This window comes from Salmonella sp. NW177 (assembly GCF_051811585.1).
GTDB lineage: Bacteria > Pseudomonadota > Gammaproteobacteria > Enterobacterales > Enterobacteriaceae > Salmonella > Salmonella enterica.
The window spans coordinates 230,686-285,560 of record NZ_JAMMZV010000001.1 but is presented as its reverse complement, the minus strand read 5'-3'; the positions used below and the strand labels follow the sequence as shown (position 1 = coordinate 285,560).

Here is a 54,875-nt window from a genome sequence, read left to right as displayed (position 1 = left end):
GCCGCTTCCTTCACCTAACCGCATCGCCATATGCAAATAGGGTTCCATAGACAAATGCGCGAGCGCGATGCGGGCACCCTTTTCCGCCGAAAAGTGCGACGGGATCAGATAAGGTCTCACCGCAGGCGCAATCTGACAGGCCGCCAGCGCTGCCGAGTAGGAAAGAAAGCCATCCAGCAATACGGGTAAGCCACACCTTGCCGCGCCAAGCATCACGCCGGTCATCCCGACCAGATCGAAACCACCCACCTTCGACAACACATCAATGCCATCGCGCGGATTGGGCTGATTAATCGCAATCGCCCGCCGCACGACGTCCACTTTATTATCGATGCGGGAAGGCGGAAGATTCGCGCCAATCCCCACCACCTCTTTTGCATCACTTCCTGTAAAAACGCTGACCATCGCGGCGGCTGGCGTAGTGTTCGCCATTCCCAGCTCCCCTACGCCAAATAAGGTCACGCCGCGTTGCGCCAGGTCGCAGGTGTAGCGGGAAACCTCCAGCAAAAGCGCCTCAGCCTGCGAGCGACTCATCGCCGGGCCAACGGCAATATTTCCGCAGCCGCGCGCGACGCGCATATTAACTACGCCAGGAATAGGTTCAGCATCAATACCAACATCAATGACATGCACCTTCGCACCGGCCTGAGCGGCAAGCACGCATACGCCGGTTGTTCCCCGCGTCATATTCGCCGCCTGAATCGCCGTCACGATTTTGGGCGAAACCGCTACGCCTTCATCCCAGACGCCATGGTCGGCGCACATCACCAGCACCGCCTTTTCACCTACCTGCGGCGTACCGTTAAGACCCGGCATTCCCGCGAGCTGAACGGCTAAGGTTTCCAGTCTGCCCAGGCTGCCCGGCGGTTTGAGCAGGCCGTCAATATGTTGCTGCGCACGCGCCATCGCCTCGGCGTCCGGCGCAGGAATGTCACGGAGTAAAGCGTGTAGTGTCTGCATAAGATGTCTCGTCCGTAATAATCGGCTCATAACAGAGCCAGCAGAAAGATCAGTTCGCCAAGTTCGATCGCCGCGCCCAGCGTATCGCCGGTTTGACCGCCAAGCGTACGTTTAAGCAACTGGCCAAGGATGAAAATCGCCGCGAGTGTGACCACCATTGCGGCCAGTCCTTGCATACCAGGCAGTAATACCGTGGCGACGATTACCGCCAATCCCAGAGTAATGCTGGTTTGCCGTCCGCTGACTTTACCGATAAATACATTGCCAAGCCCCTCTTCACGGGCGTAGCGATGACGGTACATCAATAAAACGGCGCTGCCGCGTCCGGTCGCACAGGCCGCCGCCAACGCCGCCAACATTGGCGTTCCACGTAACGCCAGTTCGCTGACCACCAGAATTTTTGCCAGTAGCACAAAAATAAGCGCCAACCCGCCATGGGTTCCCAGACGACTATCGCGCATAATCTCCAGCATTCGCTCACGGCGGCGCGCGGAAAAAATGCCATCGCAGGTATCGGCCAGCCCATCCAGGTGAAAACCACCGGTCAGCAGCGCCAGCGCCAGAATACAGAACAACGCCGCTAGCGGAATACCGCACCAGGGTTGCAGGAGGATGAAAATCAGGCCGCTTACCCCCCCCAGAATCAACCCGATAAAGGGAAACATCACGATCCCACGCGAATACTGCTCGAAATCCAGTCCCTGCGACCAGCGTGACGGCACGGGCAAGCGGCTAATAAAAGCGAGCATGGCCCAAAACAGCTTACTCATTTAATTTTGACTCCAATACCTGAGACTACCAGCCAGACCTCATCCGCCGCTGCCGCCAGTCGTTGGTTGACCCGACCGGCAATATCACGAAAATGGCGCGCCAGACGGTTTTCCGGGACGATCCCCATTCCCACCTCATTTGTCACCAGTACCACTTTCGCCGGGCAGCGCTGGCAGGCTGCAATTAAAATCTGAATTTCATCGTCAATGGCGCGCTCCATCGCTGCATAATCCCATTGTTCGGGATCGTTTTCGCCTCCCAGCGCAAACAGCAGATTCGTCACCATGGTGGTAATACATTCCAGCAAAATCGCGTCGTCAGGGGCAAGATCCGCGGTAATCAACGTATCAAGATGCCGCCAGCATTCTGCGGTCCGCCAGTGTGCCGGCCTGCCATCTTTATGATGCTGAATTCTCGCCGCCATCTCGTCATCAAGAATCTGCGAGGTGGCGATATACAGTACCTGCGGCGCATCGCCAATTAAGGCTTCAGCATGACGGCTTTTACCACTACGCGCCCCGCCCGTCACCAGAATCATCATACCGGCTCCTGATGTTGTTGCATGATGGTATAAATTTTATCAATATCAATATGTTGCCGCATCGTTTCCGCCAGCAGATCAAATTGCCGCGCTTTATGCTCCGCATAACAAAAAGTCGTTTCCCACGGCGTAAGTCCTTTTCGCGCCCGTAACCCATTGACCACCGCACGGGTAAACGCATCGCTGTCAAACAGGCCATGAAGGTAAGTGCCAAACGCCAGTCCGTCGGCGGTGACCGCGCCATCCGCCACAGAGCATCCATTTTTCTGTAACGTCATGGCCGTACAGCATCCTTCCTGTAGCACCGTTTCCCCCATGTGAATTTCATAACCGCGTACCGGCAGCCCCGCCGCGGCAGCCAGCCAGCCGGGCAGCTCGCCTGACATTGTCGCGTTAACCTGCGTCGTGGTTTTATCCTGTGCAAAGCGAGTGATCGTATTAAGCAGCCCCAGGCCCGGCTGCGTACCCAGCCCCGACTCCACCTCATCCACAATGGTGTCGCCCAGCATCTGGTAGCCGCCGCAAATTCCCATCACCGGCACGCCCTGCCGATGTGTCTGCAATACCGCATCCGCCATCCCGCTTTCGCGCAGCCAGGCGAGGTCGCTCAGCGTATTCTTACTGCCCGGCAGGATCACCAGATCAACGTCAGTCAACGCTTCCGGGCGGCGAATATAGCGTATGCGCACATCCGGCTGCGCCGCCAGAGCGTTAAAATCCGTAAAGTTAGAAATATGTGGCAGTTGCACAATGGCAATAGTGATATCACGGGGGGCGTTACCGCGATATTTATCGTTTTGCAGCGCGACGCCATCTTCATCTTCCAGATCCACATCCAGCCACGGCATCACCCCCAGAACCGGGACGCCGGTAAGCGATTCGATTTGTTCGATACCGGAATAGAGTAGCGCCACGTCGCCGCGGAATTTGTTGATAATGACGCCCTTTACTCTGTCACGCTCCTGTTTATGCAGCAGCGCCAGCGTGCCATAAATAGCGGCGAATACGCCGCCCCGGTCGATATCCGCCACCAGAATAACCGGACACTGGGCCATTTCCGCCATTCCCATATTGACGATATCGCGATCGCGCAGATTGATTTCCGCCGGGCTTCCGGCGCCTTCCAGCACAATAACGTCATATTCCTGCGCCAGGCTGTTATAGACCGCAAGGATTTGCTCACGCAAACGCGGTTTATAGTCATGGTAACTCACCGCATCCATATTGGTCGCCACTTTCCCCATCAGCACGATCTGCGCCTGGCGATCGCTGGTCGGTTTGAGCAGCACCGGATTCATACGCACATCTGGCGTGATCCCCGCGGCTTCCGCCTGAAAAATCTGCGCCCGCCCCATCTCTTTACCATCCGGCGTAATACCAGAATTAAGCGCCATATTTTGTGATTTAAACGGCGCGGTACGCAGACCATCCTGATAAAAAATGCGGCATAAACCCGCCGCCAGCACACTTTTGCCGACGTCGGATGCCGTCCCCTGCAACATAACTGCCTGCGTCATGACGCCTCCCTGAATGCGCACTTTCGCATTCGATGAAAAAACTCCGTTTCTGTTTTACACAGCGGCAGTCCCAGTTGAGTATGAAGTTTGACCAGCCAGGGCTGGGTTAGCCCCGCTTGTTCCATCGCTTCCGTACACGCGAAAACCTCGCCAGGCGCGCCATGCGTCAGGATCTGGCCCTGGCGTAACACGTATACGGCATCGCTAATTTCATAAATAAGATCGATATCATGGCTGGAGATAATGACATGATTTCCCTGCGCCACAATCCGCCTGATGATAGCAAGCATCTGAGTGCGCCCTGCGGGATCGAGACCAGCAGTGGGTTCATCCAGCAATAGATAGCGCGCCTGTAGCACCAGCGCTCCGGCGATAGCCACACGTTTTTTTTGCCCATGACTCAAACACTGAATGGGCTGATGGCGAAAATGTTGGGCGTCAACCAGCGTTAGCGCCTCGTCGACGCGGCGCGTGATTTCCGCCTCCGGCACCCCCAAATTACGTAAACTAAACGCAATGTCGCTATCGATATCAGTATAAAAAATCTGCTGTTCAGGGTCCTGAAAAACCGTCGCAACTTGCTGGCGCAGCGCCAGTAGTCCGCGCTTGCTGTAATCCAGCGGTTTTCCCTGCCACAACACGGCCCCTTTTTGCGGACGCAACAGGCCGCTCAGGTTCATAAAAAGCGTAGACTTCCCACAGCCGTTCGCACCCACCAAACCGGTAACAGGCGAAAGCGAAAAATCCAGATTTAACCCTTTAAGTACCGGCTCATCCTGATAACGAAACCACAGGTCTGAAGTGGCAAGCATAATAGTCCTTACAGGTGAAAATCACCCTGATACAGTTTGATATCCAGCGTGGTGGTCATTTGCTGATAACGCATTAACACCCGCGTAAACAGGAGTCCAGTCAGCATTGCCAGAGATCGATAGCCGTTCGGCAGGCTGCAATAACCAAAACGCAGCGTTTGCGCGCGACGAATTGCCGCCGCCTCATCCAGAAGAATAAAGAGAAAGCGCCACGTTAACAGGATTTGCTCGGTAAGCAGGCGTGGAATATGCGCGCGCTTAAGCAAGCTAATTAACTGCGGAAACGGTAGGTTCATCACCAGCCACAACGTCGCGGACAGCGCCGTCAGGCTACGCCAGAACGTTTCATTCGCCGTAACCACGCCCGCACGGGTAATCCCGATCCAGTACGGCCCGACAGAGATGCCAGCCAGCAGCATTTGCGGCTCGCGGCTGATGCTGAAGATAATCGTTATCACGCCGACCAACAAAAATCCAAAAGGTATCGCCATCCATCGACACCAGCGCCAGAGGGATATGCGCAATAGCCAACAGCTCAATCCGGCAATGATCAGCAGCTCAATGCCCTGCCCTACAGGCGGCAGAACAAACGCCAGTATCATCATCGCCAGCCACAGCAAAAACTTGCGCTGCGGCGCAACGTGTGCCCAGCGGCTTTGATAGCTGAGTCGATCAAGCCCGGTCATCACGGCGTTGTTTACCTTTGCAATACCCCAGGATATAAAAAATCACCGCCGCGCCAAGAGAGCCCTGAAGGGTAAACAGCAGGCTTTCAATTTCACCGCTGGCAGGTTCATATAACGGCTGAAACCAGGGTTTATACTGCGGCGCAATAGCCTGAATCTGGCTTTCCGCTTCGCCGTCTGAACCGCCATATTCACCGCCATGGTTAATAAAAAACGGCAGAATCACCAGCGCCACCACCATCGCTAACAACATCAACGTTTTTTTCATTTTAATGTCCTTGTACGGTAATCACTTGCCGTTTGGTTAACTGGTCATAAATCATGACGGTTAATAAACCCTCGGCAATGGCGACAGGAATCTGTGTGAGGCAGAAAATCCCCATAAACTTCACAACAGACCCTGTCGCTCCGGCATGGGGATCGGGAAACGCAACGCCAAGCTGGACTGAAGTCACAAAATAGGTCGCCAAATCCGCCAGCATCGCGCACAGAAAAACGGCGACATCACGGCGCAGTCCGGCACGGCAGGCCATTTTCCACACCAGATAACCGACAACCGGGCCAATCACCGCCATCGACATTCCATTTGCGCCAAGCGTCGTCAGGCCGCCGTGCGCCAGCAATAGCGCCTGAAACAACAGCACAACCGCGCCGAGAATCGCCACCACCCCGGGCCCGAACAAGATAACCGCCAGACCAACGCCGGTCGGATGTGAACAACTCCCCGTTACCGACGGAATTTTGAGCGCGGACAGGACAAAAATAAACGCGCCGCACAGCGCCAGCAGTACCTTCTGATGATTATCCTCCTGCACAATACGCCGTAAGCGCACCAGCCCATACCACAAGCAGGGTAAAAACAGTAACCACCAGGCCAGCGCCCACACTGGCGGTAAAAAGCCCTCCATGATATGCATCGCAAACGCCTGTTGCGGGACAACCATCAGCAATAGCGCTGCAGCCAGTCCACTGAAAGACAACTGTCGAAGCTGCTGTTCAAGTTTCATTCTGCATACTCCCACTGTTTATTGACCAGAATGGTCGAAAAATAGGGCAACGGTCGATCATCGTTGACCTCGTGGAGATGGCGCCAGCACTGCTCGCCGGGCAGCGTGGCCTCGGACATCATTAAGGCGCATTCCAGCAGGCCAGTCTGCGCCAGCAACGCTTTAATACGGGCGAACCGGCCATACACTTTCATCAGCACCAGGCTATCATGCTGTTGTAGCGCCTGGGCTATTTCCGCTTCCGGCGCGGTACAAGAAATAACCGCCAGCGATTGCTGTTCTATGGCGAGCGGCATTTTCGCGCGGGCGGCTATCGCGGCGAAGGACGTGACGCCGGGGACAATCTCCAGCCACTCCGGGCAGCCGATACGCTGGAGTAAAAAAATCCAGGTACTGAATAGCATCGCATCGCCCAGGGTAATAAAACCGACCTGTTTACCCGCTTTCACCTCTGCGGTAAGCGCGGCGGCAACCTCGTTCCAGACCGCTTCTTTCTCGGCGCCGTCAGCGCTCATAGGGAAATGGCAACAACGTACTTCCGTCTGCTCGCCGAGATAGTCGCGCACAATCGACAGCGCCAGACTATCGCCTCCCTTACGACCGGCGGGCGCATACAGAATGTCCAGCGAGCCAAGAATCCGCGCTGCGCGGACGGTTATCAGGTCGGGCGCGCCTGGCCCGGTGCTTAATGCGTATAATTTACCGTTCATGCCGCCTCCTCTACCGCCATGTTCAGCGCCTGGTGCAAATGCGCGACAAACATCGCCCGGATAGCCGGGTTTTCTCCCAGCCCTCTCAGCCACGGCGTCGCCGGAATGCCCGCCGCGTTAAAGCGCATTTTCCATGAGTCGCCGTCGTCTGAAGCCATATCATTAATGGCGTGATCGCCCGCCACCAGCATTAATGGCATCAAATGTACGCCGGTGACGCCTTCGTCACGCAGGCTGTCGATCAGGATGTCGACCTCCGGGTAGCTTTCTACGGCGCCGACGCGCGCCGGAAAGCGCTGCGCGGTCATCATATGATCGAGACAGGCATAAGCAGCGAATGCGTGATGGCTGGCGCCGTGGCCCATAAAAACGACTTTCTCCGTTTGTCTGAGCGATGGCATCTGTTGTCGCAACGCCTGCATTAGCTGCACATAATCGTTATGGCTGCTCAGCAGCGGCACGCCCAGCGTCAGGCGAGTGAATAACGGACGCAAGAGTTGTACCTCACGGACAATTTTTTCATATTCGTCGCCGTTAATAATGTGCAACGACTGAATCGCCACGTCCTGATATCCCTGTGCGGCAAGCTTTTGCAAAGCCTGTAATGGCGTATCGATGTCGATACCGTCACGCTGGCGAAGCTTGCGAATGATCATTCCGGAAGTGAAGGCGCGAAACAGGTCGCGATCGGGACAGGACGCCGCCAGATCACGTTCGCACGCCACAATGTTTTTTTCACAGGTGTCGTGATAGCTGGTGCCAAAACTGACCACCAGAAGCGCTTTTTTCATTTTTACTCCTTAGCTGCGGCCAGCCAGCGCGATAAACGCTGCGCAAAGGCGGCCTGGCTTTCCAGTAACTCATCACCCGTCACAAGCGGCGTCGGGCGCGCAATAACGATGCAGGGAATGCCCGCATCCAGACAGGGCTGAACTTTTTCCTGATATCCCCCCTCCGCGCCGGACGCTTTGGTAATGACTACGTCGGCCCGGCACTGGTGGTAAAACGCGGCGTTAAAATCAGCGCTGAACGGCCCACACAGTGCGAAAATTTCTCCAACGCCGAACCCCAGTTCGCTGCAGCGTTGAATCACCTCCGCCACGGGCAGTACGCGCGCCAGCAACGTTTTTTCCGCCAGCCCGGCACGCCAGACGGCCAGATCTTTACTGCCGGTCGTCAGTAACACGCGCGGACCAAAACGCCTCGCTATCTCGCAGGCATCGGCAATACTGCGCGCCGTATAGAGAAGCGGATGCGTCAGATTGCTAAGCTGCTCCGGACGCTGATAACGACTTAACAACACGCCTGCCGTTTCACAGGCGCGAAGGAGGTTATGGCTGACCATTTCTGCATAAGGATGCGATGCATCTATTACCCAGCGAGTACGGTTTTCTTTTAGCCAGGCGACCATCTGCCCGTACTCCAGACGACCACAGCGCACCTGTCCTTTAATGTCGCCAGCCAGCGCTTTTCCGGCTGGCGTCGCCACGGATAAGGTGTACGCGACGTTCGCCGCATCCAGTTGTCGGCATAACGCGCGCGCATCGCTGGTGCCGCCCACCACCAGCACTTCCCCCTCATTCACAGCGTGTAACCTCGCGGCGTTATCATCAGCCCATCCTGAACATAGGTCGTTTTATTACCAACGATGACCAGACTGGTCATATCTACCGGTTCAAAATCCATATCGCCGAGCGTAGTCAGCCATTTTTCCTCTTTCTTACGTCCGGCGGATTTCACCACGCCAACCGGCGTTTGCGCACTTTTACTGGCGGCAAGCAGGTCAAACGCACGCGCCAGATGCCCTTCGCGCCCGCGGCTGCGCGGGTTGTAAAAACAGATAACAAAGTCTGCCTCTCCGGCGGCAACGATGCGTTTTTCAATCACCGGCCACGGGGTCAGCAGGTCGCTGAGGCTGATATGGCAGAAGTCATGCATCAGCGGCGCGCCCAGTAAAGAGGCGGCGGCGATGCTGGCGGTCATGCCAGGAATGAGCCGCACCTCGACGTCCAGTTTCTGCTTGCCGACCAGTTCCAGCACCAGTCCCGCCATGCCGTAAATACCGGCGTCGCCACTGCTGATGAGCGCTACGTTATGCCCGGCCTGCGCCAGTTCAATAGCCGCCTGGCAGCGTTCAATTTCCTTACACATGCCGGTCTTGATCACCTGTTTGTCGCCGGTGAATGCTTTAACCAGATGGGTATAGGTTTTGTAGCCCACGACGATTTCCGCCGCCTGAAGCGCCTCAATCGCCTCCATCGTCATCATTGCCTGCGAACCGGGGCCAATACCAATTACGCTCAACATCAGTGTGCAACTCCTAAAGTAATAGTGACGCCCTGTTCGCGCAGGGTTTCGCCTAACAATTGTCCCTGGCTTAATAACCACGCAGCCGGGCCGGATACGCTGCCAACGCCCACCGTTTTTCTGACGAAGCCAGAACCGGGAAAATGGTGTTCGAATTCGCGCAACGCTTCGGCGGTAAAGGTTTTAAAAGGCACGCGGCAGCAGGAGGCGAGCTGAATAAGCCCCGGCTCCCCTTTTTTGAGCGTGACGCTGCCAATCGCTTTTAACGCCAGCGGATCGAGTTTCTGCGCTTCAAGCTGACGCGCCAGTAATGTCGCTAACAGGGGAAATGGCGTATCGCGGCGACAGCCAATTCCCGCCACCACACGCTGGGGCACCAGTTTCCAGTGCAGTACGGGAAGCTCAGGGAGGTCATTACGCAAAGAGACGCAGATAAGCGCATCCAGTTCAGGCAACCGCTGCAAATCATCAACAGGGATAAAACCGCGAATATCGCACTGGCCGATCTCTTCCGTTAGTTCGGCATCCCACCATAACCCCACACGTTGATGACTGACCAACATCTGGTTAACGGTTTTTACCGCCGTTCGAAGATCGGTCATGCGGGCGTTAAGCTGGAAAGCTAAGGTGTCCAACGCGGACATCTCATTGACATCCGTTGCCGTGGTAATCACCGGATCGGCGCCTAACATTCCTGCCAGGTAGCGCGTCAAGGCATTGGCCCCGCCCGCATGACCGGAAAGCAGGCTAATGACATGCTGACCACGTTCATCAATGACGACCACCGCCGGATCGCTGAACTTGTCGTTCACTAACGGCGCCAGGACACGAACGGCAATGCCGGTCGCGCCGATAAAAATAAGCGCGGTATAAGTGGTAAAAGCCTGCCGGGCGGTATTAGCGAATCCGCCATCGAAGGGAATAAATCCCTCTTCCCGCAGTTTTTCACTGGTAAAGCAGGTTAACGGCAGCATCGCGGCGAGTCTCTTTGCCAGCGCCACGCCGCCGGGCGTCAGGCAAAACAACGCAATGGATTCAGGCTTTACGGTATTCATGGCTAAAGTCCGCTGCATAAAGTCTTGAGTAGTGATACTCCTTACCCAGAAAATTCCCGACCAGGATTAGCGCCGTCTTACGGATGCCAGCATCACGTACTTTGTCGCTAATATCCGCTAACGTGCCGCGAACGGTCTGACTTTCCGGCCAGGTAGCCTTATAGATGACCGCGACAGGCGTAGTTGCCGGATAACCGCCGGCAATGAGACGTTCCGCCACCCGATGAATACGCTGAACGGAGAGATAAATCGCCATCGACGTCTGGTGACTGGCGAACGCCTCCAGTTGTTCGCGCGCCGGTACTGGCGTACGCCCTTCCAGACGGGTAATAATGAGACTCTGCGATACCTCCGGTACGGTATATTCCACACCCAGCTCCGCCGCAGCGCCGAGAAACGCGCTGACGCCAGGCACTACCTGCCAGTCGATACCACGGCGGGTTAACTCTTCGCCTTGCTCACGTACGGAGCCGTACAGCGAGACATCGCCCGTTTGCAACCGCACCACCGTTTTTCCCGCTTTCACGCCCGCCGCCATCAGCTCGATAATCTGCTCAAGATGCAGTTCGGCGCTATCGTAGCGTTCTGCCTGCGCGGGGCAGTAATCCAGCAGTTCGGTATTGATCAGCGAACCGGCATAGATAACTACCTGCGCCTGTTGCAGCAGGCGGTAGCCTTTAAGCGTGATCAGCTCGCGATCGCCCGGCCCGGCGCCGACGAACCATACACAGCGTGGATCAAATGTCTCTGACATGGTTTTCTTCCTTCTGACAGGCGATAACAAAAACAGGATTGTTCGGTTTGAAATAGTGCCCCGCCCCCAGCGGCGTTAACGATGAAAGCTGAAGCTGTACACAGTCCATTCGACATGCGCCGATGTGGGCAAGATGCGCTAGCGCGCTATGAAGGTTTTCCTGCAAGATAAAGGTCATCACCAGACGGCCACCGGGATGCAGATGGCCCATCGCCCAGTCAATCAGCGCCGTCAGATGCCCGCCGCTGCCGCCCATAAACACCGCATCGGCTTTCCCGGTTATGGTCATTGGCGCTTCGCCGGGGAGAATATCGATATTGCCGCAGGCAAAGCGCTGACGATTCTCATCAAGCAGCCGTAGCGCGGCAGGATTACGCTCGATAGCCGTCACCTGCAACGAAGGAAACTGCAGCGCCGCTTCAATTGAGACGCTTCCCGTTCCCGCCCCGACGTCAATCAGGTGACTGGCGCGGTGGAGCTCAAGTTTCGACAGCACCAGCGCCCGTACCGCCTCTTTGGTCATTGGCACGTTCTCGCCGCGCAGAAAAAGCTCATCTTTCATCCAGGATCACCACTGCATTCATTTCATAGTCGGCGTTGACCGCACTGACGGGTAGCCAGTGGATCCGCTCATTTTCCATCGCCAGATTTTCACCAATCACCATCAAGCGATGCCCTTTACCGCGCGCGACCAGCTCCCGCGCGATTTCCCGCGGCCCGCAGCGGGCATCCGTGACCATCGCCACTTTGCAATGGTTCGCCAACTGCTCGAAGCTGACGCAACGACCGTGGCTACTGGTCAACCACATGTCATTCATATCAATTCCAGCCTGTGCGCACAGATACTGTACGGCGCTGATGCCAGGGATAATGCGAACCTGTTCGATACCAAAATACGCCACCAGGCGTGTACCGATGCCATAAAACAGCGGATCGCCGGAGGCCAGCACCACGATCCCTTTATCCCGACGGGCGGCAATCCATGACAACAACGCGCCAATATCCGCGCCCAGCGTAAATCGTTCGCCGCCAAACGCCGGAAACTGCGCCAAATGCCGTTTACCGCCTGCCAGCGCATCGGCGTGGTCTATCGCTTCCAGCGCCGCAGGCGTCATCAAATGCCGTCCAGCGGGCCCCATTCCCACGACCGTCAGCATTGCAGCTCCTTAGCAATCTCGTCGACGGGACGATTACTGCCGAGAATATGGTTATCAAAAGAAAACAGGATGGCGTCGCAGACAGGCGGCGTTTTGGTAAAACGCAGCATCTGCATGACTCGCAAACAAATACGCCTGGCAAGATGGTTATAGATATGCCCGAAGCCATATGCTTCAATGTGCTCCATTGCCGCTTCGGTGGTATCGCAATCGCTGACCAGGGTGAGTAACTCCAGCGGCGCGCCCAGTAAAGCTAAATGCGCGACCAGCGTTTCCATGCGCGCATCGGCAATATGGCTATGGGTATGAAAGATCCCGGCGGCGATTTTGATCAGTTTTCCAGGATGCCCCACCAGCACTATCTGGCAAAATCCCAGCCGTACCGCCTCTTCAATCATGTAGCCGACAAAATTGCTCATGGTGACGACCGCCTGTGTGTCGACGCCCATTTGTTCGCGAACAAACCGTTCGCCGTGGTTGCCCGGCACGAGTATCACCCGCGTTAATCCTGACGCCCGTTTGATCTCCAGTTCCAGCGATAGCGAGCGTTTCCAGCTTTCTTCCGACATCGGCGTCACAATGCCGGTAGTGCCAATAATGGAAATGCCGCCAAGAATGCCAAGCCGCGAGTTATACGTCTTTTGCGCCCGCACTTCGCCTTCCGGGGCAAAAATCTCCACATCAGCCCCACGCGCCGGGCCTATCGCTTCGCGCACCGCAGACTCAATGGTATGGCGTGGCGTACGATTGATGGCGGCGCTCCCGAGCGGTAGTCCAATCCCTTTACGCGTTACCGTACCAATACCTTCGCCGCCAGTGAGCGTAATCTCACCGCTGTCGTTGAGCGTAACGCGGGCAAAAATCAGCATTCCGTGCGTGGCATCCACATCATCGCCGCCATCTTTACGAATTGCGGCTATCGCCTGCTGGCCTTCAATGTGCGGCGACTCCACGTTCAGGCATAGCGTGACGCCCGACGGCGTGACGATGGAGACCTGATGAATCAGATGTTGACGCAATACCATCAGCGCGGCGACTTTTGCCGCCGCCGTCGCGCAGGAACCGGTGGTATATCCTTTACGTAACGCTTTACCGTGGTGCCAGACCGGCGCGTCAAAAGAAAGCTCGCTCATCAGGCCTCCCGGAGGTGATAGAGCAGCGCATTGACGATAGCGGCAGCCACGTTACTGCCGCCTTTACGCCCTAACGCGGCAACCGCGGGGAAATGGCTATGGGTGAGCGCCTCTTTGGACTCCGCCGCGCCGACAAAGCCTACCGGTACGCCCACCACGCCGCTCACCGTCACGTTATGTTCAAGCAAACGGAACAGGGCCGTCGGCGCATTACCGAAAACAAAGAGTTTGTTTTTCTCCTCCTCGGCGATAGCGATATCGACGGCGGCCATTGAACGGGTAATCCCCTGCGTTTTTGCGGCGCGCACCACGCGCGGATCGCTGATATAACAGCGACACTCGCCGCCAAACGTCGCCAGTAATCTTTTATTAATGCCGGACAGCGCCATCGTGGTATCGGTATAAATAATGCACGGTTGGCGTAGCGCATCACAAAGCTGCTCCAGCGCATCGGCAGAGAACCACAAAATGTCCAGCCAGTCGAAATCGGCGGTGGTATGAATAACCCGCTTGATAATGGCCTCATGGAGCGGACTGGCGAAACGGTAATCAGGACGCGTTTCGCGAATAATGTCGCTAATAATGGTGAAACTGTTGGCCTCAATGGTTTGGGGCTGCTGGATATAATGCATACTGTCGTCCTCAGGCCACGCCAGATAACCCGCACCGCGCCGCAATAAACAGCGCCAGCGCCAGGGTTGAAGCGACCCACATCAATCGAATCGTTCGGGAAATATCGTCCACGGAAATATCGCGCTGCGCGTCGCCTATCCAGGGCTTGTCCACACGCTCGCCAAAGTAGTTATTTGGGCCGCCGAGCTGGATTCCTAAGGCGCCGGCCACACACGCTTCCGACCAGGCGCAATTTGGGCTACTGTGGTTATAACGGTCACGCCAGCCAATACGCAGCGCCCGCCAACCACTCAGGCGACACAGTCCTGCCGCAATGCCCAGCAACAGCCAGCTCAGTCGGGCAGGAAGATAGTTCGCTACGTCGTCCATACGGGCGCTGACCATACCAATCGCCCGGTATTTTTCATGTTTGTAGCCCACCATTGAATCCAGGGTATTGACGGCTTTGTAGGCCATCGCCAGCGGCGCGCCGCCGAGAAAGAGGAAAAAGAGCGGCGCGATAATGCCGTCAACGGTGTTTTCTGCAACCGTTTCCACCACGGCGCGATTGATCTGCGCTGGCTGAAGTTGCGACGTATCGCGCCCGACGATCCAGGAGAGTTTTATTCGGCTTTCCGCAAGGTCGTTCTCCCGCAACGGTCGTTCAACTTCCTGCGCGGCGCGGGCCAGAGAGCGTCCGGCCAGCGTGGTAAAGATCATCCAGACTTCGACGCTCCAGCCAAACCAGGGGTGAATCCGCTGCGCCATTGCCAGTACGCCCCATGCCACGCCCCAGGTCGCCCCGACAACCACAACCCACATTACGCCGCCGCCAATCCGCAGCGCTTTATCGCCGGGACAATAGCGACGCACAATACGCTGCACAAACGTGATTAAACGACCTATCCAGCGTACCGGATGGGGCCAGTGTTGAGGGTCGCCGATGATAAAATCCAGCACCCAGGCGATACACCAGGCAAGGATCGTCATAATACGCGCCTCGCCGCCGCCAGCCAGTGCTGCAACATTTCCGGACGCTGGGCGAAATGGACGTGCAGATAGCTGGCAAACGTGTTGCCTGTCTGCCAGCCGCCAGTCCATTCCTGTAACACGCGGCCATCGCGAACCTTACGACAGGCCATAACGGCGGGTGTTTCGGGGATAAAATCTGAGTAGTGAAATTCATGGCCGCGCACTATCTCGCCAGGCGCCGCCAATAGCGTTGGCTGCATAGCCTGCGCCTCACAGTAGCCAAAGCGGGTAAGTCGCTTACCCATTTTGCTGTGACCGGGGATAATATTCGCCATCTGATGAATTTCCCCACCGCTATCCTCCAGAGTGCTCCCCAGATACATCAGACCGCCACACTCCGCGTAAATCGCCACGCCGCGCTGATGCGCCGCCCGCAAATGTTTTAACATCGCCGTATTTGCCGCCAGATCCGCGGCGTATAATTCAGGATATCCACCGCCCAGCCAGATCATCTGGCAATCAGGCAATGCGCGGTCATGCAGTGGGCTAAAACGCACAATGTTAACGCTGGCACGCTCCAGCAAATCGATGTTATCGGGGTAATAAAAGTTAAAGGCCTCATCATCCGCCAGAGCAAGCGTCAGCCCTGCCCCCGCTGTGTTATCGGGGCGCTCAGGCCACATTCCCGTCGGAAGCGCTGATAACACGCTCAGCGAGAGTAGCGCATCCACATCCACTGTTTGTTCCAGCGAGGCGGCAAAATCATGCCATGATTGCTGATTGACGAGGGATTCTCTGGCGGTAATCAACCCCAGGTGGCGTTCAGGTAATGCGACGCCGTCGCAAGGAGGGACATACCCCAGTACCGGCAGTGAGCAATAATGTTCAATGGCATTTTTGAGGAGCTGATAGTGGGCGTCGCTAGTGACGCGATTCACAATCACGCCCGCGAGGTTGAGGGTCGGGTCGAAGTGCTGAAATCCCATAACGGTAGCCGCAAGCGACGTTGAAACAGCCTTGCCGTCCACCAGTAGGATGACCGGGCAACCAAGCTGTTTGGCCATCGCGGCTGTGCTGCAGTAATTGGGGTCGACGCCATAGCCGTCATACAGCCCCATGACCCCTTCAATGACAGCGATATCCGCCTGCCGCATTTGTTCGCAAAATAAGTCGTTGAGAACAGGAGGAGGAAGCATGAAACTGTCAAGATTACGGGACGCCACGCCACAGATAGCGGTATGCCAGCCGGTATCAAGGTAATCTGGCCCAACTTTAAACGGCTGTACGCGCAGCGCGCGTTTTTGCAGCAGCCTCAACAAACCAAGCGTCACCGTGGTTTTGCCGCAACCGCTTCCTGTGCCTGCAAGAATAAATGCGTGATGCCTTGCCGCCATTACCCTGATCCTGTTCAGGGTGGTAGGGGTATACAGGTACGCGCATGTTCAGTCTTTCGACTGTACGCGTCTTCGCAACCCACTTCCCACCGAAGTTGTTGGTTATCACCGACAGGCAGGTCTTCTGGCTTAGCGTCCTCCTCGCCCGTCCTTCCCAATCTTGCGATCAGTGGTCTTTACGGGGTCGTCAGCATCACAGCAGCGGGGGCTGCGGGGGATTTTCACCCCCTTCCCTACCACAAATGTGGCAAACCTGTTGGTTTACGTTATGGCTGTACGGCACACCCATAACGACAATTAATAATGTGCTACGTTTTACATTTCTGTGAGCAATAGCCTGAGCGGTTGCTCATCTGACGTTAATCTACTCATCCTTACCGGTATATTGACGATAAAACGTATCGACAAAGCGTAATAAAACTTATCTTTCCTGACACTGTACTTCATCACAAAAATAAAAACTGGTGCAGTTTATGCCCTAAATTTTATTATTTTGTTGCGCTATGACAATTTATTGTTACACCAGATAAATTTTCTTTCTGAAATGATTAAGATACAAAAGACTATCAAAAATCGGCAATAGCAAAATATTGCTATTCATAACGATGGAGGATGAGAATTCTCATTTATCTGCTGGCGATAAGCCTGCGGCGTAACCTGATAGGTCTGGCGGAAGACTTTGCAAAAATAGCTGGTTTGCGAAAAGCCTAAATTACGCGCAATACTGGCAATACTCCAGTCACTATGGCAAAGCAATTCTCTGGCGCTAACCATTCTCTGGCGGTTCACCCACGCATTAAATCCGATTCCCTGATATTTCTTGAATAGTTTACTGAAGTAATAGGGGCTGAGATAGACATGTGAGGCGACATCCTCAAGACGAAGATCGTCGGACAAATGCGCATCAATATAGCGAAGCGCTTTTTTCATTTTACTGTCATGCGGAGTGGGACCACGAGTGGTTTTATTTGCCTCCGACTGCTGCGGATTGTCTTTGATAACCACGAAATTGAGCTGTTTTTTCAGGCAATTCTCAACAATCAGTTTAAGAAGATCGGCGGAAGCGATAACGCGTGAATAGTCCATCTCTGGCACATTCCGAAATTCATTCAAGAGCTCAGGGTCAGCCTGCCAGCGATCGTCGACATTAAGAATGTTTACCAGCTCCACGTCATTACTTAAACGAACCTGCCCGCATAAAACAAAGCCAACTAAATGCCCTGCGATTACCAGCGGAATAGAAAAATCCGTTAGACCGGCATGACAACGATAAATACAGGGTTGATCGGACTTCGATGCCTCCAGTCCCCCGCAGCGATCGCTCATACGACAACGTGTACTATGCTGGGGATGCTGCCGCATCAACTGACAAAACGGCGTGAAATTGAATAGCTCAGATATTTCATCACCATGAATATTGACAACCACAACCGCCAGACCGGTGGCTTGTGCAAAATCCTGTGCGATTTTATTAATGAGTTCTGAGTTCAGAGCGCTCGCAGAAATCATGATAAAACCCCTCAGTTAATTTATTGTTATAAACAAAACACATTATTTACATTCACTTTTTATTAGCATTATCCTGGCCCTGATAAAAAGTACAATGACAATATCAAAAGTCTCCCATTGCTGGGAGACGTTTTGATCAGTTCGTGAAAGCAGATCACGAAATTATCTCACCTGTTTTTACGATACATCATTGCTGTGAATCTGGTTCGCATTTTCTTACAGTTCACAGCGGTTACAAGGTAAATTCTTACCAATAAAATAGCGATATATCGCTGCTCCGGCACAGGCGCCGATAACAGGCGCGACAATCGGCACGATAAAATAAGGGATCTCTCGCCCACCGCTCATCGCCATGTTCCCCCACCCCGCTAACCATGTGAACAGTTTGGGACCGAAATCACGCGCCGGGTTCATTGCAAAACCGGTAAGGGGTCCAGTAGACGCGCCGATAACGGCAACCAGTATCCCAATAAGCAAAGGCGCAAGCGGCCCTTTAGGAATGCCATTGCCATCATCCGTCAATGCCATGATCATGCCCATCAGAATCGACGTAATGACCACTTCCACCAACGCAGCCTGCCATACATTTAGCGCTGCGGCCGGATAGGTACTGAAAATGCTGGCTAATTGCAAACTTTCGACGCTACCGCGCACCATATGATGCGCAGTCTCAAATTCAGTAAAAAGGCTACTATAAAGCACATATGCCAGCAGAGCGCCGCCAAAAGCGCCGGCAAACTGGGCAATAATATAAGGCAATACTTTCTGTTTGGGAAAGCAGGCAAAGAGCCACAGCGCAATCGTCACCGCAGGGTTAAGATGTCCGCCGGAGATCCCGGCCGTAAGGTAAACGGCCAGTGAAATTCCAAGCCCCCAAATAATGCAAATCTCCCATAATCCGAGGCTGGCGCCTGCGACTTTGAGCGCGCTCAAACAACCGATACCAAAAAACAAAAAGAGTCCGGTGCCTAAAAATTCCGCACCACATTGCGCCTTTAGAGAATCATTCATGTGACACCTTCTGAGCAAAGTTCGTGTCCTGGCCAGCGCAAGTTTCGGCTGGCGGTAGTGTACAGCTAACCTCACTATAAAAAGTGCCGCCTGTAAATTGTTGGCAACCTGCGGGCCTGCCTTCCGGAAAAATCGTGTTGCGATAGCAAAATTTTGCTTTTCCGATATTTTTATCAGCCCATCACACGGGAAATTTGAGCTATAAAATACGCCTGTTGAAATAATAAAATATTGCACAAGCCAACTTATCAATTTCGAATAAACATCACATTTTGCGTCTTTCGCCATATCAAACAAGAATACTCTCGTCACTAACAAAAATGTAAAAATGAAATAATAAAAACAAAATAATCATATAGACAATAATAAATTAAATTTTAATTATCAATGATTTATAAAAATAAAAGGCAATTTAATCATATTGCTTTCCCATTATTTTCTGATGTTCAACAGCAAGTCAGCCATTCTTTTTCCTCGCATCTTCTTATAGTCCCCACTATCGGAACACTCCATGCGAGGTCTTTATGCAACAAGAAGCACTAGGAATGGTAGAAACCAAAGGCTTAACCGCAGCCATAGAGGCCGCTGATGCAATGGTTAAGTCAGCCAATGTGATGTTAGTGGGCTATGAAAAGATTGGCTCCGGGCTGGTAACCGTCATCGTGCGCGGCGATGTTGGCGCGGTCAAAGCGGCCACCGATGCAGGTGCCGCAGCCGCATGCAACGTGGGTGAAGTGAAAGCCGTACACGTCATCCCACGCCCTCACACCGATGTAGAAAAAATCTTACCGAAGGGAATTAACCAATGAGCAGCAATGAGCTGGTGGAACAGATCATGGCGCAGGTGATTGCCCGTGTGGCAACGCCGGAACAACAGGCCATCCCTGGTCAACCCCAACCTATACGAGAGACGGCTATGGCAGAAAAAAGCTGCAGTTTAACGGAATTTGTCGGGACCGCCATTGGCGATACCCTGGGCCTGGTTATCGCCAACGTCGATACCGCCCTGCTGGACGCGATGAAGCTTGAGAAGCGCTATCGTTCCATCGGCATTCTCGGCGCCCGCACCGGCGCAGGCCCGCACATTATGGCGGCGGACGAAGCGGTGAAAGCCACCAATACCGAAGTGGTCAGCATTGAGCTGCCGCGCGATACCAAAGGCGGAGCGGGCCACGGTTCGCTGATTATTTTAGGCGGTAACGACGTGTCCGACGTCAAGCGCGGTATCGAAGTCGCGCTGAAAGAGCTGGACCGCACCTTCGGTGATGTTTACGGCAACGAAGCCGGACATATCGAGCTGCAGTACACCGCTCGCGCCAGCTATGCGCTGGAAAAAGCGTTCGGCGCGCCGATTGGCCGCGCCTGCGGCATTATCGTCGGCGCTCCGGCTTCCGTCGGCGTACTGATGGCCGATACCGCGCTGAAGTCAGCCAACGTTGAAGTCGTGGCGTACAGCTCTCCGGCGCACGGCACCAGCTTTAGTAACGAAGCTATTCTGGTGATTTCCGGCGACTCCGGCGCGGTCCGTCAGGCGGTGACCTCCGCCCGCGAAATCGGCAAAACCGTCCTTGCGACCCTCGGTTCTGAACCGAAAAACGATCGCCCGTCCTACATCTGATACCCACGAGGCTGATTCATGAGATCGAAAAGATTTGAAGCACTGGCGAAACGCCCTGTGAATCAGGACGGCTTTGTTAAGGAGTGGATCGAAGAAGGCTTTATCGCGATGGAAAGCCCGAACGACCCAAAACCGTCGATAAAAATCGTTAACGGCGCGGTAACCGAGCTGGACGGAAAACCGGTTAGCGAATTCGACCTGATCGACCACTTTATCGCCCGCTACGGCATCAACCTGAACCGCGCCGAAGAAGTGATGGCGATGGATTCGGTCAAGCTGGCTAACATGCTGTGCGATCCGAACGTCAAGCGCAGCGAAATCGTTCCGCTAACCACCGCGATGACCCCGGCGAAAATTGTTGAAGTGGTTTCGCATATGAACGTGGTTGAGATGATGATGGCGATGCAGAAAATGCGCGCCCGCCGCACGCCCTCTCAGCAGGCGCACGTCACCAACGTTAAAGACAACCCGGTGCAAATTGCCGCCGATGCCGCCGAAGGCGCATGGCGCGGGTTTGACGAACAAGAAACCACGGTTGCGGTAGCGCGCTACGCGCCGTTCAACGCCATCGCGCTGCTGGTTGGTTCTCAGGTAGGTCGTCCGGGTGTACTGACTCAGTGCTCCCTGGAAGAAGCCACCGAGCTGAAGCTCGGTATGTTGGGCCACACCTGCTACGCCGAAACCATTTCCGTTTACGGCACCGAGCCGGTCTTCACCGACGGTGACGATACGCCATGGTCGAAAGGCTTCTTAGCCTCTTCCTACGCCTCTCGCGGCCTGAAAATGCGCTTCACCTCCGGCTCCGGCTCCGAAGTGCAGATGGGCTACGCCGAAGGCAAATCCATGCTGTATCTGGAAGCGCGCTGCATCTATATCACGAAAGCGGCTGGCGTTCAGGGTCTGCAAAACGGCTCCGTAAGCTGTATCGGCGTACCGTCTGCCGTGCCGTCAGGCATTCGTGCCGTGCTGGCGGAAAACCTGATCTGCTCTTCGCTGGATCTGGAATGCGCCTCCAGTAACGACCAGACCTTCACCCACTCCGATATGCGTCGTACCGCGCGCCTGCTGATGCAGTTCCTGCCGGGTACCGACTTTATCTCCTCTGGTTATTCCGCGGTGCCGAACTACGACAACATGTTCGCCGGTTCCAACGAAGATGCGGAAGACTTTGACGACTACAACGTTATCCAGCGTGACCTGAAAGTGGACGGCGGTCTGCGCCCGGTTCGCGAAGAGGACGTTATCGCCATCCGTAACAAAGCCGCCCGCGCGCTGCAGGCCGTGTTTGCCGGAATGGGACTACCGCCGATTACCGATGAAGAAGTTGAAGCCGCGACCTATGCCCACGGTTCGAAAGATATGCCGGAGCGTAACATCGTCGAAGACATCAAGTTCGCCCAGGAAATCATCAATAAAAACCGCAACGGTCTGGAAGTCGTTAAAGCGCTGGCGCAGGGCGGGTTTACCGACGTGGCCCAGGACATGCTCAACATCCAGAAAGCCAAGCTAACCGGCGACTATTTGCACACCTCCGCCATTATCGTCGGCGACGGACAAGTGCTCTCTGCGGTTAATGACGTCAATGACTATGCCGGTCCGGCAACAGGTTATCGCCTGCAGGGAGAACGCTGGGAAGAGATTAAAAACATCCCTGGCGCTCTTGATCCCAACGAGATTGATTAAGGGGTGAGAAATGGAAATTAATGAAAAATTGCTGCGCCAGATAATTGAAGACGTGCTCCGCGATATGAAGGGCAGCGATAAACCCGTCTCGTTTAATGCGCCTGCGGCATCCACAGCACCACAGACCGCTGCGCCTGCGGGCGACGGCTTTCTGACCGAAGTGGGCGAAGCGCGCCAGGGCACTCAGCAGGACGAAGTCATTATCGCCGTCGGCCCGGCATTTGGCCTGGCGCAAACCGTCAATATCGTGGGCTTACCGCATAAGAGCATTCTGCGCGAAGTCATTGCCGGTATTGAAGAAGAAGGCATCAAGGCGCGCGTGATTCGCTGCTTTAAATCTTCCGACGTGGCGTTCGTCGCCGTTGAAGGTAACCGCCTGAGCGGATCCGGCATCTCCATCGGCATCCAGTCGAAAGGTACTACTGTTATCCACCAGCAGGGGCTACCGCCGCTCTCCAACCTGGAGCTGTTCCCGCAGGCACCGCTGCTGACGCTGGAAACCTACCGTCAGATTGGTAAAAACGCCGCCCGTTATGCGAAACGCGAATCACCGCAGCCGGTCCCTACGCTCAATGACCAGATGGCACGCCCGAAGTACCAGGCAAAGTCGGCCATTTTGCACATTAAAGAGACCAAGTACGTCGTGACGGGCAAAAACCCGCAGGAACTGCGCGTGGCGCTTTGATAAAGGATAACTCCATGAATACCGACGCAATTGAATCGATGGTCCGGGACGTATTGAGCCGCATGAACAGCCTGCAGGGCGATGCGCCAGCAGCGGCTCCTGCGGCAGGCGGCACGTCCCGCAGCGCAAAGGTCAGCGACTACCCGCTGGCGAACAAACACCCGGAATGGGTGAAAACCGCCACCAATAAAACGCTGGACGACTTTACGCTGGAAAACGTGCTGAGCAATAAAGTCACCGCTCAGGATATGCGCATTACCCCGGAAACCCTGCGCTTACAGGCGTCTATCGCCAAAGATGCGGGCCGCGACCGGCTGGCGATGAACTTCGAACGCGCCGCCGAACTGACCGCGGTACCGGACGATCGCATTCTTGAAATCTACAACGCCCTTCGTCCGTATCGTTCAACGAAAGAAGAGCTGCTCGCTATCGCCGACGATCTCGAAAACCGTTATCAGGCAAAGATTTGCGCAGCTTTCGTTCGTGAAGCGGCAGGGCTGTACGTTGAGCGTAAAAAACTCAAAGGCGACGATTAAGGATTTCGTATGCGATATATAGCTGGCATTGACATCGGTAACTCATCAACGGAAGTCGCGCTGGCGCGGCAAGATGAGACTGGCGCACTGACGATTACGCACAGCGCGCTGGCGGAAACGACCGGGATCAAAGGCACGTTGCGTAACGTGTTCGGCATTCAGGAAGCGCTCGCCCTCGTCGCAAAGCGCGCGGGGATCAATGTCAGCGATATTTCGCTCATCCGCATTAACGAAGCCACGCCGGTGATTGGCGATGTGGCGATGGAAACCATTACCGAAACCATCATCACCGAATCGACAATGATCGGCCATAACCCAAAAACGCCGGGCGGCGTAGGCCTTGGTGTGGGTATCACGATTACGCCGGAGGAGCTGTTAACCCGCCCGGCGGACTCGTCCTATATTCTGGTGGTATCGTCAGCCTTTGATTTTGCCGATATCGCCAATGTTATCAACGCCTCAATGCGCGCCGGATACCAGATTACCGGCGTCATTTTGCAGCGCGACGATGGCGTACTGGTCAGCAACCGGCTGGAAAAATCGCTGCCGATCGTTGACGAAGTTCTGTACATCGACCGCATTCCGCTGGGGATGCTGGCGGCGATTGAAGTCGCCGTGCCGGGGAAGGTTATCGAAACCCTCTCTAACCCTTACGGCATCGCCACCGTGTTTAATCTCAACGCCGATGAGACGAAAAACATCGTCCCGATGGCGCGCGCGCTGATCGGCAACCGTTCCGCCGTGGTGGTTAAAACGCCATCCGGCGACGTCAAAGCTCGTGCGATACCCGCCGGTAACCTGGAGCTGCAGGCGCAGGGTCGTACCGTGCGCGTGGATGTTGCCGCCGGTGCCGAAGCTATCATGAAAGCGGTGGACGGCTGCGGCAAGCTCGACAACGTCACCGGCGAGGCCGGGACCAATATCGGCGGCATGCTGGAGCACGTGCGCCAGACCATGGCCGAGCTAACCAATAAGCCGAGCAGTGAGGTTTTCATTCAGGATCTTCTGGCCGTTGACACCTCGGTTCCGGTGAGCGTCACCGGCGGTCTGGCCGGGGAGTTCTCGCTGGAGCAGGCCGTCGGCATCGCCTCGATGGTGAAATCAGACCGTCTGCAGATGGCGATGATTGCCCGTGAAATTGAGCAGAAGCTTAATATCGACGTGCAGATCGGCGGCGCTGAGGCTGAAGCCGCCATTCTGGGCGCGCTGACCACGCCGGGTACCACCCGACCGCTGGCGATCCTCGACCTCGGCGCGGGCTCCACCGATGCCTCCATCATCAACCCTAAAGGTGAAATCATCGCCACCCATCTCGCCGGGGCAGGCGATATGGTCACGATGATTATTGCCCGCGAACTGGGGCTGGAAGACCGCTATCTGGCGGAAGAGATCAAAAAATACCCGCTGGCTAAGGTCGAAAGCCTGTTCCACTTACGCCACGAGGACGGCAGCGTCCAGTTCTTCCCGACGCCGCTGCCTCCCGCCGTGTTCGCCCGCGTCTGCGTGGTGAAACCGGACGAACTGGTGCCGCTTCCCGGCGACTTAGCGCTGGAAAAAGTGCGCGCCATTCGCCGCAGCGCTAAAGAACGCGTCTTTGTCACCAACGCGCTGCGCGCGCTGCGTCAGGTCAGTCCAACCGGCAACATTCGCGATATTCCGTTCGTGGTGCTGGTCGGCGGCTCGTCGCTGGATTTCGAAGTTCCGCAGTTGGTCACCGATGCGCTGGCGCACTACCGCCTGGTCGCAGGGCGGGGAAATATTCGCGGCAGCGAAGGCCCAAGAAACGCGGTGGCCACCGGCCTGATTCTCTCCTGGCACAAGGAATTTGCATATGGACAGTAATCACAGCGCCCCGGCTATCGTCATTACCGTTATCAACGACTGCGCCAGCCTCTGGCACGAAGTGCTGCTGGGTATCGAAGAGGAAGGCATCCCTTTCCTGCTTCAGCATCACCCGGCTGGAGATGTCGTTGACAGCGCCTGGCAGGCGGCGCGCAGCTCGCCGCTGCTGGTCGGCATTGCCTGCGATCGACACTCGCTGGTCGTGCATTACAAGAATTTACCCGCATCGGCACCGCTTTTTACGCTGATGCATCATCAGGACAGTCAGGCCCAACGCAACACCGGTAATAACGCGGCACGACTGGTCAAAGGGATCCCTTTTCGGGATCTCCATGCTTAATCACAGGAGAACGGCAGTATGAATAACGCACTGGGACTGGTTGAAACAAAAGGGCTGGTCGGCGCCATTGAAGCCGCCGATGCAATGGTTAAATCCGCCAACGTACAGCTGGTGGGCTACGAAAAAATTGGTTCTGGCCTGGTTACCGTCATGGTTCGCGGCGATGTCGGCGCGGTTAAAGCAGCCGTAGATGCCGGCAGCGCAGCGGCAAGTGTCGTGGGTGAAGTGAAATCCTGCCACGTTATCCCGCGTCCGCACAGCGATGTTGAGGCCATTTTACCGAAATCAGCCTAATCGATGGCGAATAAGGAGCACCGCGTGAAGCAATCACTGGGATTACTTGAAGTTTGTGGTCTGGCACTGGCTATCAGCTGCGCCGATATCATGGCGAAATCCGCTTCTATCACGCTGCTCGCCCTCGAAAAGACCAATGGTTCAGGCTGGATGGTGATTAAAATTACCGGTGATGTGGCCTCCGTGCAGGCGGCCATCACCACCGGTGCGCAATTTGCCGAACAGCGGAATGGTCTGGTGGCCCACAAGGTTATCGCCAGGCCCGGAGAAGGGATCCTGCTCGCAGAGACACCCTCCCCCTCCGTCATTGAACCTGAGCCTGAAGCGTCAGAGATAGCTGATGTCGTTTCTGAAGCGCCAGCCGAAGAGGCCCCGCAGGAATCAGAACTGGTCAGTTGCAATCTGTGTCTGGATCCAAAATGTCCGCGCCAGAAGGGCGAACCTCGTACGCTTTGCATTCATTCTGGCAAGCGAGGTGAAGCGTAATGGATAAAGAGCTTCTGCAATCAACGGTCAGTAAAGTTCTCGACGAGATGCGCCAGCGGCCTATTCCGCTGGGCGTCTCAAACCGTCATATCCACCTGTCCGCACAGGATTATGAGCGGCTGTTTCCCGGCCATCCCATCAGCGAGAAAAAAGCGCTGCTGCAGCCGGGACAATACGCCGCGGAGCAAACCGTCACTCTGGTGGGACCGAAAGGGCAGCTCAAAAATGTGCGCCTGCTCGGCCCGCTGCGCTCGGTAAGCCAGGTGGAAATTTCGCGTACCGACGCCAGAACGCTGGGGATTGCCGCGCCGCTGAGAATGTCCGGCAACCTGAAGGGGACGCCGGGCATCCGCCTGGTCAGCCCCTTTGCCGAACTGGAGCTGCCTTCCGGGGTTATCGTCGCGCAGCGGCATATCCATATGTCGCCGCTTGATGCGCTGATCCTGCGGGTTTCCCACGGCGATACGGTCTCCGTGGCGATTGAAGGCGACGATCGCGGGCTGATTTTCAACAACGTGGCGATTCGCGTTTCACCGGACATGCGCCTCGAAATGCACATTGATACCGATGAAGCCAACGCCGCTGGTGCCGATAACCCGCATGCCTTTGCCCGGCTGGTAGGCCCGCGATGAACGGCGAAACCCTGCAGCGCATTGTCGAGGAGATTGTCTCCCGGCTGCATCGCCGTGCCCAGAGCACGGCGACGCTGAGCGTTACGCAACTTCGCGATGCCGACTGTCCAGCACTGTTCTGTCAGCACGCGTCGCTGCGCATCCTGCTCGTCGACCTGCCGCTGCTGGGTCAGCTTGCGGATGCAGAAACCGACGATACCGCCGCCCGGAAAATTCACGACGCGCTGGCGTTTGGCATCCGCGTACAGCTCAGCCTGCACAGCCAGTTGCTGCCGGTTATCCCGGTCAAAAAACTGGCTCGTCTGCCGCTGGTATTCACCGACGAGCACGGACTGCCGCTGGTTCTGCATGCGGGTTCGGTGCTGAGCTATCGCGATGTCGCGCTGCTAAGCCGGGGGCGTCTGGTTGTCCACCGCAAATGCATCGTGACCGCCATGGCGCGTGACGCGGCCAATGCGCGGAATATTCAATTAATTAAGCAGGAGTAAATCATGCATCTGGCACGAGTCACGGGCGCGGTTGTCTCCACGCAAAAATCACCTTCTTTGATTGGGAAAAAGCTGCTGCTGGTGCGTCGGGTCAGCGCCGATGGCGAACTCCCCGCCTCGCCCACCTCTGGCGATGAAGTGGCCGTGGACTCCGTCGGCGCGGGCGTCGGCGAACTGGTTTTGCTCAGCGGCGGCTCCAGCGCCAGGCACGTTTTTTCCGGGCCAAATGAGGCCATCGACCTCGCCGTTGTCGGCATTGTAGATACGCTTTCGCGTTAAGGGGCGGTTATGGCGATTTATACCCGAACAGGTGACGCTGGCACCACATCACTGTTTACCGGCCAGCGGGTGAGCAAAACCCACCCGCGGGTTGAAGCCTACGGCACGCTGGATGAGCTGAACGCCGCGCTGAGCCTGTGCGCCTGCGCCGCTGCGGATGAAAATCACCGCACCTTACTCGAGGCCATCCAGCAGCAACTTTTTTGGTTTAGCGCAGAGCTGGCCAGCGACAGCGAGCAGCCGTCGCCCAAACAGCGCTACATCAGCAGCGAAGAGATTTCGGCTCTGGAAGCCGCTATCGATCGGGCAATGGCCCGCGTCGAACCGCTGCACAGCTTTATTTTACCCGGACGCTGCGAAGCCGCGAGCCGCTTACATTTTGCCCGCACGCTGGCGCGCCGCGCCGAACGCCGTCTGGTTGAACTGGCAACTGAAGTCAACGTACGCCAGGTGCTGATGCGCTACATCAACCGCTTATCGGACTGCCTGTACGCCCTGGCCCGCGCGGAAGATAGCGATGCGCACCAGGCCAACATCATCCGTGAAGTTAGCAAGCGCTATCTGGCTGCCAGCCAGCCGACCCGCAGCAAGGAGACAACGCCCGTGGCCCTCTCATTCCACGATCTGCACCAGCTCACCCGCGCCGCCGTTGAACGTGCGCAGCAACTGCAGGTTCCGGTAGTCGTCAGCATCGTTGACGCGCACGGTACGGAAACTGTGACCTGGCGGATGCCGGACGCCCTGCTGGTCAGCAGCGAACTGGCACCGAAAAAGGCATGGACCGCAGTGGCAATGAAAACGGCGACCCATGAGCTGAGCGATGTTGTTCAGCCAGGCGCGGCGCTTTATGGCCTGGAAAGTCATTTACAGGGAAAAGTGGTCACCTTTGGCGGCGGTTACGCCCTGTGGCGCGACGGCATATTAATTGGGGGTCTTGGCATCAGCGGCGGCAGCGTTGAGCAGGACATGGATATAGCACAGACCGCCATCGCGGCTATTAACGTGGGAACTCATCAATGAATACTTCTGAACTCGAAACCCTGATTCGCACCATTCTTAGCGAGCAATTAACCACGCCAGCGCAAACGCCGGCCCAGCCTCAGGGCAAAGGGATTTTCCAGTCCGTGAGCGAGGCCATCGATGCCGCGCACCAGGCGTTCTTACGTTATCAGCAGTGTCCGCTGAAAACCCGCAGCGCTATCATCAGCGCGATGCGTCAGGAACTGACGCCGCTGCTGGCTGCTCTGGCAGAGGAGAGCGCCAATGAAACGGGAATGGGCAACAAAGAAGATAAATTCCTCAAAAACAAGGCTGCGCTGGACAACACGCCGGGCGTAGAAGACCTCACCACCACCGCGCTGACCGGTGACGGCGGCATGGTACTCTTTGAATACTCGCCGTTTGGCGTCATCGGTTCAGTCGCCCCAAGCACCAACCCGACGGAAACCATCATCAATAACAGCATCAGCATGTTGGCGGCGGGCAATAGTATTTACTTTAGCCCGCATCCGGGCGCGAAAAAGGTCTCTCTCAAGCTGATTAGCCTGATTGAAGAGATTGCCTTCCGCTGCTGCGGCATCCGCAATCTGGTGGTGACTGTGGCTGAACCCACCTTCGAAGCGACCCAGCAGATGATGGCCCACCCGCGAATCGCAGTACTGGCCATTACCGGCGGCCCGGGCATTGTGGCAATGGGCATGAAGAGCGGTAAGAAGGTGATTGGCGCTGGCGCGGGTAACCCGCCCTGCATCGTCGATGAAACGGCAGACCTGGTGAAAGCGGCGGAAGATATCATTAACGGCGCGTCATTCGATTACAACCTGCCCTGCATTGCCGAGAAGAGCTTGATCGTAGTGGAGAGCGTCGCCGAGCGTCTGGTGCAGCAAATGCAAACCTTCGGTGCGCTGCTGCTAAGCCCTGCCGATACCGACAAACTCCGCGCCGCCTGCCTGCCAGAAGGCCAGGCGAATAAAAAACTGGTCGGCAAGAGCCCATCGGCCATGCTGGAAGCCGCCGGGATCGCTGTCCCTGCAAAAGCGCCGCGTCTGCTGATTGCGCTGGTTAACGCTGACGATCCGTGGGTCACCAGCGAACAGTTGATGCCAATGCTGCCGGTGGTAAAAGTCAGCGATTTCGATAGCGCGCTGGCGCTGGCCCTGAAGGTTGAAGAGGGGCTGCATCACACCGCCATTATGCACTCGCAGAACGTGTCGCGCCTGAACCTCGCGGCCCGCACCCTGCAAACCTCGATATTCGTCAAAAACGGCCCTTCCTATGCCGGGATCGGCGTCGGCGGCGAAGGCTTTACCACCTTCACTATCGCCACGCCAACCGGCGAAGGGACCACGTCAGCGCGTACTTTTGCCCGCTCCCGGCGCTGCGTGCTGACCAACGGCTTTTCTATTCGCTAACCGAGGTCGCGATGAATACCTTCTCACTACAAACGCGGTTGTACAGCGGTCAGGGCAGCCTGGCGGTGCTCAAGCGCTTTACCAATAAGCACATCTGGATAATCTGCGATGGCTTTCTGGCGCGCTCGCCGCTACTGGATACCCTGCGTAACGCGCTGCCCGCAGATAACCGCATCAGCGTCTTTAGCGAGATAACGCCGGACCCCACCATCCATACCGTGGTGCAGGGCATTGCGCAAATGCAGGCCCTGCAGCCGCAGGTGGTAATTGGTTTTGGCGGCGGCTCGGCAATGGACGCGGCAAAAGCGATTGTCTGGTTTAGCCAGCAGAGCGGCATCAATATCGAAACCTGCGTGGCGATCCCGACCACCAGCGGCACCGGTTCGGAAGTCACCAGCGCCTGCGTAATTAGCGACCCGGATAAAGGCATCAAGTATCCGCTGTTCAACAATGCGCTGTATCCGGATATGGCGATCCTCGACCCGGAGCTGGTGGTCAGCGTACCGCCGCAGATTACCGCCAACACCGGCATGGACGTTCTGACCCACGCCCTGGAAGCGTGGGTGTCACCGCACGCCAGCGACTTTACCGACGCGCTGGCGGAAAAGGCCGCCAAACTGGTGTTCCAGTATCTGCCCACGGCGGTGGAAAAAGGCGACTGCGTGGCGACGCGCGGGAAAATGCACAATGCCTCAACGCTCGCCGGGATGGCCTTCAGCCAGGCGGGGCTGGGGCTTAACCACGCGATAGCCCACCAGCTTGGCGGACAGTTTCATCTGCCGCACGGGCTGGCCAATGCGCTGCTGCTCACGACGGTGATCCGCTTTAACGCGGGTGACCCGCGCGCCGCCAAACGCTATGCGCGGCTGGCCAAAGCCTGCGGTTTTTGCCCGGCAGAAGCCAATGACGTTGCGGCAATCAATGCGCTGATTCAGCAAATCGAACTGCTTAAGCAACGCTGCGCCCTTCCCTCACTGGCCGTTGCGCTTAAAGAAGGAAGATCCGACTTTTCCGCACGCATTCCGGCGATGGTGCAGGCTGCACTGGCGGACGTTACGCTGCGCACCAACCCGCGCCCGGCCAAGGCCGAAGCCATTCGGGAACTGCTGGAGGAACTGCTATGAGTACCGCCGTCAACGTCGTTGAAATGTCTCATAGCGCTGATGAAATTCGCGAGCGCGTTCGCGCAGCGGGCGTTGTGGGTGCGGGCGGCGCAGGTTTTCCCGCTCACGTCAAACTACAGGCGCAGGTAGAGATTTTTCTGGTGAACGCCGCTGAGTGTGAACCGATGCTCAAAGTTGACCAGCAACTGATGTGGCAGCAGGCCGCGCGTCTTGTGCGCGGCGTACAGTACGCCATGACGGCAACCGGCGCGCGCGAAGGGGTGATAGCCCTGAAAGAAAAATACCGCCGGGCCATCGACGCCCTCACCCCACTGCTGCCCGCCGGTATCCGCCTGCATATCCTGCCGGATGTTTATCCTGCGGGCGATGAGGTGCTAACTATCTGGATGGCAACCGGCCGCCGGGTCGCCCCGGCTGCGCTACCGGCCAGCGTCGGCGTGGTCGTCAATAACGTGCAAACGGTGCTCAATATTGCCCGGGCGGTCGAGCAGCGGTTTCCGGTCACTCGTCGCACGTTGACCGTGAACGGCGCGGTCGCCAGACCGTTGACCGTTACCGTTCCTATCGGCATGTCACTGCATGAAGTGCTGGCGCTGGCGGGCGGCGCAACGGTCGACGACCCTGGTTTTATTAACGGCGGCCCGATGATGGGTGGCCGGATTACCTCTCTTGATAATCCGGTGACGAAAACTACCGGCGGCCTGCTGGTGCTCCCCAAAAGCCATCCGCTTATCCAGCGGAGAATGCAGGACGAGCGCACGGTGCTTTCCGTCGCGCGCACCGTCTGCGAACAGTGCCGACTGTGTACCGATCTCTGCCCACGGCATCTGATCGGCCACGAACTCTCTCCGCACCTGCTGGTGCGGGCAGTGAACTTTCACCAGGCTGCCACGCCGCAGTTGCTGCTGAGCGCCCTTACCTGTTCGGAATGCAACGTTTGCGAAAGCGTGGCCTGCCCGGTGGGGATCTCGCCGATGCGCATCAACCGCATGTTAAAACGCGAGCTACGGGCGCAAAACCAGCGCTACGAAGGGCCGCTGAATCCGGCCGACGAAATGGCGAAATATCGCCTGGTGCCGGTGAAGCGGCTGATCGCCAAACTGGGACTAAGCCCCTGGTACCAGGAAGCGCCGCTGGTTGAAGAAGAGCCGTCAGTAGAAAAAGTCACTTTGCAGCTGCGCCAGCATATTGGTGCCAGCGCGGTAGCGAACGTTGCGGTGGGAGAACGCGTGACGCGCGGGCAATGCGTTGCCGATATCCCACCTGGCGCGCTCGGCGCACCCATTCACGCCAGCATCGACGGCGTTGTATCGGCCATCAGCGAACAGGCCATCACGGTTGTAAGAGGTTAACCATGTCTCAGGCTATAGGAATTTTAGAACTCACCAGCATCGCCAAAGGCATGGAGCTTGGTGATGCCATGCTGAAAAGCGCCAACGTTAATCTGCTGGTCAGCAAGACCATCTGCCCGGGGAAGTTTTTACTGATGCTTGGCGGCGATATTGGCGCTGTCCAGCAGGCTATTGAAACCGGTACGTCGCAGGCCGGCGAGATGCTCGTCGACAGCCTGGTGCTGGCGAATATTCATCCCAGCGTACTTCCGGCCATCAGCGGCCTGAACAGCGTCGATAAGCGCCAGGCGGTAGGTATCGTCGAAACCTGGAGCGTGGCGGCCTGCATTAGCGCCGCAGACCGGGCGGTGAAAGGCTCAAACGTCACCCTGGTGCGGGTGCATATGGCCTTCGGCATCGGCGGTAAATGCTACATGGTGGTGGCGGGCGACGTTTCTGACGTCAATAACGCCGTGACGGTTGCCAGCGAAAGCGCGGGCGAGAAAGGGTTGCTGGTTTACCGTTCGGTGATCCCGCGCCCGCATGAAGCCATGTGGCGACAGATGGTGGAGGGATAATGGAAAGACAACCGACAACGGATCGCATGATTCAGGAATACGTGCCGGGGAAACAGGTCACTCTCGCGCACCTGATTGCCAATCCGGGGAAAGATTTATTTAAGAAGCTGGGTCTGCCGGATGCGGTGTCCGCCATTGGCATCCTTACCATCACGCCGAGCGAAGCATCTATTATTGCCTGCGATATTGCTACCAAATCCGGCGCGGTGGAGATTGGGTTTCTTGACCGCTTTACCGGCGCGGTGGTGCTGACTGGCGACGTTTCCGCCGTCGAGTATGCCCTCAAGCAGGTAACGCGCACGCTGGGCGAAATGATGCAGTTCACCACCTGTTCGATCACCCGGACGTAACGTCATGAAGCGTTTGATGTTTATCGGCCCCAGCCAGTGCGGGAAAACCTCGCTGACCCAAAGCCTGCGTGGCGAAGCGCTCCATTACAAGAAAACCCAGGCCATTGAATGGTCCCCGATGGCCATCGACACGCCGGGCGAATACCTGGAGAACCGCTGCCTGTATAGCGCCCTGCTGACCAGCGCCTGCGAGGCCGACGTTATCGCCCTGGTGCTGAACGCCGACGCCCAGTGGTCGCCCTTTTCTCCGGGGTTTACCGCCCCGATGAACCGCCCGACGATTGGCCTGGTCACCAAGGCCGATCTCGCCGACCCGCAGCGTATTTCGCTGGTTGCGGAATGGCTTACGCAGGCTGGCGCACAACAGATTTTTATTACCAGCGCGCTGAATAACTCGGGTCTCGACGCCGTGCTGGATTTTCTGAATTCGAAGGAACCTTTATGTCTTACAAAATAATGGCCATTAACGCCGGCAGCTCATCGTTAAAATTCCAGCTGCTGGAGATGCCGCAGGGCGACATGCTCTGTCAGGGGCTGATTGAACGTATCGGTATGGCGGATGCGCAGGTGACAATTAAGACGCACAGCCAAAAATGGAAGGAAACCGTCCCCGTTGCCGATCATCGCGATGCGGTAACGCTGCTTCTGGAAAAGCTGCTGGGTTATCAAATCATTAACAGTCTGCGGGACATTGATGGGGTGGGCCATCGTGTGGCGCACGGCGGTGAGTTTTTTAAAGACTCGACGTTGGTCACGGATGAAACGTTAGCGCAAATCGAACGTCTTGCTGAACTGGCCCCGCTTCACAACCCGGTAAACGCGTTGGGTATTCACGTTTTTCGTCAACTGTTGCCTGATGCCCCTTCCGTAGCCGTGTTTGATACGGCATTTCACCAGACGCTGGATGAACCCGCCTATATTTACCCGCTTCCCTGGCATTATTACGCGGAACTGGGGATTCGCCGTTATGGCTTTCATGGCACCAGCCATAAGTATGTCAGCGGCGTTCTGGCGGAAAAGCTGGGCGTACCACTCAGCGCATTACGGGTGATTTGTTGTCATCTTGGAAACGGTAGCAGCATCTGCGCCATCAAGAACGGGCGTTCGGTCAATACGTCGATGGGCTTTACGCCGCAGTCAGGCGTGATGATGGGCACCCGTAGCGGAGATATTGATCCCTCTATTCTGCCGTGGATAGCCCAGCGCGAAAGCAAAACCCCGCAACAGTTGAATCAGTTATTAAATAATGAGTCAGGCTTGCTGGGCGTTTCTGGCGTGTCGTCTGATTACCGCGATGTCGAACAGGCAGCCAATACCGGTAACCGGCAGGCTAAACTCGCTCTCACTCTGTTTGCCGAACGCATTCGCGCCACCATTGGCAGCTATATTATGCAAATGGGAGGACTGGATGCGCTGGTATTCACTGGGGGAATTGGCGAGAACTCAGCGCGAGCCAGATCGGCGGTTTGCCATAATTTGCAATTTTTGGGCTTAGCCGTTGATGAAGAGAAAAATCAGCGTAATGCGACATTTATCCAGACGGAGAACGCCCTGGTGAAAGTCGCCGTCATCAACACCAACGAAGAGTTAATGATCGCACAAGACGTTATGCGCATTGCGCTACCGGCCACGGAAGGGCTTTGTGTACCAGCCTGAGAGGGTTATACGACGCATTGCGGCAAGTCATGGTAATAACGCTTTTACCATGACACTATGCGCGCACACTATTCGTACCTGAAAGGTGATAACGTGGCTGTTGCGCAATGCCCCGCCTCATGCGGGGAACTTATCCAGGGATGGATTCTGGGCAGTGAGAAACTGGTCTCCTGCCCCGTTGACTGGTACAGCACCGTAGCAGTCACGGCTGCGCCGCCGTTGGTAAACGAGCGTCCATTGTCGCGGGCGATGGTGGAGCGCGTTCTGGCGCACTGGCAGTATCCTGCGCACTGGAGTAACGAGATTCGCGTCGATGTGCGTTCGTCAATTCCCGTTGCCAAAGGCATGGCCAGCAGCACCGCAGATATTGCCGCTACGGCAGTGGCAACGGCGCATCATCTTGGCCATTCGCTGGATGAAACCACCCTTGCACAGCTTTGCGTCTCACTCGAACCCACCGATAGCACCGTTTTTCATCAGTTAACGCTGTTTGATCATAATAATGCGGCCACGCAAATCGCCTGCGAGCCACCGCCGCCAATCGATTTGCTGGTACTGGAAAGTCCGGTCACACTGCGCACGCAAGATTACCACCGTCTCCCTCGCCAGCAGAAATTAATAGCAAGTTCAGCAACCTTACAGCAGGCCTGGAATCTGGTGCAGGAAGCCTGTATAACGCAAAATCCGCTCCGACTGGGTGAGGCGGCTACGCTTAGCGCTATCGCCAGCCAGACGCTGTTACCTAAGCCAGGATTTACCGCCCTGCTGTCGCTGGTCGAAGAGTGTGATTTATACGGATTGAACGTGGCGCATAGCGGTAGCGTGGTGGGTCTGATGCTGGACCGGAAACGTCATGATATTGCGCGTCTGAAAGGTAAGCTGGCAGAGAAAAAACTTACCCGACACTGGCCAAAACAACATTTACTCAAGATGGTCACTGGCGGGGTCAAACTGCAGTGAGAGCCTGATATACGCTCCCACTGCCGTAGCGCATTATTCGGCTTTTACATCGGCGTGTTTCATTTCGCCCATCGCTTTCAGCTTTTTGGAAATGTCGCGACGCTCTTTGGAGATTTCGGCATTTTTAATGATGTAGTCATCAACGCGATCTTCATAGTCGCTTTTCATGCTGGCGATGATACCCTGAATCGCCTCAACGCTCATACCTGGCTTGATGTAGTCGCTCAGGTTGTCCAGCAGCAGCACACGCTTCTGGTTGTCACGGATCTTCTTCTCAATATCCTGAATTTCACGTTGCAGTTTATTTTTGCGACGGAACAGACGAACAAACTCCAGCACGTCCTGGAAAGAAGGCTTGGTTGTTTCCATTTTTACACCCCTGATAATGTGAGATTCGGATTCGTTAAGCAACTGCTAGTGGATAAACATTACGTTTATCCCCGTCATACTTCAAGCCGCCAGAGGAAACACCGTTACGTCGCCGTCTGGGGAAACCTGAAGGTTCGGGGATAAAATCGTTGCCAGTAGCACTCATTTTATCCTTATATTAGTATCATACTCTTAATCTTTGCTGAATCGAAGCAGCAACAAATTCATTCGCCCCATCTGCTTTTTATTTGCGCAAAGCCCGGCAGATCAAGTGTGAAAGCAGTTCCAACTGTCGGGCCGTTTCCATACTTAGCCAAACATAGCCGTGGATGGGGGTTTCAGCCACCGCGTCGCCCTGCTGCTCGTTCATTAGCTGCCGCAACTCGGCAGCAATATCATTCAGTTTACCGGTGTTTGCCAGTACCGGCTGCGGGTTGCCTTCAAACAACGCGTGGGCGATCGTTAGCAAGGTTTGCTGCGTCATCTGCTGGGTTTCACGCAATGTGTGCGCGTTAAGCATCACAAAATGGCTGGCGCGCGTCGCCCAGTGGGCATTGATTTGTAATTCAAGCATACAAACCAGATTGCGGTTGATGGTCTGAATGGCCTCGAAAATAGATTTTTGTATCCGGGTTTCTTTACTGGCTGGCGTTATCAGCCCGCGCATTTTGACGACATCGTTCAGCAACCGTTGCAAATGTTTATCCAACCGGGGGCGCTCCAGCAAATTCGGCGACAGAGCTGCCTGATACACCCGATTATACGCCGTGACGCAATGCGCCAGTTGGATGCGCCAGTGCAAAAAGGCGCGCTGGGGCCAGATGCCGGTAAACAACATTGCCAGTAGCGACCCCAAAATCACATCCCCGCCACGCCATAATGCCGTATTCATATCACCAGCGGGAGCGCCGACAACAACGGCGAGCGTTATGCCTATCAGTAGCGCCTGATACGGTTTTTTCCCTAAGGCCAGCCAGCCGCACAAAAACATCGCTATCGCACACCACACCAGCATCAGCGGTAAGGAAAAGAGCTCCAGGCGTAGCGCCACCAGCCCTAACGCCGCGCCCAGGATCGTACCGCCTATGCGCTCAAAAGCACGAGGCACTACATTTCCCCAGAATGAGATGGGCCCCATAATCACCACTAACGTGATTAGCGGCCATGTGCCTTCGGGAATAGAAAACAGACGAACCAGCAGAAAGGTAAGAATGAACGCCAGGGCGATACGTATGCCGTGCACGATGCGATAATGACGGTACAACCGTATTTCAAAAGGGCTTAATGACTTATCGGCACGCACGCTTGCGCTCCTTACGGGAATGGCAAAAAATGCATTGTACCTGCTTTATAGCAAAAATAGCGCACTGGCGGACGGAACACATTATCCGTCCGCTCTTTTCAGCCAGGAAACCAGTCGATCACTTCCGCTGTACCGGAATATACATTTCAATATCCCAGTATCCATCTTCCATGCCGTTATTCAGATAGGTTTCAAAACAGGGCGCAGAGGCTATCTGATAAGCGCTATCCTGCTCCAGGACGTCAAAAAACCGTTCCCACGGCTTCGCAAAGTCACGGTCTTCCACACGCGCGACAGCAGTGGCATATTCGCCGCCTTCAATGGCGGTCACGATTACGCCTTCGCTATTGTCCGGCAGGATGAAATTCTCTGCCACGGACACCACGGTATCGCAGCGAAGTTTTTCTGCAGGTACGACATCTGGATTGTCGTAATAGACGGCAATCCATTCAACTGGCACGATCCGCTGTCGATCCACCCACGTCATCAGTTGTTCAAAACCCTGCTTCACGGTGTGTTCCCATGGACCGACCATGTGGAAACCGGCTATCTTGCGTTTTTGTTCCTGCCTGATTTCGTAATCCATGCTGCCTCCGTCACTTTACTACACTGTATGAATGTACAGTGTAATTACAGCCTTTTACGGTCACAAGGACAGCGTGATCATTTTGTGAGCAACCTCGCAATCCCGCCCTTTTGACACCTCAGATGACGGTGAACGGTGTGTGACAACGGCTTACGCTTTATGCTGAAAATAGTCGCTCAGACGAGAGAACATACCGCCTTTACCCACCGATTCCAGAGTGACCAGCGGCCACTGAGCGATCAGTTTATCCCGATCGTAGAGCTCTATTTCACCTACCTGTTGATGAGCGGCGATTGGCGCCTCCAGCTCTTTTCTATCCAGCACATATTTTGCTTTGATATGCGGAATTTCCGCTTTGGGCAGCGCCATCCAGAAATCCTGTTCCGCACCCAGCGCAATCTTTTCTTTGTCTCCATACCAGATTCGCTCGCTGCCCACTTTTTTACCGCTGTGCAAAATCTGCACCGTCGCAAAGTTTTGCTGGCCCCACTGCAACAGTTTTCGCGCCTGTTCCTCACGACCTTTCGAACTTTTCGCCCCCATCACGACGGCAATAAGTCGGCGCTGCCCGTCCACCGCCGATGCGATAAGATTAAATCCCGCCCCCGATGTGTGTCCGGTTTTAAGCCCATCGATATGCATGGTCTTATCCCATAACAAGCCGTTGCGGTTCTGCTGCGTGATGCCGTTCCAGGTCAGGCTTTTCTCGCTGTACATGTGATAAAATTCAGGTTCGCCGTGAATAATCGCCCGGGAGAGTACGGCCAGATCATACGCGGAGCTATGTTGTCCCGGCGCATCCAGACCGTGGACGGTTTCAAAATGGGTATCCTGTAAATTGAGTTTTTTCACATAGCTGTTCATCATCGCCACAAACTGCGGCTGCCCGCCCGCGATATAATCCGCCAGCGCCACACAGGCATCGTTACCGGAATCCACAATTAAGCCACGGCTTAAATCGCGTACCGACACGCGATCCCCTTCTTTTAAAAACATCAACGAGGAGCCGACAAACACCGGATTATCCTTCGCCCAGGCGTCGCGCCCAACGGTGACGATATCGTCAGGGCTGATACGATGACTATCGATGGCGCGATCGACGACGTAGCCCGTCATTAGCTTGGTAAGGCTGGCGGGATTACGTTGCTGGTGTTCATTACCGGCGGTAAGAACCTGTCCCGTAGTGTAATCCATCAACACCCAGGCGCCTGCATCAATGGCTGGCGGTTGGGGAGCAAAACTTACGGCATCGGCCGCAAGCGCAGGAGAAAGGTGCATCGCGAATAAAGAAGCGGCAATAAACAAACGGCGTTTCAACAGCATGTCCTCAGGATGGTCTCTATTTGCCGTTCTTTTTACGGAAGTTCAGTTAAACAAACATGGATAAATTGCAAGAAAATGTGACACAAGGCACATTTTCTTGCTGACTTTATTTTATGGATACGCTCAGACGGCGGACTTATCCCCGCGCGGCGCGGTACGATGACGATGATAGCCGTCAACCATGCTACGGAAAATTTGTCCCGGCGTGTCGCCAAGAGTACACAGATAGAGATGCGCGCAAATAAACAGTAAGCCGATGATAGCAAGCGCCATATGCAGCACCAGCATCACAGGGCCCAGACCCGCAACCTGCGGATAGAGACACAGCAAACCGGTGATGATTAACAGCGGTACCAGCGCGTACATAATCGCCAGATATGCCAGTTGTTGCAGTGGATTGAACTTATTCTGCTCTGTTGCCGCGAACGGATGCGCTTCCCCTTTCATGATGCCAAAAAGGTAAAAACGCGTCTGGCGTATGCAGCGCGTTACCAGTCCGGAAAAATTTACCCGATAGTGACGCCCGTTACCTGTGGTGAGGTTGATCAGCACAAACCCGACCCAGAAAGCCAGTAAGGCAAAACCACACCAGGTATGCACTTGTACCATTAGCGCTACAGGGCCGAGAGAAAAATGGCCAAATAAACCGCTTAACAGTAATAAAACAAACAGTAACGCATTTCCCCAATGCCAACGGCGAATCGCCAGCGAGTAGAGATAGTCACGATGCTCTTCGCCGCCTGCCGTTTTTGGCGCCAGCATCCGGCGCAATAACGCATGGATAACCAGCCCAACAAGCATGAGCAGCACCACGACGCCTGCGTAAATTAACCACAGCGGCCAATAATCTGGCGCATAATGTAGTTCCGCTCCCCAGATAGTATTCATGCTTTACCCTCCTGATGGACTTCTTTACGACGGTACAGACTGACCGCGCCGCTACGCGCCTCCTGCTGGCGATAGACCTCTTTCTGACCGACCCAGCGCTGGATCTCGCTCTCATCCAGTCTGCCGAATTTCAGCGCGTCCGTTGGGCAAACGGATACGCACGCCGGAGACTGGCCAGCCGCCAACCGCGTGTCGGCACAGAAGTTACACTTGTCGGCGACGCCGGTTTGCGGATTCAAATAGCGCACATGGAAAGGACACGCGGCAACACAATAATCGCAGCCAATACAGCGCGATTTATCCACCTGCACGATCCCGTTTTCATCACGATATGACGCTCCGGTAGGACAAACGCTGACACATGGCGCATTTTCACAGTGCTGACAGGAGACGCGGACAAATTGAAAATGGGTTAGTGCGTTGGATGCCTGTTCAGGGGCGCGAATTTGTACCTGTACGCGGCTAAATCCCTCCGGTACGTCATTAAGCACTTTGCAGGCAACGGTACACGCCTGGCAGCCGATACAACGTTTTTCATCATGCAGCATGACGTACTGATTCGTTAAATGATCCATGGTTCCCTCCTCCCTCATGCCCGGCTCAGCGTCACGCCTGCGGTATGCACTACCGTACCGGATACCGGACTCGTCACGTGCGGCAGTAAATTTCCGCAGTGGATACCGTGTGTCGTCGCCGCCGTTTTGGCCCCAGCTTTAGCGCCAAATCCCATATAGACAAAAAGCGTGTCCGGGCGGATTCCGGGCGTCACCAGCGCCTTACCTTTCTCTTTACCCGTAGCATTTTCCAGCCAGATCTCATCGCCGGTCTTAATGCCTTTTTCTTGCGCCGTTTGCGGATGGACCCAGACCGCGTTATCCCACATTAGCTCGCTGAGTAAAGGAACGTACTGCGTCGCGCCATTGGTATGCACGGCCACCTTGCCCTGAATGAAGTAAAGCTCATTCTCTTTTTTCAGCACAAAGTCACGAACGCGCGGAACGCCGTAGCCTGGGAGCAATCCCTCCAGAGTTGCGGAATAAAGTTCGATTTTGCCGGAGGGCGATTTGAAGCGAAGCTGTTCGCCATAGGTGTTGTCGCTGTCCGTCGCGATAGCGCCGGGGTAACGCGCCGTAAACTGACGAACGGATTCTGGTTCGCGTAATAGCAGCGGAACGCCCCATTCGAGATACCCTTTCTGTCGCAGTTCCTTCGCTAAGGCATGGTCGCCGTTCAACTGATAGAGTTGGCGCGTCTGCATATCCTGCCACGGATAGTACTGCCCTAATCCCAACTGCTCGCCAAGTTCTTTCCAGATTTGCCAACTCGGACGCGCCTCGCCAATCGGCTCTACGACCTGTTGGCGCAGAGCGTAAGCCGGGTGCAGTCCCGACATATCCGATACCTCTTCGTCCCGTTCGAGATAGGTGCATTCCGGCAGCAGATAGTCGGCATACGCCGCGCTCTCGCTCAAATAGACATCGCAACTGACCACCAGATCCAGTTGCTCAACGGTTTTTACCAGGTCCGAACGACAGGTGACGGTCTGGAAAGGATTATGCCGCGACATAATCCACGCCTTTATCGGGTAAGGCTTCTGGGTTAACACCGCGTCAATAATGCTTTGCACCACGCCGCCGCCAGCGGCGATATATTTAAACTGCGGTGCGACCAAATCGATTCGTTGCGCCGTCGGTTTCGGCATATTTTTAATGTTGAGTTTCGCCAGCGTTGGCGCGACCTTTTCTCCGGCCAGTTTATTGTAAACAGAGGCGTTTTTTTTCTGATATAGCCCGCCTTCGCGCTCAATATTACCGAGCAGCACATTAAGCGTAAAAATCATACGCCGCATATCGATCTCTTCCTGCGAGAACGTCGCGCGATGACCAGGACTGACAATAGCGTGAGGCGCGCAGGCGGCCAGTTCGCGTGTCACCCGGACAATGACGTCGGCTGGGACATCGGCCTGCGCGGCGGCCCATTCCGGCGTCGTCTCTTTTACCGCCTGTGCTAACTGTTCAAATCCGCTGGTATAACGCTCAACAAAAGACGCATCGTAGAGTTGTTCATCAATCATGACGTGGCACATCGCCAGCAGAACCGCTAAATCCCCCCCGGGACGAATAGCGTGCCACTCATCCGCCTTGCTGGAAAATATCGACAGACGCGGATCGAAGCTCACCATTTTGGCCCCCTTCTCCTGCGCGGTCATTAACTCATGGGTATCGGCAACTTCAATCCCTTCATACAAATTGTGGCCAAACGAAACCAGATAGCGCGTGTTAGCGATATCCATCGCCAGATCGCCGCCCATCATCACTTTTGCCGCAATGGCTTTCCCGGCAGGGCATGTTGAGGCGTGCGTAAAGGTATTAGGCGAACCAAAGGCCGTAGCCAGATGGAAAAGATGGCTGGAGAGCGAGCCCGATTTGGAAGAGAAAGCCACGCTCTCGGGGCCATGCTGCGCTTTGATGGCATTCATTTTCGCCGCGATTTCCTGGTAAGCCTGTTGCCAGCTAATCACCTGCCATTCACCGTCGCCGCGTGGCCCGGTGCGTTTCATAGGTTTTACAATCCGTTGCGGGTCATTGACCAGGCTGACGCCGCTCCCGCCCCTGGCGCATATGCGCGTCCCCTGCTGCGGCGCAGAAGGATTGCCCTGGATAAAAACGGTCTTGTTATTGACTACCTGCGCCTGAATAGGGCAACGAAAGGAACACATTTCGCACAAGCTTGGCGTTAGCGTGGTTTTACCGTTAATGCCGGCAATCGGGTTGCGCGCCAGCGCCCCGGGCGGAAAAGCGCCCAGCGCACAGGCAGAGCAGCCGATGCCTACCCCCTGCAAAAAAGAACGACGACTAATGCTCATATAACCTCCTGTTATTAGATATAGCTGAAGATTATATTTAATTTGTATTATGAAATGTCGGTTTCAATCACAATTTGAAATAGTTGTTAAAATGAACACGCCAACACGATAAAACCTTTTATTTTATAAATATTTTACATTTCCTGAACACGCACATGGACTGTCATTGAATAATCAGCAGAATTACCAAACAACCCGCTGTTAATTATAAAAATGATACAATTCCAATAACACGTAATAATATTTAAAAGAAAACGATTATTTCCTGAAAAGCGATTTCACGCGCTTTACGCAGTTCTTTCTCATACGCGCCGGAATGTCCGCCGACGATATCCCGAATGCCGGTGAAAAACGCTGGTTGAGCATCGAAGCGGGTTTACTTTTGCGTGCACACGGGCTTCGTTACCCGACCCGCTCCCTTATGCCTTGATTTTTCCGCAGATACGTCAGCGTCCCACAATACGGTGACATGATGACAGGATGGACACTTTCTGAAAGAAACCTGCCAGATAACATGGTGAATTGTGATCTCCATCGCCATACCGACATATGAAGCTTACTTTTAAGGCGTTAAAAATCCAGACCGTTTTTCCATAATGATGTTGATAAGGAATTCTAATGAAGATATCATCAGGCGCAATTAATTTTTCTACTATTCCTAACCAGGTTAAAAAATTAATTACCTCTATTCGTGAACATACGAAAAACGGGTTCGCCTCAAAAATAACCAGTGTTAAAAACACGCATGCTTCTTTAAATGAAAAACTTAAAACAGGAAAGAGCTCATCGATTGAGTTCGCGTTACCACAAAAAATAAAAGACTTCTTTCAGCCGAAAGATAAAAACACCTTAAACAAAACATTGATTACTGTTAAAAATATTAAAGATACAAATAATGCAGGTAAGAAAAATATTTCAGCAGAAGATGTCTCAAAAATGAATGCAGCATTCATGCGTAAGCATATTGCAAATCAAACATGTGATTATAATTACAGAGTGACAGGTGCGGCCCCACTCCCCGGTGGAGTCTCTGTATCAGCCAATAACAGGCCCACTGTTTCTGAAGGTAGAACACCACCAGTATCACCCTCCCTCTCACTTCAGGCTACGTCTTCCCCGTCATCACCTGCCGAATGGGCTAAGAAACTCACGGATGCACTTTTACGACAGAAAGCCGGAGAAACCCTTACGGCCGCAGATCGCGATTTTTCAAACGCAGATTTCCGTAATATTACATTCAGCAAAATATTGCCCACCAGCTTCATGAAGCGAGACGGCGATATTATTAAGGGGTTCAACTTTTCAAATTCAAAATTTACTTATTCTGATATATCTCATTTACATTTTGACGAATGCCGATTCACTTATTCGACACTGAGTGATGTAGTCTGCAGTAATACAAAATTTAGTAATTCAGACATGAATGAACTGACTTTACAGTATTCAATTACTACACGACAACAGCCCTCTTTTATTAATACAACATTAAAAAATACGTTTATACGTCACAAAGCCAACCTCTCTGGCGTTATTTTAAATGAACCGGATAATTCATCACCTCCGTCAGTGTCAGGGGGCGGAAATTTTATTCGTCTAGGTGATATCTGGCTGCAAATGCCACTCCTTTGGAGTGAGAACGCTGTGGATGGATTTTTAAATCATGAGCACAATAATGGTAAAAGTATTCTGATGACCATTGACAGCCTGCCCGATAAATACAGTCAGGAAAAAGTCCGGGCAATGGAAGACCTGGTGAAGTCATTGCGGGGTGGCCGCTTAACAGAGGCATGTATCCGGCCAGTTGAAAGTTCGCTGGTGAGCGTACTGGCCCACCCCCCCTATACGCAAAGTGCGCTTATCAGCGAGTGGCTCGGGCCTGTTCAGGAACGTTTTTTTGCCCACCAGTGCCAGACCTATAATGACGTTCCCCTGCCGGCTCCTGACACATATTATCAGCAGCGCATACTGCCTGTGTTGCTGGATTCGTTTGACAGGAACAGCGCCGCCATGACTACTCACAGCGGACTCTTTAATCAGGTGATTTTACACTGTATGACAGGCGTGGACTGCACTGATGGCACCCGCCAGAAAGCTGCAGCGCTTTATGAACAGTATCTTGCTCACCCGGCGGTGTCTCCCCACATCCATAATGGGCTCTTCGGCAATTATGACGGCAGCCCGGACTGGACAACCCGCGCTGCAGATAATTTCCTGCTGCTTTCCTCCCAGGATTCAGACACGGCGATGATGCTCTCCACTGACACGCTGTTAACAATGCTAAACCCTACTCCTGACACTGCATGGGACAACTTTTACCTGCTGCGAGCCGGAGAGAACGTTTCCACTGCGCAAATCTCTCCGGTAGAGTTATTCCGTCATGACTTTCCGGTGTTTCTCGCCGCATTTAATCAGCAGGCCACGCAGCGACGCTTTGGGGAGCTGATTGATATCATCCTCAGCACTGAAGATAACGGGGAGCTGAACCAGCAGTTTATTGCCGCCACGAACCAGAAACATTCCACCGTGAAGTTGATTGATGATGCCTCAGTGTCGCGTCTGGCCACCATTTTTGACCCCTTGCTTCCTGAAGGCAAACTCAGCCCGGCACACTACCAGCACATCCTCAGTGCTTATCACCTGACGGACGCCACCCCACAGAAGCAGGCGGAAATCCTGTTCTGTCTCAGTACCGCATTCGCACGCTATTCCTCCAGCGCCATTTTCGGCACTGAGCATGACTCTCCGCCGGCCCTGAGAGGCTATGCGGAGGCGCTGATGCAAAAAGCCTGGGAGCTGTCTCCGGCGATATTCCCATCCAGCGAACAGTTTACCGAGTGGTCCGACCGTTTTCACGGCCTCCATGGCGCCTTTACCTGTACCAGCGTTGTGGCGGATAGTATGCAACGTCATGCCAGAAAATATTTCCCGAGTGTTCTGTCATCCATCCTGCCACTGGCCTGGGCGTAGTCCAGCCTCAACCCGCATGGAATTAAGGGACACAGCGTTGTGTCCCTTTGTAAATAGACCCGTTTTAGTCCATGCATTTTTTGAGATCCCGGCCAGATTGACCCTGGTCTAAATTCCATACAGTACTAAATCAGAATCAGTAATTTCAGATGGACCGGAATATGGTTTACCATAGAGGGAGCGTAGCTTAGTGTCGCTGATGATCATTTTAGTATTTTGTACTCACCATCGCATGTACGAACATTAGCAACGATATCAATTGGTGTACAAATACAATCAATCAACGACAAAATAAAAGAATAAAATATTTCATATACAGATAACATCAGGCGTGTACATCAAGTGACAGTTAAAAACGACAGCATACAGAGCACATTCCTCTTCCACGATTACGAAAACAAAATCACAACCCACTGAATTAAATAGAATTAAACAAAAGTAACATATAAAAATGTACTTAATTATGTACTCACACCCCTAAATTTGCCATTTGACTGATAGCCTAAATTTGAATAATACTGTACAAAAAACCAGTACGGGAGCACCACATGAAAAACACTGAATCTAACGTAAGCAGCTTACCCGAACTCACCAGTTTTGAAGTAGGCTATTCCCTTCGAACTAATGAAGTTTACCTGTCCGCTTCATTCACAGATAACATGGCCTGTATACCAAACTGGCCAATTAAAGAGTTTCCTGACCAGTTTATGTGTATCTCTCGTACTCGGGCGGTTGCACTCATAGAAGAGCTTCAAAAGGCTATCGACTACATGAACGCGGGGATAGAACGTCGCTCAGAAAATTTAATCCAGTAAATAGGAAGGTTTACGCTATTCCATTACATCTTTTGCAACAGCATAGATTCTGGACAGATACGCATCATCACTCTGATCCGAGTGCGCTTGCAGCATCAGGTTTATGCTGTTTTTGGTAACTGGCTGATTAGTTTCTTTTAGCATGACTACTGCGCGTCCAATAACCCTGCATATATCGTCAAAAACAGCTTGTTTTTCCTCATCCATAACTGTTTCTCGCTCTGTTATCGCTGAACCAACATCATTGTAATATAGGCCATAGTGCACCATTTATGTCTATATATTTCTATGGTTATAAACATATTGATATGTATTTTATTTAACCTTTTTACAATCAAATACATCAATACTACCCGCAAATTCGAGTGCCGAAGTGTGTGTTACCACCGCCCCGTTAAATTGGCTTACAGGCAAAGTATTAAATATTTGAATTTCGTAAGCATGACCATCATAACTAGCCGATACGGTTATGGAGCCATCAGCCGCCCGTCCATATCGCTCACCTGAGTCAGAATCAACAACTTCTAATTTTGGTGAGATAATCTGCTTATCGTCAGGAAAAAGGAAACCAACGGAATCAACGTTGTCCTTTACACGTACTCTCATGCGACTAGTATCAACTGGCCCACCAGATTGATTTAACGTCATTCGACAATAAAAAAGGTCTCCTTTTTTTACTGATGTTTGTTTATTTTTATTGGCTATTTTTTGCCGTTTCTTCTCTATTTTTTCGTTCTCAGAATAATACATACTAACAGTGCAATACCTATCCGAAGATTCAAAGCATTTATCAACCAATCGGTGGAGAAATTCACTTGTCTCCCCACCATTATCAACTAGTTTAGTTCGTAACACAGTAACGCTTAGAGGAGGCTGTTGTACCAATGACTGAGGAACTAAAAAACTTGGCACGTACTGCGGACCATACTCCAATAGGTAATCCCGCTTTTGCTCGATTGTTTTTGCTTTACCTTTATCCCAAGCACTACAACCGATCATAAAAAATGACAACAAAACTACTATACCAATTTTATTCATTTTTCATCCCTAAACATATGTACCGATAAGCGCAGTGTACACCATCATCACTGCGCCTCAAATCAACCTATAAGGTACGCGGTTGTTCAGGTTTCTTAGGCCAGTCGATTTTTGTCGCGGTCGATGTATCCACCCGGTTTACCAGCACCCTGTATTTTTTCCATTCGTCGAGCTGCGCTTTCTCATCATCTGTTGCAACGTTCTTTCCCATACATCCCCCTGCCAAACCACCTGACCGCCAGATGCATCACTATCCGTTTCCACTTCGGCACGCCAAGTACGGTCATTCTGTCCAGGAGTATCAAATCGGCTTCTTTTTTCGTGCGCAGCGCGTTGTCGTAAATCCAGTTGTGAATTATTGCGGTTTTGGAATATTTGCCATCTGGCGGCATGAACGTCCAGAATATGCGTGGTATCGTGGCAAAGTCGGTAATGAATCCAGCTGGTACACTGATTATATCGCTGATGTCGTCACTGAGGTAAAATTCAAAAGGCTCGTATACGCGCCATAAGAAATGGTCCAGCATTTCAAGAATTGCGGGAGTTGTGAAACGGCCCATGGTAATTATTGTTCTACCTGTGCGATAATGAGTTCTTTTTGAGGGGATGTTATGCGCACAAAGTTACACTCTCTGCAAGCACTGCGTGGTATTGCTGCGTTACTGGTTGTGTTGTTCCATTATAGAGGCTTTCTGAATGATGGAGCTAAAGGAAACCCTACAATATGGGATAAAGTATTTAGCCCTGGAATTATCGGTGTTGATATTTTCTTCATTATTAGCGGTTTTATAATGGTTTATACTACCTGGAGTTATATGCGAGGGAAAGCATCTCTGGTTCGGTTCTTGCTTAACAGGGTAATACGTATCATTCCGTTATACTATCTTTGTCTTGTCATAGCCTTTCTTCTTGAAGGCGCTATGAGCACTTTTCATTATCCAGACAAAGTGCAAAACATTTTAAGTGCGTTGACATTCACATTATACAAAACCTCTACACCGCCACTCTACATTGACGATGGTGGTACGTATAATATTCGATGGACACTCAACTACGAAATTTATTTCTACCTTGTATTCGCTTTATGTCTGCTGGTTAAACACCGAGTTCTGGCGCTCGTCACTTGGGGCGTTCTGGTAACCAGCATCATACCTGTGATAGCAGGATACCAACCAACAATAAATGTACAAGGTTATCCTTTTTCATCTCCATACTTCGGTTTTCTGACAAACCCTCTTCTACTGGAGTTTATTATTGGAGTTATAGTTGGCTGGCTGTACATCAAAATAAAACAAAACTTTCCTTCAAGAAAAATAGAATTATTATCAGGTATTAGTGCTATCGTACTACTAATATATATTATTTGGGGAATATATACTGGAAACATCCATGCGTTGGACAGGAAAAGTTCCCTTGTTTTGGGGTTCTTTGTTCTTGCCCTCACGCTTGGGGAATCTTTATTGCTGGCATTTATCCCCCGTTTTTTGACTTATGTGGGAAACATCTCATTTTCGTTATATCTGCTCCATAGCGCAGTTGGTCTTGCTGTGGTAAAAAGAGTTGGAGCTGTCGGATATTCGGATTTTAAGATGATCCCATCCGTGTTGCTGGCTATCGGGATATCTATCCTGGCAGCTCACTTTACACATAAATACATAGAGATTAATCTGACTCAGAGGATAAAAAATAAGTTAAAACAGAAAAATCTATTAAAGAACCCTCTTCCATACGGCAGTCTGCAATAAAAATAATTTATATACGCCCGGTAGTCCGGGCGTTGCTTTATTTAATTACCGTTATTATCATTCCAGTATCCTTTTTCATTTGCAGTTGGCGCCCATGGATTTTAAATCCCTGAAGACCATTGCCTGCATCATACCTGCCCAGTTATCTGTCTGTTGCCCCAAACCGTGAATCCACGGATGCGCCGGAACGACGGAACAATCCAGCGCAGCCAGGGAATCCGTAAAAGCCAGACGCGCTTCACGCCACATCCGGCACCTCCGGCCAGTCAGGGGAAGCTGTATCCACACGGTTAACCATTACGCTGTAGAGTTCCCATGCTTCAAGCCGTTTAATCTCTTCATCTGTGGCAATTTTTAGTTTTACTGCCCGCGCCAGTGGTGCGATGGCTGATTCAGCTTCAGAAAGGCGACGAATTTTTTCAGCCTCAGCCTTTTTACGCAGCTCTTCCGGAGAATAACCCCGCTGAACGACTTTACCGTCCTGATATAACCACGTACCATCACCACGGCAATCATCAGGACAGTCAGCAGCGTCTATTTCCGCAACAGACATATTAACCGGCCACAACATTGATACAGCATATGTGTTTCCACGTTGCGGGACTGGCTTATTAACAACACCCCAGATCACCCCCTCAGGGTCGTACATTATTTTTGCAGTATCATCAGAAAATAATGACTGACACTCATACCAGTCCTGCCCGTCTTCTGACTCCAGAAAATATGCACCTATATTTATTTCGGCCTGAGTTTTACCCCTGTTTACAGGCGCGTCAATCAGTCTGAAATTTTTAATATCCTGATATTTTTTCATTATACCGTTCCCCCTTGTACGGTATACCACTGATTCCCGACTCGTTTTTGCAAAGGCGCATAATTAATACCATCAATATTTTCGCCCTGATAATCTTTCCAGACGGAGGTAACTACATATCCGGGAGTGTTAGGCCATGACCCTGCATTGTTCCAGGTAGTCACTGATGTGCCGGCCCCTAACTGAACATCTAAGACGAGATTATTATTAATCCAGGTACTTAACCAGCCATTTCCCCATAGCGAACCAAAGATATCACCGTTATTCTGATAGATGGCCCCGCCTGCACGCAGTACGTTAGCGGTGATATCGCCATTGACCGTAAACAGGACTGAACCATCAGGGTTTCGCTGGCTGTATAACTGCCATCCCTGATCATCATCCAGTTCAATTACAGTGGGCCTGTTTGCGTCGCCCCATAAGTTAAACGTGGCTGTCATTGTCGAATTATTATTACTCGTTAGTGACAGTTTTTTTTCTTTGCCTGCGCGAATAGCTCCCAGAACCATCATTTCACCGGGAGCGACACGAACGGTGTGCTGGTTGTTCGCGTATGTATCCAGTATCCCGTCACCGTTCTGTTTAAAACCGGTATCGTTATCACCGAGTACAATTGAATTACCGCCCAGTGCATTGTCAGTACCAATGCTTAACGGACCGTTTAGCTGTCCCCCTGTAATCGGCAATGCACCCACATCACCGGCTGTTGGTTTCATCAGACTACTGTAAATTGTATATGTCTGACCGCTGGTTGAGTTTCCCGGCTGTACTGATGAATATTCAGGCGTACTGTGCAACGTGACATTTGCATTACCGGTGTAGTCATATTGCGCAATTAACCAGTACGCATACTGGCCGATATTAATATAAATATCGTAGGTGTCGCCTGATGTATTAACCCATGCGACCTCGTTAGCCGCAGCAGGCGAGCGTCTCCACAACGTGGCAGTTATTCCAACAGGTGAGCCATTACCGGCACGCAATACCAGTTCGCTGATTGCCGCCTGTTCAGGTGAACCAGCGTTAAACCCCGCCCCACCGTACAGTTTAATCACCGCTGTTGATGTAGCCTGCGGCATTACAACCGTGGCGATTTTGAACCAGCCTGATTCACCAAGTGTAATGGTAGTCGATGTTACCGCGCCGATAGTTCTCGCAAATTGTTTTTTGTCCGGAATATCGCCGCCATTCTGCGATTTTTGCAGTGCACCCGCAGCGAGATTTATCGTTTCTCCTAAACCAAGGTTTTCGAGAGCCGTTTTCACCGTGCCGTCCGATTTGATATCGCCAAACGGATTCTTGCGGCTTAACAGCAGCGCACGAAGCGCGGTAAGCAGCTGGTCGTGCCGCCCCTTCTCCAGGCTGGCACCGGATGCCTCCACCACGCTGCAAAGCTCCTCCTGCAACATGTCAAAGTAGTCATCATCCAGATCGGTGGCAGGCGTTCCGGTCTGGGGGTTACCACGGGTAAAACCGTTCTTACCCGCGCCGAACTTATCCTTCTGCGCGGTTTTCGTGTCTATACGATGCATGGATTACTCCGGATATTTAAAAATTACGTAGGTATGCGAAGGGCAGAGTTTGTTAAGCACGCACTCGACAACGGTGTCGCCCCAGATACGCAGTGCGGAATCACAGGGATCGCCACATGTCATCCAGGTGGTGTTGGTGGCGGCTGGCATGTTGACCTGCCAGTAATACCGCCATTCCGGCGCATTCACCGCGTCAGTACAGGCCGATGAGCAGGTGAACGTACTTTTATCGTATCGCGTGATAGTGGCGTCTGGTCTGCCCAGGGCAGCAAGCTGTGCAAGGTAAAAATCCTCATTGATGCCGCCCGCCAGATTAACCTTCGCATCCAGCCGTTGCTGACGCTGGCGAAGGGTCTGTGTCCCTGCGGGAATACATTCATCCGGCAGACCGCACAGACGCTCCCAGCGGTTTATCAGTTCAGTGGTGGTGCGCGGATCCAACTCCCGCATCAGGGCATCCGCACGCTGATGAACACGGGTTAATGACGGTGCCGCACCTGCAATCGCCGGATCGCTGGCTGACCACGCCGGACCGGGCGGCAGCAGTGCCGACAACAGACGGATGTAATCATCGTTTGTCACGTCCATGAAATCGTCCCCAGAACCGCCAGTTCATTTTTTGCAATGGAGATATTGTCTGCCGGTGCAAGCAACTGATGGCTGTATTCCCCGTTCGCACCGGAAATCGCCTCACTGATACGCGATACCTTCAGTTCTCCCTGCGGATAACCATCACGCAGCAGGAACGAACGCAACTCCGCGGTGATGACAGCCCGTATTTCCGGTGTGTCCGGCGTCACACGGATATGAAAATCCACCGTATGTGCCACCGGCCTGAACACATACAAATCAGAGCCTGCCACCGGGGCCAGTGGCTCGATATGTTGTCTTGCCGCCGTTTCCGTTGATTCTTCCGGAATGGGATTAATCAGGTCACTGCTGGCAATCATCACACCGACAGTTCCCGTTCCCATCCAGTGACGGTATGTCCATGCGCGGGTAATGCCGGGCACTTCTTTAGCCCAGACGACATAGTCCCCGTCAGCCCCGCCCTGAGGCGTCCAGTAATACCGCTCAATGACGCGGGCGCGCCACGTTTCCAGCTCTTCAGTATCAAATCCGCCTGTCAGGGTGTCAGCCACACCGGAAGACGGCAGACCATTCACCGGCGTGACCAGGATTAATGCCGTACCGTCGTCAGCGTTACCGACCGCACCTGCACTTGAGCAGGCGATCGGCACGCGCAGGACACCACCAGAGCTGGTTGCATCGGCAGTTGCCGTGTACTGAACCAGGTCATCGCGCTGAATAACACTCCCGGCAGTCACCTTCAGGCCATCGCTGACACCTTCCCAGCGCATATACCCGCTGGCAGCCGTGGCCTCCTTGCGCGGACACCGTTTCATCGCAGCATGTCGCGCCAGCCAGGACTCATCGCACAGGTCAGGCAGCATGTTCATTGCCAGATAATCGATGTAACCGTAAACCGTATGCAGCGCCGCCGCATACACCTTTGCCCGCACGTCTTCATCCATGCGCCGGAGCGTGTCGCTGACGTCCAGCCTGGCGAATAAATCGTTACGGAGCATACTGATATTTTCTGCCAGCGTCGGGCGCTGAAATTCACTGTCCGCCATGCGTTATCGCACTCCACAGATCATCAAAAGAAATCATTACCGGTCCGTCACGACGCCAGAGAGTGATACTGTTACCCAGTTCATTAATCCCGGTGCGGCGGATATCCAGATCAATACGGGACACCACGCCGTCATCAATCATCCATTGCAGGCATTCGCGGATATACCCCCTTACCGTCTGCACCAGCTGATTGGTCAGTTTGCTGCGCTGAAGCAGCCACAGTCGGGAGCCGTAACGGTCATTCTGTACCGCAGGCCAGGTATCCCCCCACCATCCCATCGGGACGTCGGCATTATCATCAGGCTCCGCCCGCCGCCAGGTGAACAGGGAAATCACCACGGCGCGGGTCAGCGGATCCAGCGGTGCGCTGGCGCAGGTGCGTTTACCGTTCACCGTCAGCCACAGTTCCATCATGCCTCCATCGCTTTATCCGGTTTGTCGGTGTTACTGCCCTGACCGTTCTCTCTGTGACGATGGCCGTTATAGGCAAGCCGCATCGCTGACATGGTGGTGCCGCCGGAATCGCACAGGTCTTTCACCTGTCCGGTCACTTCCAGGTCCATTTCAAAACGCGCTTTAGGTGAATTGCGAAACGTGATCGTTTTACCTGCACCGTCCACCACGAGCCCCTCCCGGGTCAGCGTCACGGACTGCCCCTGATCGTCATAGACAGCCACCTCACCCGTCTGCAGCCCTTTCAGGCGGTAGCGCCGGTCCGACACCGTAACAACCACCGCATGAGAACGGTCGCCATCCGGAAACAACACCACCGCTTCCGCACCGCTGTTTG

Annotated in this window: 63 protein-coding genes, 3 pseudogenes and 1 riboswitch (2 of these 67 only partly in view); of the genes and pseudogenes, 24 read left to right on the top strand and 42 right to left on the bottom strand. The window is 53.9% G+C overall.

Going from position 1 to position 54,875, the window contains the following annotated elements; translation table 11 throughout:
• From cobT to pduF, 22 genes are all read right to left on the bottom strand, one after another.
• A protein-coding gene (gene cobT / locus NA986_RS01510; protein WP_001649922.1) for a nicotinate-nucleotide--dimethylbenzimidazole phosphoribosyltransferase crosses the window boundary here: on the bottom strand, positions 1–960 show its 5' portion. 111 nt of this gene lie to the left of the window's left edge; only the first 960 of its 1,071 coding nucleotides appear in the window; it begins with the start codon at positions 958–960; the stop codon falls past the left edge of the window.
• Between the two features lie 26 nt (positions 961–986).
• The gene (gene cobS, locus NA986_RS01505) at positions 987–1,730 is read right to left on the bottom strand and encodes an adenosylcobinamide-GDP ribazoletransferase (RefSeq protein ID WP_020898943.1); all 744 of its coding nucleotides are present in this window, start codon (positions 1,728–1,730) and stop codon (positions 987–989) included.
• A complete protein-coding gene (gene cobU, locus NA986_RS01500) occupies positions 1,727–2,272 on the bottom strand; it encodes a bifunctional adenosylcobinamide kinase/adenosylcobinamide-phosphate guanylyltransferase (RefSeq protein ID WP_000973145.1) in 546 nt (181 codons plus the stop codon). Before cobU ends, cobS begins: the two co-directional genes overlap by 4 nt.
• Positions 2,269–3,789, bottom strand: a complete 1,521-nt coding sequence (locus tag NA986_RS01495) for a cobyric acid synthase (protein WP_023216058.1) — start codon at positions 3,787–3,789, stop codon at positions 2,269–2,271. Before NA986_RS01495 ends, cobU begins: the two co-directional genes overlap by 4 nt.
• Positions 3,786–4,601, bottom strand: a complete 816-nt coding sequence (locus tag NA986_RS01490; RefSeq protein ID WP_023216057.1) for an energy-coupling factor ABC transporter ATP-binding protein — start codon at positions 4,599–4,601, stop codon at positions 3,786–3,788. Before NA986_RS01490 ends, NA986_RS01495 begins: the two co-directional genes overlap by 4 nt.
• An 8-nt stretch (positions 4,602–4,609) precedes the next feature.
• Positions 4,610–5,287 (bottom strand): energy-coupling factor ABC transporter transmembrane protein, encoded by a 678-nt coding sequence (locus NA986_RS01485; RefSeq protein WP_000147135.1) that lies wholly within the window; start codon positions 5,285–5,287, stop codon positions 4,610–4,612.
• Positions 5,274–5,555 carry an energy-coupling factor ABC transporter substrate-binding protein gene (locus tag NA986_RS01480; RefSeq protein WP_000753212.1) on the bottom strand — a complete coding sequence of 94 codons (282 nt, stop codon included), beginning with the start codon at positions 5,553–5,555 and terminating at the stop codon, positions 5,274–5,276. The genes NA986_RS01485 and NA986_RS01480 overlap by 14 nt, the downstream gene beginning before the upstream one ends.
• Before the next feature lies 1 nt (position 5,556).
• A complete protein-coding gene (gene cbiM / locus NA986_RS01475; protein ID WP_000764336.1) occupies positions 5,557–6,294 on the bottom strand; it encodes a cobalt ECF transporter S component CbiM in 738 nt (245 codons plus the stop codon).
• On the bottom strand, positions 6,291–7,004 hold the full coding sequence (locus NA986_RS01470) for a cobalt-factor II C(20)-methyltransferase (protein ID WP_001013556.1): 714 nt from the start codon (positions 7,002–7,004) through the stop codon (positions 6,291–6,293). The genes cbiM and NA986_RS01470 overlap by 4 nt, the downstream gene beginning before the upstream one ends.
• On the bottom strand, positions 7,001–7,795 hold the full coding sequence (cbiK, locus tag NA986_RS01465; RefSeq protein WP_000709783.1) for a sirohydrochlorin cobaltochelatase: 795 nt from the start codon (positions 7,793–7,795) through the stop codon (positions 7,001–7,003). The genes NA986_RS01470 and cbiK overlap by 4 nt, the downstream gene beginning before the upstream one ends.
• A gap of 2 nt (positions 7,796–7,797) precedes the next feature.
• A complete protein-coding gene (locus NA986_RS01460) occupies positions 7,798–8,589 on the bottom strand; it encodes a cobalt-precorrin-6A reductase (RefSeq protein ID WP_001001983.1) in 792 nt (263 codons plus the stop codon).
• Entirely contained in the window at positions 8,586–9,311 is a 726-nt protein-coding gene (locus tag NA986_RS01455) for a precorrin-3B C(17)-methyltransferase (protein WP_000953637.1), read from the bottom strand. The genes NA986_RS01460 and NA986_RS01455 overlap by 4 nt, the downstream gene beginning before the upstream one ends.
• Positions 9,311–10,366: a cobalt-precorrin 5A hydrolase gene (gene cbiG / locus NA986_RS01450; RefSeq protein ID WP_001098919.1), complete on the bottom strand. Its 1,056-nt coding sequence runs from the start codon at positions 10,364–10,366 to the stop codon at positions 9,311–9,313. Before cbiG ends, NA986_RS01455 begins: the two co-directional genes overlap by 1 nt.
• Complete coding sequence (locus tag NA986_RS01445; RefSeq protein ID WP_000004870.1) at positions 10,347–11,120, bottom strand: cobalt-precorrin-4 methyltransferase; 774 nt, start codon at positions 11,118–11,120, stop codon at positions 10,347–10,349. The genes cbiG and NA986_RS01445 overlap by 20 nt, the downstream gene beginning before the upstream one ends.
• The gene (locus NA986_RS01440; RefSeq protein ID WP_023204216.1) at positions 11,104–11,682 is read right to left on the bottom strand and encodes a decarboxylating cobalt-precorrin-6B (C(15))-methyltransferase; all 579 of its coding nucleotides are present in this window, start codon (positions 11,680–11,682) and stop codon (positions 11,104–11,106) included. The genes NA986_RS01445 and NA986_RS01440 overlap by 17 nt, the downstream gene beginning before the upstream one ends.
• Positions 11,672–12,277 carry a cobalt-precorrin-7 (C(5))-methyltransferase gene (locus NA986_RS01435; RefSeq protein WP_023216056.1) on the bottom strand — a complete coding sequence of 202 codons (606 nt, stop codon included), beginning with the start codon at positions 12,275–12,277 and terminating at the stop codon, positions 11,672–11,674. Before NA986_RS01435 ends, NA986_RS01440 begins: the two co-directional genes overlap by 11 nt.
• Positions 12,271–13,410: a cobalt-precorrin-5B (C(1))-methyltransferase CbiD gene (gene cbiD, locus NA986_RS01430; protein ID WP_023137992.1), complete on the bottom strand. Its 1,140-nt coding sequence runs from the start codon at positions 13,408–13,410 to the stop codon at positions 12,271–12,273. The genes NA986_RS01435 and cbiD overlap by 7 nt, the downstream gene beginning before the upstream one ends.
• Positions 13,410–14,042 carry a cobalt-precorrin-8 methylmutase gene (locus NA986_RS01425; RefSeq protein ID WP_000558993.1) on the bottom strand — a complete coding sequence of 211 codons (633 nt, stop codon included), beginning with the start codon at positions 14,040–14,042 and terminating at the stop codon, positions 13,410–13,412. Before NA986_RS01425 ends, cbiD begins: the two co-directional genes overlap by 1 nt.
• A 10-nt stretch (positions 14,043–14,052) precedes the next feature.
• Positions 14,053–15,012: an adenosylcobinamide-phosphate synthase CbiB gene (gene cbiB / locus NA986_RS01420; RefSeq protein ID WP_020898950.1), complete on the bottom strand. Its 960-nt coding sequence runs from the start codon at positions 15,010–15,012 to the stop codon at positions 14,053–14,055.
• Complete coding sequence (locus tag NA986_RS01415) at positions 15,009–16,388, bottom strand: cobyrinate a,c-diamide synthase (RefSeq protein WP_023216055.1); 1,380 nt, start codon at positions 16,386–16,388, stop codon at positions 15,009–15,011. The genes cbiB and NA986_RS01415 overlap by 4 nt, the downstream gene beginning before the upstream one ends.
• A 97-nt stretch (positions 16,389–16,485) precedes the next feature.
• Positions 16,486–16,660: riboswitch (cobalamin riboswitch) on the bottom strand.
• A 325-nt stretch (positions 16,661–16,985) separates the two neighbouring features.
• A complete protein-coding gene (gene pocR, locus NA986_RS01410; RefSeq protein ID WP_000622326.1) occupies positions 16,986–17,897 on the bottom strand; it encodes a transcriptional regulator PocR in 912 nt (303 codons plus the stop codon).
• Between the two features lie 216 nt (positions 17,898–18,113).
• A complete protein-coding gene (gene pduF, locus NA986_RS01405; protein WP_001000023.1) occupies positions 18,114–18,908 on the bottom strand; it encodes a propanediol diffusion facilitator PduF in 795 nt (264 codons plus the stop codon).
• 524 nt (positions 18,909–19,432) lie between these two features.
• Between pduF and pduA the strand changes: the two genes are divergently transcribed.
• From pduA to pduX, 21 genes are all read left to right on the top strand, one after another.
• The gene (gene pduA / locus NA986_RS01400) at positions 19,433–19,717 is read left to right on the top strand and encodes a propanediol utilization microcompartment protein PduA (protein WP_024147162.1); all 285 of its coding nucleotides are present in this window, start codon (positions 19,433–19,435) and stop codon (positions 19,715–19,717) included.
• The gene (pduB, locus tag NA986_RS01395; protein ID WP_000097497.1) at positions 19,714–20,526 is read left to right on the top strand and encodes a propanediol utilization microcompartment protein PduB; all 813 of its coding nucleotides are present in this window, start codon (positions 19,714–19,716) and stop codon (positions 20,524–20,526) included. The genes pduA and pduB overlap by 4 nt, the downstream gene beginning before the upstream one ends.
• Before the next feature lie 18 nt (positions 20,527–20,544).
• On the top strand, positions 20,545–22,209 hold the full coding sequence (pduC, locus tag NA986_RS01390; protein WP_001256896.1) for a propanediol dehydratase large subunit PduC: 1,665 nt from the start codon (positions 20,545–20,547) through the stop codon (positions 22,207–22,209).
• 10 nt (positions 22,210–22,219) lie between these two features.
• The gene (gene pduD, locus NA986_RS01385; protein WP_000405048.1) at positions 22,220–22,894 is read left to right on the top strand and encodes a propanediol dehydratase medium subunit PduD; all 675 of its coding nucleotides are present in this window, start codon (positions 22,220–22,222) and stop codon (positions 22,892–22,894) included.
• 14 nt (positions 22,895–22,908) lie between these two features.
• Positions 22,909–23,430 (top strand): propanediol dehydratase small subunit PduE, encoded by a 522-nt coding sequence (gene pduE, locus NA986_RS01380; RefSeq protein WP_001090597.1) that lies wholly within the window; start codon positions 22,909–22,911, stop codon positions 23,428–23,430.
• 9 nt (positions 23,431–23,439) lie between these two features.
• Positions 23,440–25,272 (top strand): propanediol dehydratase reactivase alpha subunit PduG, encoded by a 1,833-nt coding sequence (pduG, locus tag NA986_RS01375; protein WP_023216053.1) that lies wholly within the window; start codon positions 23,440–23,442, stop codon positions 25,270–25,272.
• Positions 25,262–25,612: a propanediol dehydratase reactivase beta subunit PduH gene (gene pduH / locus NA986_RS01370; RefSeq protein WP_000377969.1), complete on the top strand. Its 351-nt coding sequence runs from the start codon at positions 25,262–25,264 to the stop codon at positions 25,610–25,612. Before pduG ends, pduH begins: the two co-directional genes overlap by 11 nt.
• 18 nt (positions 25,613–25,630) lie before the next feature.
• Complete coding sequence (gene pduJ, locus NA986_RS01365) at positions 25,631–25,906, top strand: propanediol utilization microcompartment protein PduJ (RefSeq protein ID WP_001057755.1); 276 nt, start codon at positions 25,631–25,633, stop codon at positions 25,904–25,906.
• A 3-nt stretch (positions 25,907–25,909) separates the two neighbouring features.
• Positions 25,910–26,392 (top strand): propanediol utilization microcompartment protein PduK, encoded by a 483-nt coding sequence (gene pduK, locus NA986_RS01360; RefSeq protein WP_001284393.1) that lies wholly within the window; start codon positions 25,910–25,912, stop codon positions 26,390–26,392.
• Positions 26,392–27,024 (top strand): phosphate propanoyltransferase, encoded by a 633-nt coding sequence (locus NA986_RS01355; protein WP_023216052.1) that lies wholly within the window; start codon positions 26,392–26,394, stop codon positions 27,022–27,024. Before pduK ends, NA986_RS01355 begins: the two co-directional genes overlap by 1 nt.
• A complete protein-coding gene (gene pduM, locus NA986_RS01350) occupies positions 27,021–27,512 on the top strand; it encodes a propanediol utilization microcompartment protein PduM (RefSeq protein ID WP_023216051.1) in 492 nt (163 codons plus the stop codon). Before NA986_RS01355 ends, pduM begins: the two co-directional genes overlap by 4 nt.
• A gap of 3 nt (positions 27,513–27,515) precedes the next feature.
• Positions 27,516–27,791 carry a propanediol utilization microcompartment protein PduN gene (gene pduN / locus NA986_RS01345; RefSeq protein ID WP_000549825.1) on the top strand — a complete coding sequence of 92 codons (276 nt, stop codon included), beginning with the start codon at positions 27,516–27,518 and terminating at the stop codon, positions 27,789–27,791.
• A 9-nt stretch (positions 27,792–27,800) separates the two neighbouring features.
• The gene (pduO, locus tag NA986_RS01340) at positions 27,801–28,811 is read left to right on the top strand and encodes a two-domain cob(I)yrinic acid a,c-diamide adenosyltransferase PduO (RefSeq protein WP_001029486.1); all 1,011 of its coding nucleotides are present in this window, start codon (positions 27,801–27,803) and stop codon (positions 28,809–28,811) included.
• The gene (gene pduP / locus NA986_RS01335) at positions 28,808–30,202 is read left to right on the top strand and encodes a CoA-acylating propionaldehyde dehydrogenase PduP (RefSeq protein WP_023137998.1); all 1,395 of its coding nucleotides are present in this window, start codon (positions 28,808–28,810) and stop codon (positions 30,200–30,202) included. Before pduO ends, pduP begins: the two co-directional genes overlap by 4 nt.
• Before the next feature lie 11 nt (positions 30,203–30,213).
• On the top strand, positions 30,214–31,326 hold the full coding sequence (gene pduQ / locus NA986_RS01330; protein ID WP_023216050.1) for a 1-propanol dehydrogenase PduQ: 1,113 nt from the start codon (positions 30,214–30,216) through the stop codon (positions 31,324–31,326).
• On the top strand, positions 31,323–32,678 hold the full coding sequence (gene pduS / locus NA986_RS01325) for a cobalamin reductase PduS (RefSeq protein ID WP_023216049.1): 1,356 nt from the start codon (positions 31,323–31,325) through the stop codon (positions 32,676–32,678). The genes pduQ and pduS overlap by 4 nt, the downstream gene beginning before the upstream one ends.
• Positions 32,679–32,680: 2 nt before the next feature.
• Complete coding sequence (gene pduT, locus NA986_RS01320; RefSeq protein ID WP_000075778.1) at positions 32,681–33,235, top strand: propanediol utilization microcompartment protein PduT; 555 nt, start codon at positions 32,681–32,683, stop codon at positions 33,233–33,235.
• Positions 33,235–33,585, top strand: coding sequence for a propanediol utilization microcompartment protein PduU (gene pduU / locus NA986_RS01315; RefSeq protein WP_000441100.1), 351 nt, complete (start codon positions 33,235–33,237; stop codon positions 33,583–33,585). The genes pduT and pduU overlap by 1 nt, the downstream gene beginning before the upstream one ends.
• Before the next feature lie 4 nt (positions 33,586–33,589).
• Complete coding sequence (pduV, locus tag NA986_RS01310) at positions 33,590–34,042, top strand: propanediol utilization protein PduV (RefSeq protein ID WP_000826271.1); 453 nt, start codon at positions 33,590–33,592, stop codon at positions 34,040–34,042.
• Entirely contained in the window at positions 34,027–35,241 is a 1,215-nt protein-coding gene (pduW, locus tag NA986_RS01305) for a propanediol utilization propionate kinase PduW (RefSeq protein WP_023216048.1), read from the top strand. The genes pduV and pduW overlap by 16 nt, the downstream gene beginning before the upstream one ends.
• Positions 35,242–35,334: 93 nt before the next feature.
• Positions 35,335–36,201, top strand: a complete 867-nt coding sequence (gene pduX, locus NA986_RS01300) for an L-threonine kinase PduX (protein ID WP_031618913.1) — start codon at positions 35,335–35,337, stop codon at positions 36,199–36,201.
• A gap of 33 nt (positions 36,202–36,234) precedes the next feature.
• On the opposite strand, the gene NA986_RS01295 is transcribed toward pduX, so the two are convergent.
• The 8 genes and pseudogenes from NA986_RS01295 to NA986_RS01260 all read right to left on the bottom strand — a co-directional run.
• Complete coding sequence (locus NA986_RS01295) at positions 36,235–36,570, bottom strand: DUF496 family protein (RefSeq protein WP_000450405.1); 336 nt, start codon at positions 36,568–36,570, stop codon at positions 36,235–36,237.
• A gap of 244 nt (positions 36,571–36,814) precedes the next feature.
• Positions 36,815–37,873 (bottom strand): FUSC family protein, encoded by a 1,059-nt coding sequence (locus tag NA986_RS01290; protein ID WP_001200858.1) that lies wholly within the window; start codon positions 37,871–37,873, stop codon positions 36,815–36,817.
• Positions 37,874–37,991: 118 nt separating this feature from the next.
• Positions 37,992–38,459, bottom strand: coding sequence for a DNA gyrase inhibitor SbmC (gene sbmC, locus NA986_RS01285; protein WP_000384326.1), 468 nt, complete (start codon positions 38,457–38,459; stop codon positions 37,992–37,994).
• A 150-nt stretch (positions 38,460–38,609) separates the two neighbouring features.
• On the bottom strand, positions 38,610–39,782 hold the full coding sequence (gene dacD / locus NA986_RS01280) for a serine-type D-Ala-D-Ala carboxypeptidase DacD (RefSeq protein WP_023216046.1): 1,173 nt from the start codon (positions 39,780–39,782) through the stop codon (positions 38,610–38,612).
• Between the two features lie 123 nt (positions 39,783–39,905).
• Positions 39,906–40,670, bottom strand: coding sequence for a thiosulfate reductase cytochrome B subunit (gene phsC, locus NA986_RS01275; protein WP_001092553.1), 765 nt, complete (start codon positions 40,668–40,670; stop codon positions 39,906–39,908).
• Entirely contained in the window at positions 40,667–41,245 is a 579-nt protein-coding gene (phsB, locus tag NA986_RS01270; protein ID WP_023216045.1) for a thiosulfate reductase electron transport protein PhsB, read from the bottom strand. Before phsB ends, phsC begins: the two co-directional genes overlap by 4 nt.
• Positions 41,246–41,259: 14 nt before the next feature.
• The gene (gene phsA / locus NA986_RS01265; protein WP_070793945.1) at positions 41,260–43,536 is read right to left on the bottom strand and encodes a thiosulfate reductase PhsA; all 2,277 of its coding nucleotides are present in this window, start codon (positions 43,534–43,536) and stop codon (positions 41,260–41,262) included.
• A 259-nt stretch (positions 43,537–43,795) separates the two neighbouring features.
• Positions 43,796–43,888, bottom strand: a pseudogene (locus NA986_RS01260) (heavy metal-binding domain-containing protein); the annotation flags it as partial.
• 266 nt (positions 43,889–44,154) lie between these two features.
• Between NA986_RS01260 and sopA the strand changes: the two are divergent.
• Positions 44,155–46,503 (top strand): SPI-1 type III secretion system effector HECT-type E3 ubiquitin transferase SopA, encoded by a 2,349-nt coding sequence (gene sopA / locus NA986_RS01255; protein WP_023206021.1) that lies wholly within the window; start codon positions 44,155–44,157, stop codon positions 46,501–46,503.
• A 129-nt stretch (positions 46,504–46,632) separates the two neighbouring features.
• Here sopA and NA986_RS01250 read toward each other — a convergent pair.
• Positions 46,633–46,710 (bottom strand): annotated as a pseudogene (locus tag NA986_RS01250) (hypothetical protein); the annotation flags it as partial.
• A 341-nt stretch (positions 46,711–47,051) separates the two neighbouring features.
• Between NA986_RS01250 and NA986_RS01245 the strand changes: the two are divergent.
• Positions 47,052–47,318, top strand: a complete 267-nt coding sequence (locus NA986_RS01245) for a hypothetical protein (protein ID WP_000798891.1) — start codon at positions 47,052–47,054, stop codon at positions 47,316–47,318.
• A 15-nt stretch (positions 47,319–47,333) separates the two neighbouring features.
• Here NA986_RS01245 and NA986_RS01240 read toward each other — a convergent pair whose 3' ends face one another.
• The 4 genes and pseudogenes from NA986_RS01240 to NA986_RS01225 all read right to left on the bottom strand — a co-directional run bounded on the left by NA986_RS01240 (position 47,334) and on the right by NA986_RS01225 (position 48,916).
• On the bottom strand, positions 47,334–47,525 hold the full coding sequence (locus NA986_RS01240) for a DUF2767 family protein (RefSeq protein ID WP_000343069.1): 192 nt from the start codon (positions 47,523–47,525) through the stop codon (positions 47,334–47,336).
• Between the two features lie 108 nt (positions 47,526–47,633).
• Complete coding sequence (locus tag NA986_RS01235; protein WP_001033376.1) at positions 47,634–48,356, bottom strand: hypothetical protein; 723 nt, start codon at positions 48,354–48,356, stop codon at positions 47,634–47,636.
• Positions 48,357–48,423: 67 nt separating this feature from the next.
• Positions 48,424–48,555: pseudogene (locus tag NA986_RS01230) on the bottom strand (tail fiber assembly protein); the annotation flags it as partial.
• The gene (locus tag NA986_RS01225; RefSeq protein WP_000532385.1) at positions 48,542–48,916 is read right to left on the bottom strand and encodes a DUF1353 domain-containing protein; all 375 of its coding nucleotides are present in this window, start codon (positions 48,914–48,916) and stop codon (positions 48,542–48,544) included. The pseudogene NA986_RS01230 and the gene NA986_RS01225, both read right to left, overlap by 14 nt.
• Before the next feature lie 51 nt (positions 48,917–48,967).
• On the opposite strand from NA986_RS01225, the gene NA986_RS01220 reads away from it, so the two are divergent.
• Positions 48,968–50,101 (top strand): acyltransferase family protein, encoded by a 1,134-nt coding sequence (locus tag NA986_RS01220; RefSeq protein ID WP_001259328.1) that lies wholly within the window; start codon positions 48,968–48,970, stop codon positions 50,099–50,101.
• A 75-nt stretch (positions 50,102–50,176) separates the two neighbouring features.
• Here the strand turns inward: NA986_RS01220 and NA986_RS01215 are convergent, their stop codons facing one another.
• The 7 genes in view from NA986_RS01215 to NA986_RS01185 are tightly spaced (at most 3 nt apart) and all read right to left on the bottom strand, a layout consistent with a single transcriptional unit that may run on beyond the window.
• Positions 50,177–50,350: a hypothetical protein gene (locus NA986_RS01215; protein WP_000267959.1), complete on the bottom strand. Its 174-nt coding sequence runs from the start codon at positions 50,348–50,350 to the stop codon at positions 50,177–50,179.
• Positions 50,340–50,915, bottom strand: coding sequence for a tail fiber assembly protein (locus NA986_RS01210; RefSeq protein WP_000760500.1), 576 nt, complete (start codon positions 50,913–50,915; stop codon positions 50,340–50,342). The genes NA986_RS01215 and NA986_RS01210 overlap by 11 nt, the downstream gene beginning before the upstream one ends.
• Entirely contained in the window at positions 50,915–52,447 is a 1,533-nt protein-coding gene (locus NA986_RS01205) for a hypothetical protein (RefSeq protein ID WP_023200332.1), read from the bottom strand. The genes NA986_RS01210 and NA986_RS01205 overlap by 1 nt, the downstream gene beginning before the upstream one ends.
• Positions 52,448–52,450: 3 nt before the next feature.
• Positions 52,451–53,035 carry a YmfQ family protein gene (locus NA986_RS01200; protein WP_000383548.1) on the bottom strand — a complete coding sequence of 195 codons (585 nt, stop codon included), beginning with the start codon at positions 53,033–53,035 and terminating at the stop codon, positions 52,451–52,453.
• Positions 53,026–54,084: a baseplate J/gp47 family protein gene (locus NA986_RS01195; protein WP_022630974.1), complete on the bottom strand. Its 1,059-nt coding sequence runs from the start codon at positions 54,082–54,084 to the stop codon at positions 53,026–53,028. Before NA986_RS01195 ends, NA986_RS01200 begins: the two co-directional genes overlap by 10 nt.
• On the bottom strand, positions 54,071–54,496 hold the full coding sequence (locus NA986_RS01190; protein WP_000424732.1) for a phage GP46 family protein: 426 nt from the start codon (positions 54,494–54,496) through the stop codon (positions 54,071–54,073). Before NA986_RS01190 ends, NA986_RS01195 begins: the two co-directional genes overlap by 14 nt.
• Positions 54,496–54,875: the 3' portion of a phage baseplate assembly protein V gene (locus NA986_RS01185; protein WP_022630975.1), read on the bottom strand. 169 nt of this gene lie beyond the right edge of the window; only the last 380 of its 549 coding nucleotides appear in the window; its start codon lies beyond the right edge, outside the window — the gene reads right to left on this strand; its stop codon occupies positions 54,496–54,498. The genes NA986_RS01190 and NA986_RS01185 overlap by 1 nt, the downstream gene beginning before the upstream one ends.

What these genes read in the sequence shown, in the direction of transcription:
- phsB (WP_023216045.1), bottom strand. Translation starts at nt 41,245, where the DNA reads ATGGATCATTTAACGAATCAGTACGTCATGCTGCATGATGAAAAACGT.
- cobU (WP_000973145.1), bottom strand. Translation starts at nt 2,272, where the DNA reads ATGATGATTCTGGTGACGGGCGGGGCGCGTAGTGGTAAAAGCCGTCAT.
- NA986_RS01425 (WP_000558993.1), bottom strand. Translation starts at nt 14,042, where the DNA reads ATGCATTATATCCAGCAGCCCCAAACCATTGAGGCCAACAGTTTCACC.
- pduF (WP_001000023.1), bottom strand. Translation starts at nt 18,908, where the DNA reads ATGAATGATTCTCTAAAGGCGCAATGTGGTGCGGAATTTTTAGGCACC.
- NA986_RS01415 (WP_023216055.1), bottom strand. Translation starts at nt 16,388, where the DNA reads ATGGCGGCAAGGCATCACGCATTTATTCTTGCAGGCACAGGAAGCGGT.
- NA986_RS01295 (WP_000450405.1), bottom strand. Translation starts at nt 36,570, where the DNA reads ATGGAAACAACCAAGCCTTCTTTCCAGGACGTGCTGGAGTTTGTTCGT.
- NA986_RS01215 (WP_000267959.1), bottom strand. Translation starts at nt 50,350, where the DNA reads ATGTGGCGTGAAGCGCGTCTGGCTTTTACGGATTCCCTGGCTGCGCTG.
- pduV (WP_000826271.1), top strand. Translation starts at nt 33,590, where the DNA reads ATGAAGCGTTTGATGTTTATCGGCCCCAGCCAGTGCGGGAAAACCTCG.
- NA986_RS01435 (WP_023216056.1), bottom strand. Translation starts at nt 12,277, where the DNA reads ATGCTGACGGTCGTGGGAATGGGGCCCGCTGGACGGCATTTGATGACG.
- pduK (WP_001284393.1), top strand. Translation starts at nt 25,910, where the DNA reads ATGGCGAATAAGGAGCACCGCGTGAAGCAATCACTGGGATTACTTGAA.
- pduP (WP_023137998.1), top strand. Translation starts at nt 28,808, where the DNA reads ATGAATACTTCTGAACTCGAAACCCTGATTCGCACCATTCTTAGCGAG.
- cbiM (WP_000764336.1), bottom strand. Translation starts at nt 6,294, where the DNA reads ATGAAACTTGAACAGCAGCTTCGACAGTTGTCTTTCAGTGGACTGGCT.
- pduO (WP_001029486.1), top strand. Translation starts at nt 27,801, where the DNA reads ATGGCGATTTATACCCGAACAGGTGACGCTGGCACCACATCACTGTTT.
- cbiK (WP_000709783.1), bottom strand. Translation starts at nt 7,795, where the DNA reads ATGAAAAAAGCGCTTCTGGTGGTCAGTTTTGGCACCAGCTATCACGAC.
- NA986_RS01195 (WP_022630974.1), bottom strand. Translation starts at nt 54,084, where the DNA reads ATGGCGGACAGTGAATTTCAGCGCCCGACGCTGGCAGAAAATATCAGT.
- pduB (WP_000097497.1), top strand. Translation starts at nt 19,714, where the DNA reads ATGAGCAGCAATGAGCTGGTGGAACAGATCATGGCGCAGGTGATTGCC.
- phsA (WP_070793945.1), bottom strand. Translation starts at nt 43,536, where the DNA reads ATGAGCATTAGTCGTCGTTCTTTTTTGCAGGGGGTAGGCATCGGCTGC.
- pduS (WP_023216049.1), top strand. Translation starts at nt 31,323, where the DNA reads ATGAGTACCGCCGTCAACGTCGTTGAAATGTCTCATAGCGCTGATGAA.
- sopA (WP_023206021.1), top strand. Translation starts at nt 44,155, where the DNA reads ATGAAGATATCATCAGGCGCAATTAATTTTTCTACTATTCCTAACCAG.
- phsC (WP_001092553.1), bottom strand. Translation starts at nt 40,670, where the DNA reads ATGAATACTATCTGGGGAGCGGAACTACATTATGCGCCAGATTATTGG.
- NA986_RS01190 (WP_000424732.1), bottom strand. Translation starts at nt 54,496, where the DNA reads ATGGAACTGTGGCTGACGGTGAACGGTAAACGCACCTGCGCCAGCGCA.
- NA986_RS01200 (WP_000383548.1), bottom strand. Translation starts at nt 53,035, where the DNA reads ATGGACGTGACAAACGATGATTACATCCGTCTGTTGTCGGCACTGCTG.
- NA986_RS01470 (WP_001013556.1), bottom strand. Translation starts at nt 7,004, where the DNA reads ATGAACGGTAAATTATACGCATTAAGCACCGGGCCAGGCGCGCCCGAC.
- pduQ (WP_023216050.1), top strand. Translation starts at nt 30,214, where the DNA reads ATGAATACCTTCTCACTACAAACGCGGTTGTACAGCGGTCAGGGCAGC.
- NA986_RS01440 (WP_023204216.1), bottom strand. Translation starts at nt 11,682, where the DNA reads ATGAAAGATGAGCTTTTTCTGCGCGGCGAGAACGTGCCAATGACCAAA.
- pduH (WP_000377969.1), top strand. Translation starts at nt 25,262, where the DNA reads ATGGACAGTAATCACAGCGCCCCGGCTATCGTCATTACCGTTATCAAC.
- cobS (WP_020898943.1), bottom strand. Translation starts at nt 1,730, where the DNA reads ATGAGTAAGCTGTTTTGGGCCATGCTCGCTTTTATTAGCCGCTTGCCC.
- NA986_RS01240 (WP_000343069.1), bottom strand. Translation starts at nt 47,525, where the DNA reads ATGGATGAGGAAAAACAAGCTGTTTTTGACGATATATGCAGGGTTATT.
- pduA (WP_024147162.1), top strand. Translation starts at nt 19,433, where the DNA reads ATGCAACAAGAAGCACTAGGAATGGTAGAAACCAAAGGCTTAACCGCA.
- pduJ (WP_001057755.1), top strand. Translation starts at nt 25,631, where the DNA reads ATGAATAACGCACTGGGACTGGTTGAAACAAAAGGGCTGGTCGGCGCC.
- NA986_RS01495 (WP_023216058.1), bottom strand. Translation starts at nt 3,789, where the DNA reads ATGACGCAGGCAGTTATGTTGCAGGGGACGGCATCCGACGTCGGCAAA.
- NA986_RS01445 (WP_000004870.1), bottom strand. Translation starts at nt 11,120, where the DNA reads ATGTCAGAGACATTTGATCCACGCTGTGTATGGTTCGTCGGCGCCGGG.
- pduG (WP_023216053.1), top strand. Translation starts at nt 23,440, where the DNA reads ATGCGATATATAGCTGGCATTGACATCGGTAACTCATCAACGGAAGTC.
- NA986_RS01490 (WP_023216057.1), bottom strand. Translation starts at nt 4,601, where the DNA reads ATGCTTGCCACTTCAGACCTGTGGTTTCGTTATCAGGATGAGCCGGTA.
- NA986_RS01355 (WP_023216052.1), top strand. Translation starts at nt 26,392, where the DNA reads ATGGATAAAGAGCTTCTGCAATCAACGGTCAGTAAAGTTCTCGACGAG.
- cbiD (WP_023137992.1), bottom strand. Translation starts at nt 13,410, where the DNA reads ATGAGCGAGCTTTCTTTTGACGCGCCGGTCTGGCACCACGGTAAAGCG.
- pduD (WP_000405048.1), top strand. Translation starts at nt 22,220, where the DNA reads ATGGAAATTAATGAAAAATTGCTGCGCCAGATAATTGAAGACGTGCTC.
- dacD (WP_023216046.1), bottom strand. Translation starts at nt 39,782, where the DNA reads ATGCTGTTGAAACGCCGTTTGTTTATTGCCGCTTCTTTATTCGCGATG.
- NA986_RS01455 (WP_000953637.1), bottom strand. Translation starts at nt 9,311, where the DNA reads ATGTTGAGCGTAATTGGTATTGGCCCCGGTTCGCAGGCAATGATGACG.
- pduE (WP_001090597.1), top strand. Translation starts at nt 22,909, where the DNA reads ATGAATACCGACGCAATTGAATCGATGGTCCGGGACGTATTGAGCCGC.
- NA986_RS01225 (WP_000532385.1), bottom strand. Translation starts at nt 48,916, where the DNA reads ATGGGCCGTTTCACAACTCCCGCAATTCTTGAAATGCTGGACCATTTC.
- cbiB (WP_020898950.1), bottom strand. Translation starts at nt 15,012, where the DNA reads ATGACGATCCTTGCCTGGTGTATCGCCTGGGTGCTGGATTTTATCATC.
- sbmC (WP_000384326.1), bottom strand. Translation starts at nt 38,459, where the DNA reads ATGGATTACGAAATCAGGCAGGAACAAAAACGCAAGATAGCCGGTTTC.
- NA986_RS01220 (WP_001259328.1), top strand. Translation starts at nt 48,968, where the DNA reads ATGCGCACAAAGTTACACTCTCTGCAAGCACTGCGTGGTATTGCTGCG.
- pduN (WP_000549825.1), top strand. Translation starts at nt 27,516, where the DNA reads ATGCATCTGGCACGAGTCACGGGCGCGGTTGTCTCCACGCAAAAATCA.
- pocR (WP_000622326.1), bottom strand. Translation starts at nt 17,897, where the DNA reads ATGATTTCTGCGAGCGCTCTGAACTCAGAACTCATTAATAAAATCGCA.
- NA986_RS01485 (WP_000147135.1), bottom strand. Translation starts at nt 5,287, where the DNA reads ATGACCGGGCTTGATCGACTCAGCTATCAAAGCCGCTGGGCACACGTT.
- pduM (WP_023216051.1), top strand. Translation starts at nt 27,021, where the DNA reads ATGAACGGCGAAACCCTGCAGCGCATTGTCGAGGAGATTGTCTCCCGG.
- NA986_RS01235 (WP_001033376.1), bottom strand. Translation starts at nt 48,356, where the DNA reads ATGAATAAAATTGGTATAGTAGTTTTGTTGTCATTTTTTATGATCGGT.
- NA986_RS01245 (WP_000798891.1), top strand. Translation starts at nt 47,052, where the DNA reads ATGAAAAACACTGAATCTAACGTAAGCAGCTTACCCGAACTCACCAGT.
- pduU (WP_000441100.1), top strand. Translation starts at nt 33,235, where the DNA reads ATGGAAAGACAACCGACAACGGATCGCATGATTCAGGAATACGTGCCG.
- NA986_RS01480 (WP_000753212.1), bottom strand. Translation starts at nt 5,555, where the DNA reads ATGAAAAAAACGTTGATGTTGTTAGCGATGGTGGTGGCGCTGGTGATT.
- pduT (WP_000075778.1), top strand. Translation starts at nt 32,681, where the DNA reads ATGTCTCAGGCTATAGGAATTTTAGAACTCACCAGCATCGCCAAAGGC.
- NA986_RS01205 (WP_023200332.1), bottom strand. Translation starts at nt 52,447, where the DNA reads ATGCATCGTATAGACACGAAAACCGCGCAGAAGGATAAGTTCGGCGCG.
- cbiG (WP_001098919.1), bottom strand. Translation starts at nt 10,366, where the DNA reads ATGAATACCGTAAAGCCTGAATCCATTGCGTTGTTTTGCCTGACGCCC.
- NA986_RS01210 (WP_000760500.1), bottom strand. Translation starts at nt 50,915, where the DNA reads ATGAAAAAATATCAGGATATTAAAAATTTCAGACTGATTGACGCGCCT.
- pduC (WP_001256896.1), top strand. Translation starts at nt 20,545, where the DNA reads ATGAGATCGAAAAGATTTGAAGCACTGGCGAAACGCCCTGTGAATCAG.
- pduW (WP_023216048.1), top strand. Translation starts at nt 34,027, where the DNA reads ATGTCTTACAAAATAATGGCCATTAACGCCGGCAGCTCATCGTTAAAA.